Below are 57356 nucleotides of genomic sequence, written 5' to 3'. Positions count from 1 at the left end.
ACCCGACGGACCACCGTGTTCACCGCGACGTGCAGGTTGGGTCGGTGCCGGACCGGGTGCAGGAAGGCGTCGGCGGCACTGCTGCGGCGACCGTCACGGATGGTGGCCATCAGGTAGCCGATCCGCTCGTCGTCACCGGCGTTCAGGTCGTCCGTCCGGCGCCAGCCGAGTTCCTCCCCGGCCGCGATGGTCTCCTCGCAGACCTCGTCGGTGCCGGTGGCGGTGGACAGTCGCAACGGCCCGCCGACACCACGGACGTCCGAGGCGCCCAGCGGGTTGTCCTCCAGCCGCTTGAAGATCGGCAGCATGGTATCCCAGCCCCAGCCGGGGTTGCCGAGGCGCTCCAACTCGTCGTAGTCGAGCCGGTCGCCACGGGCGTACACCATGCCGTTGATCGAGCTGGAGCCACCGACGAGGCGTCCGCGCTGCCAGACCTCGCGCCCGCCGGAGGGCACCTCGGCGGGGTAGTGCCACGCGGTGCGTCGGTCGTCCATCAGCTTGCTGAAGCCCTTGGGGATGCGGACCCACGGGCTGCCGTCCCAGCCGCCGGCCTCGATCACCAGCACCCGGACGCCGGGGTCCTCGGTCAGGCGGTTGGCCAGCACGCAGCCGGCCGAACCCGCGCCGACCACCACGTAGTCGTACTCCGTCATGGGGAATCCTCCGGTTCGGCGGCCCGGCAGCGGACTTACCGTATTGCCTCGGTCACGCAAAGGGAAGAAGTCGCCGATACGTACGCGATTTCCGTACGCAGAGTGATCATGTGTCGTGGTGAAACCACCGTCGTGGGCCAGGCGTCATGAGGCTGTACGGACCGACACCCGGACCGGTCGGACGGGCTCGGGGCGGTAGCCGGAAGGTGGGAGGCCATGATGGTGACGGTGACGGGTAGGTGGCTCGCCGGTACGGGCCTGGTGGCGCTGGTCGCCGCAGCGGTGGGGGTGTACGGGGTGGCGTCGGCGTCCGAGAGTGCGCCACCGGCGGTCGCGCCGCTGTCGATGGCCGCGCCGGTCGTCGCGGCGACGCCCCAGCCGACGCCGAAGCCGACGGTGGAGCCGGTACTCTCCGGCACGCGCCGGGTCACGATCGTCCGGGTCGGCGCGTTCGAGTCCGGGCTGTCGTTGCTCGACGGCGGGCGGCTGGCCGAGGTGGACGACGACCAGGGGCGGCAGGTGTTCGTGCCGACCCCGCTGGGTGGGCAGGAGTTCCTGATCAAGTCGTACTACGGCGGCGGCACCGGGCGGTCGGTCTGCTGGCAGGCGCACAACCCGGGCAACTCCCGACCGCTGGTGGTACGGGGTGCCACCTGCCGGGCCGGTGATCCGCTCCAGCGGTTCGTCGTCACCAGGGCGCAGGGCGGCGGCGCCCGTGAGTTCGTCATCAGCAACAGTTGGGCCTACCTGCGGACCACCGCGCGCAACGGGCTGATCCTGGAGGAGTTGGGCGACGCGTCGCCGTTCGACAGCTTCCGGTTCAACGACACCGGGCCCGCCCCTCGGCAGGGCTGACGTTCGGCGGGGATGCGGCATGACCAGGAGCGACCGGAACGGCTGGAGACCGTGATCGATGCGCGACGCTGACGAGTTCGACGCCTTCTACGCCGCGTCGGCCCAGCGGGTGCTGGGCCACCTCTACGCCATGATCGGCCGTCGGGCCGAGGCGGAGGACGCGGTGGCGGAGGCGTACGCCCGGGCCTGGGACCGGTGGGCGACCGTCCGCGAGTGCGACAGTCCGGAGGCGTGGGTGCGCAGCGTCGCGTACCGGGTGGCGGTGAGCGCCTGGCGCAAGGCGGTCAACCGGCTCACCGCCCACCGGCGGCAGGCCGCCGAGGAACACGTCGAGGCCAGCTCGGTCGACCACGTCGCGATCGTGGCCGCGCTGCGCCGCATCCCCGCAGACCAGCGCCGGGTGGTGGTCCTGCACCATCTGGTGGGCCTCAGCGTGGCGGAGATCGCCACCGAGGCAGGCACCAACGTGAACACCGTCAAGACGCGGCTCGCCCGGGGGCGACGCGCCCTCGCCGCCCACCTGGGCGACGACGAGCACCAGGTCACCAGCGGGGGGAGGGGACATGAGCGCTGACCGCGAACTGGACGACGCCCTGCGCGGGTTGGCCCGGCACGGCGGGCAGGGCCGGGTCCACGCCGCCGCCGAGATCCGGCGACGGGGGGACACCCGCCGTCGCCGTCGACACGTCGCGACCGTCACGGTCGGAGTCCTCCTGGTCGCCGCGCTCGGTGCCGGCACCGCCGCCATCCGCCTCGCCGGGCCGCAGCACACCATCCCGGTCGGACCGGCCGGACCGACCCCGGTCCCGGCCACCGACCCGCCCGAGGTCACGCCGGGTCCCCACAGCGTCGTTCCCCCCACCGGCTCGTCGAGTCCGTCCACCGCGTCGTCCCGCCCCGGCCCGGACGGCACCCGACCGTCCGTCACGGACCCCTCCAGCCCCGCCTCGGGCACCTCCGGTTCCCCCTCGGCGGGCGCCGGCGGGGTGCTGTCCGGGCAGCGCCAGGCCACCGTTGTCCGGGTCGACGGGATCGGCGGGGTGTCGCTGCGCGACGAGGGTGGTCTCGGCGAGGTCGACGGGGACGAGGGCGACCAACTGTTCGTCTTCGTGCCGCAGGGCGGCGACACCTATCTGGTCCGGGTCGCCGGTGCGGGCGACACCTGCTGGGAGTCGCGCTCCTCGGGCAGTGCCGCGCTGCGGGTGGTGGGCGCCGCCTGTGACCCGGACGCGCCGAGGCAGCGGTTCTCGATCGTGCGGGACGGCGAGCGGGGCGGCGCGCCCGCGTACGCGATCAGCAACCTGTCCGCGTTCCTCCAGCACTCGCCGACCCGGGGGCTGATCCTCGAGGAGCTCGGCGACGCGACGCTGACCACCTATTTCCGGTTGGTCGACAACGGGGCCGCGCCGAGCTGACGAGACGACGCCCGAGCGGGCGCACCGGGTGCTGATCGGGCAAGGCGGGGCGTCAAACGGGCAGTCGTTCTGCGCGGTAAAGGGGTTATGCCCTTTATGCGCTGCCCGTTCGGGCTGGCTTACGGGCAACAAACCCACCAGAATCACCCGCATGTGACCGGAGTCACCTGACCGTCCACGGTGGTACAAAAAGACACACACCGACGGGAGGTGCACAGTGGACGCGAATCAGCGCCGCCACCACATCCTCGCCGTCGCGCGCCGGCAGGGCGACGTGGACGTCCGCCACCTCGCCGCCGAGCTGAGCGTCGCGCCGGAGACCATCCGTCGCGACCTGAGCCTGCTGGCGCAGCAGGGTCTGGTCCGCCGGACACACGGCGGCGCCTACCCGATGGAGACCGCCCGCTTCGAGACGACCCTGGAGACCCGGGCCACCCGGATGGTCGTGGAGAAGCGGCGGATCGCCACCGCAGCTGTGGAACATCTCGGCGACGCCGAGTCGATCTTCATCGACGAGGGCTACACCCCGCAGCTCATCGCCGAGGCGCTGCCCACCCACCGGCAACTGACCGTGGTGACCGCCTCGCTGCACACCGCGGCGACGCTGGCCGCGTACCCGTCGGTCACGGTGTTGTTGCTCGGCGGCCGGGTGCGCGGACGCACGCTGGCCACCGTCGACCACTGGGCCACCCGGATGCTCGCCGGCTTCGTCATCGACCTGGCCTACGTCGGAGCCAACGGCATCTCCCGCAAGCACGGGCTGACGACACCGGACCCGGCCGTGGCCGCCGTGAAGGCCCAGGTCATGTCGGTGGCCCGGCGGGTGGTGTTCGCCGGGGTGCACACCAAGTTCGGCGGGCACAGCTTCTGCCGGTTCGCCGACGTGGCGGACCTCGACACCGTCGTCACGGACACCGCGCTGCCGGCCTCCGAGGCGCACCGCTACTCGCTGCTCGGCCCGGTGGTGCTGCGCGTCTGAGCGCCCCGGCCGATCGTCCCCTCACCCTCACCTCACCACCACTTCCGGAGGTTCGCTGTGCCCAGAACACGAACTCCGCGCCGATGGCGCGGCACGCTCGCCGTCGGCCTCGCCGTCGCGCTGGTCTCGACCGCCTGCTCCGGAGCCGGCGGCGGATCGTCCGACGACGGCACGGCCATCACCGTGCTGATGGTCGGCAACCCGCAGATGGAGGACCTGGCCAAGGTCACCGCCGAGAACTTCACCAAGGACACCGGGATCACCGTCCGGTTCACCATCCTGCCCGAGAACGAGCTGCGCGACCGGGTCACCCAGGACGTCGCCACCCAGGGCGGCCAGTACGACGTGGCCACCATCGGCGCGTACGAGGCGCCCATCTGGGCGCAGAACGACTGGCTGCACGAACTCAGCTCGTACGCCGACGGGGACACCGGCTACGACAAGGGCGACCTGCTCGAACCGATGGTCGCCTCGCTCTCCGGCCAGGACGGCAAGCTCTACGCGGCGCCGTTCTACGGCGAGTCGTCCTTCCTGATGTACAACAAGGAACTCTTCGCGGCCAAGAACATCACCATGCCGGAGCGCCCGACCTGGCAGCAGGTCGCCGGGTTCGCCGCCCAGCTCGACGACTCCGACGCGGGGATCTCCGGCATCTGCCTGCGTGGGCTGCCCGGCTGGGGTGAGCTGTTCGCGCCGCTGACCACCGTGGTGAACACGTTCGGCGGCACCTGGTTCGAGAAGGACTGGACGCCGAAGGTCAACGCGCCGGAGTTCACCGAGGCGACCAAGTTCTACGTCGACCTGCTCCGCGCGCACGGCCAGCCGGGCGCACCGCAGTCCGGGTTCACCGAGTGCCTGAACACGTTCGGCCAGGGCAAGGCGGCCATGTGGTACGACGCCACCTCCGCCGCCGGCACCCTGGAGGACCCCAACTCCAGCACGGTCGCCGGCAAGGTCGGCTACGTGTACGCGCCGGTCGAGCGGACCGACTCGTCCGGCTGGCTGTGGGCGTGGGCGTTGGCCATGCCGAAGACCACCAAGAACGCCGACGCCGCCTGGAAGTTCATCTCCTGGGCCACCGGCAAGGAGTACGAGCGGCTGATCGGTGGCTCGCTCGGCTGGTCCCGGGTACCGGCCGGCAAGCGCCAGTCCACCTACGAGATCGCCGAGTACCGCGAGTCCGCGAGCGCCTTCGCCGACATCACGCTGAAGTCCATCCAGGAGGCCGACCCGGTCGACCCGGGCGTGCAGCCCCGGCCCGCGCTCGGGGTGCAGTTCGTCGGCATCCCGGAGTTCGCCGACCTCGGCACCAAGGTCTCCCAGGAGGTGTCGGCGGCGATCGCCGGCCAGAGCACCGTCGAACGGGCGCTCGCCGACGGCCAGCGGTTGGCCGAGGAAGCCGCCAGCAAACACCGGTAGCCGCGCGTCGGGGCCGGTCGACCGGCCGGCCCCGACCCTGCCCTGTGAGGCGGATCGATGACCACGACCACCATCGGCCCGGACGCGAGCGCGCGTCCCGCCGTACGTCCCACCCGGCCGGACCGCAAGCAGCGCTGGGCCCGCCGCGCCCCGCTGCTGCCCGCCCTGGTCTTCGCCATCGTGGTGACCCAGCTCCCGTTCCTGTTCACCCTCTACCTGTCCACCCAGAGCTGGAACGCGTTGCGTCCGGGCAGCCAGGAGTTCATCGGGCTGGCCAACTACGCGACCGTGCTCAGCGACGCGCGGCTGCGGGCCGCCCTGGTCAACACCGTGGTGCTCACCGCCTCGTCGGTGATCGTCTCGGTGCTGCTCGGCCTCGGCCTGGCCCTCCTGCTGGACCGGAAGTTCCCCGGCCGGGGCATCGTGCGGACCCTGCTCATCACCCCGTTCCTGGTGATGCCGATGGCGGCGGCGCTGCTCTGGAAGCACGCCATCTACAACCCGTCGTACGGCCTGATCAACGGCATCTTCGGCGGCAGCACCGACTGGGTGTCGCAGTATCCGATGGTGGCCGTGGTCGCCTCGCTGGTCTGGCAGTGGACCCCGTTCATGATGCTGATCATCTTGGCCGGGTTGCAGGGTCAGTCCCTGGAGACGCTGGAGGCCGCCCGGGTCGACGGCGCCGGACCGTGGCAGACCTTCACCCGGATCACGCTGCCCTACCTGCGGCCCTACCTGGAACTCGGCGCCCTGCTCGGCGCGATCTATCTGGTGCAGACGTTCGACGCGGTCTTCACCATCACCCAGGGCGGTCCCGGGCGGGCCACCACCAACCTGCCGTACGAGATCTACCTGACCACCTTCCGTAAGTTCGAGTACGGCGAGGCCGCCGCGGCCGGTGTGGTGGTGGTGATCGGCACGATCGTCGTCGCCACCTTCGCGCTGCGGCTGCTCTCCAGCCTGTTCCGGATGGAGGACGCGCGATGACGCGTACCGCTGCCCCGGTCCGGCGTGGCCCGGGCTTCACCGGCGCGGTCTGGACCGTGCTGGCCTGGCTCGCCGGACTGTTGTTCTTCCTGCCGGTGGCGTGGATGGTGCTGACCGGCTTCAAACGCGAGGTGGACGCCGCCAGCAACCCGCCGGCCTGGTTCTTCACCCCGGTGCTCGACGGCTACCGGCAGGTCTTCGACCGCGACCTGATGCCGTACCTGCTCAACTCGCTGATGGCCAGCGTGATGTCCACGCTGCTGGTGCTGCTGCTGGCCACCCCGGCCGCGTACGCGCTGTCCATCCGGCCGGTCGCCAAGTGGCGCGACGTGCTGTTCTTCTTCATCAGCACCAAGATGCTGCCGGTGGTCGCCGCGCTGCTGCCGATCTACCTGCTGGTGCAGAACCTCGGCATGCTGGACAACGTCTGGACCCTGGTCGTGCTCTACACGGCGATGAACCTGCCGCTGGCGGTCTGGATGATGCGCTCGTTCATGCTGGAGGTGCCGACCGCCCTGATCGAGGCGGCGGCGATGGACGGCGCGAGCCTGCCGGTCACCATCCGGCGGATCCTGTTGCCGATCGTCGCGCCCGGCCTGGCCGCCACCGCGCTGATCTGCTTCATCTTCAGCTGGAACGAGTTCTTCCTCGCGGTCAACCTCACCGCCACCAGGGCCGGCACCTCGCCGATCTTCCTGGTCGGCTTCGTCACCTCCGAAGGGCTGTTCCTGGCCCGGCTCTGCGCGGCAGCGACGATCGTGTCGTTGCCGGTCGTGCTGGCCGGCTGGATCGCCCAGAAACAACTCGTCCGAGGACTCTCCATGGGGGCGGTCAAGTGAAGGCAGCAGTCATCGTCACGCCGGGTCAGATCAGCGTCGAGTCCGTACCGGACCCCACGCCCGGCCCCCGGGACGTGGTCGTCGAGGTGGCCGGCAGCGGGATCTGCGGCACCGACCTGCACATCATGGACGGCGAGTTCGCGCCCGCGTACCCGATCGTGCCGGGTCACGAGTTCGCCGGCACGGTGGTCGCGGTCGGCGGCGACGTCACCGAGGTCCGGGTCGGCGACCCGGTCGCGGTGGACCCGTCGCTGCACTGCGGCGAGTGCTACCAGTGTCGGCGCGCCCGGGGCAACCTGTGCGAACGGTGGAACGCCATCGGGGTGACCGTCGCCGGGGGCGCGGCCGACTACGCCCTCGCCCCGGTCCGCAACTGCGTGGTGCTGCCCGAGGGCGTCGCACCGGCCGACGCGGCCCTGATCGAGCCGCTGTCCTGCGCGGTACGCGGCTTCGACGTGCTGCCCCGGCGGCTCGCCGACCACTACCTGATCTATGGCGCGGGCACGATGGGCCTGATGATGCTCGAACTCGCCAAACGCTGCGGCGCGTCCACGGTCAGCGTGGTCGACCCGAATCCCGACCGCCTCGCCACCGCCGTCGCGCTGGGCTGTTCGGCGAGCGCGGCGGGCGCGGACGAGTTGGACCGGGCGCGCGGCTGGGACGTGGTGATCGACTGCACCGGCGTGCAGGCGGCCATCGAAGACGGCCTCGGTAGGGTCGCCCCCGCCGGCACGTTCCTCCAGTTCGGCGTCTCCGAGTACGCCACCCGGGTGCCGGTCGAGCCCTACCGCATCTACAACAAGGAGATCACCGTCACCGGCTCGATGGCGGTGCTGCACAGCTTCGAACGCGCCGCTGAACTCTTCGCCGTCGGGGTCCTGGATCCGGCCGTCTTCATCAGCCACCGGTACCCGCTGGAGAAGTACGCCGACGCCATGGCGCAGTTCCGGGCCGGCGTCGGTCGCAAGATCCAGATCGCCGCCGCGTGAGGTGCGCGGCGGCGTCTCCGATCCGGGCGGGACCCGACGGCGTGGGTCACCGACCCAGCGCGAACGCCAGCACGATCGTGGCGACCAGCGTCAGCGCGGCCAGCACCGCGAGGGTGATCTTCACCGCGCTGTATGGGCGGTCGCCGATCACCTCGCCGGTGCGGGCGTTGACCAGGATCTGGTACGACCGCCCGGCGTGCAGGTAGGCGGCGACCCAGACCGGCAACAGCATCAGCTTGTACGTCACGTCCGAGTAGCTGGTGTCGACGGAGTCGACGCGCTGTTCGTCGCCACCGATGTCGCGGCGGCAGTCACCCTGGATGACCGGCGCCATCCGGGTCTTCGCCGTGGCCAGCCCCGCCTCGGGCTCGGTGTCGTAGCGCAGCGCGTGGTAACCGGCCAGGTAGTCCCCGTGGTACGCGACCGCCTCGGTCAGCGGCCACGGGGCCAACCGGTCCAGTTGCTGCTCCGGCAGATACCGGGTGGCCGGGACCAGCACGTCGTCGAAGTCCCGCCGGACCGTGCCGCCGGCCGGATGCCACTGGGTGCGGCGTACCTGCCGGGTCCGCGTCTCGGTCTTGCCGTCGACGATCACCGTGTAGGTCTCGGTGACCCAGTAGTGCTGGCCGCGCTGCCCCCGGTACTGCGACACGGTCCGCGCGTCGAAGGTCCAGTGCGGCAGGTAGGTGCCCTTGAGCGTCTCCGCCTCGCTGACCTTCTTGAGGCTGTTCGGGGCGAACCAGCGGCTGCGGCACCAGGTGCTCAGCGCCGTCCGCACGCCGGAGCGGTCCACCACGAACGGCAGCACCCCCTCGGGGGCGATCAGGCTGCCCGTCGCGTGGTCGGCCACCAGCGGCGCGGTGCAGAACTGGCAGCGCTTCGCCAGCGCGTTGCTCTCGGTCCGGGCACCGCAGCCCGGGCAGACGAAGGTGTACGCGCCGACCTGCGCCACCGGTTTGCGCGCCAACGTGGCCAACTGGGCGTACGCGTGCTCGCGTACCTCCCGGCCGGCCCCGGCGATCTCCTGCTGGCTGCCGCAGTACGGGCAGCGCAGCACCGCCGCGCCCGGCGCGTACTCCACCCGGGCGCCGCAGCCGCCGCATCCGAACGACGGCGGGACGGTCGCGCCGCTCATCGCGGCGGCAGCGGCGGCGGAACGCTGGCCAGCACCGAGGCGAGCTCGGGAAGCTGCCCGGCGGGCTGCCACTGTGCCATGCCGGACCGCCAGGCCAGGGTGTCCGGGCCCAGCGTGCCGGCGGCCACCTGGGCGGCCAGCCCACCGAGGTCGAACGGACCCTGTCGTTGCCCGTCGACGCCGATGAACCACTGGGTCTGGTTCGGCAGCGGCGGTGGCTCGGCGCTCGGCGGTGTCGTGGCGTGCGCCGCCGGGGCCTGCGGTGCGGGCGCGTGCTGCGTCTCGCCGGCCATCGTGCGGGCCATCTGTTGTCCCATCGCCATGCCCATGCCGAGCCCGACACCGGCGCCCGCCTCGCCGCCCGGGTTGCGTGCCGCCTCCTCCAGCGCGGTCGCGGCCTGGAACTGGGTGAAGCGGTCCAGATCGCCGACCGCGCCCATGCTGGTGCGCTTGTCCAGCGCCCGCTCCACCTCCGGCGGCACGGAGATGTTCTCGATGACGAAGGTGGGGATCGCGATGCCGACATCGGCCAGTTCCGCCGTCAGCACCCCGGCCAGCCGCCGGCCGATGGCGTCCTGGTGCGCGGCCAGGTCCAGCAGCGGTACGCCGGCCGTGGCCAGCGCCCCGCCGAGCCGTCCCACGATGAGCTGTCGCAGGTACTCCTGCACCTCCTCGGTGCGGAACTGCGGATCGGTGCCGACCAGCTCCCGCAGCAGACGCTGCGCGTCCACCACCCGGGCCGCGTACGCGCCGAACGCGCGCAGCCGGACCACGCCGAACTCGGCGTCCCGCAGGATCACCGGATTCTGGGTGCCCCACTTCATCTCGGTGAACTGCCGGGTGTTGACGAAGTACACCTCGGCCTTGAACGGCGAGTTGAAGCCGTACTTCCAGCCCTTGAGCGTGGAGAGGATGGGCAGGTTGCGGGTCTCCAGCGTGTAGGTGCCGGGTGGGAACGCGTCGGCGATCTGCCCCTCGTTGACGAACACCGCCGTCTGCGACTCGCGCACGATCAGCTTGGCGCCCATCTTGATCTCGTTCTGGTACCGGGGGAAGCGCCAGACGATCGTGTCGCGGCTGTCGTCCAGCCACTCCACGATGTCGACGAACTCGCCCCGGAGCCGGTCCATGAGTCCCATCGCGTCCCTCCCTGTCGACCAGGTGATCATCGGCGTCGCGGGCGACCGTATCAACCGGTGACCAGCAGCACCGCCCGGGTGCGGGCCTCGGCCGGATGCCGCGCCGGCCGCGCCCCGGGACGACGGTACCGATCGCCGGTCAGGCGCTCACCGCCGGTTGGCGCGGCGCGGCGACCAGGCGGCGGGGCTTGACCAGGTGGACGACGCCCTGTGCGGCGTCCACCTCGGTCACCGTGTAGCCGGCCCGTTCGTACACCCCGATGTTGCGGGTGCTGCGGTGGCCGGTGCACAACGCGTGGTGCGTGGTGGTCTCCGGGGCCTGCGACTCGGCGTGGGCGAGCAGCCAGGACCCGATCCCCCTGCCGGCCTCGTCGGGAGCGACCATCAGGCGGCCGACCAGCCAGGCGTCCCCGTCGGCGCGGGCCCGCACCGACCCGATCAGGCGACCGTCGCGGCGCAGGCACCAGATCCGCCAGGTCGACGTGGAGGCGCGCAGGTCCGCGAACGACTCCTGCAACGGCGGCAGGTCGAGGGTGTCGTTGACGATCGCCTCCTGCACCCAGCAGCAGCGCTGGAGCACGAACAGCTCGGCCAGGTCCTCGTCCCGGACCTCGGCCAGGGTCAGTCCCTCGACCGGCCCGACGGTGAGTTCCGGGGGCGCGGGCGCCCGCAACGGGCGCACGGCCCGGGCCACCCGGTCGAGTTCGCGCAGCACGGTGCGCGCGCCGTCGGACAGCGCGGGAGAGTCGACCACCTGCCCGTCGCGGGTGTGCTCGGCGAGGCGCAGCGCGACGGTGGCGCCGATCGGCACCATCCGCAGCGTGGTGACGACCTGCTTGGCCATCTGCACCGCCCGGGTGCCGGCCGAGGTGTTGCCGTAGCTGACGAACGCCACCGGCTTCCACGCCCACTCCTGATAGAGGAAGTCGAAGGCGTTCTTCAGCACCGCCGGCATGCCGAAGTTGTACTCCGGGGTGACCACCACGAACGCGTCGGCGGCGGCGACCCGGCGACTCCACTCGCGGGTGTGCTCGTGCGCGTACTCGCCGCGCGACGGGTGCTCGGGCTCGTCGAACATCGGCAGCCCGACGTCGGCCAGGTCCGCGACCTCGACGTGGGTCCGGTGCCGGGCGGCGTCCGGCGCGGTGGCCCGGACGAACCAGTCGGTGACGGCCGGGCCGAGTCGGCCGGGCCGGGTGCTCGCGACGATGACGAGGACGCGCAGGGGTGCGGACGGAACAGTCGATGACATGTCAACGAACGTACCCGGATTTTCGATGACATGTCAACGACAGGTACGGTGGTGACATGGCGACACCGTGGCTGAACGCCGACGAGGAGCAGACGTGGCGGGCGTTCCGGCGTCTGCTCGTCGCGCTGCCCGCCCGCCTGGACCGGGACCTGGTCCGCGACTCGGGGCTCTCTCCGGCGGACTACGAGGTGCTCAGCACGCTGTCGGAGAAGCCGAACCGCCGCTGGGCGCTCAAGGACCTCGCCGCCAAGATGGAGTGGTCCCGCAGTCGGCTCTCCCACCACGCCACCCGGATGCAGGCCCGTGGGCTCGTGGCCCGGGAACCCGACCCGCAGGACGCCCGGGGCTGCCTGCTGCGCCTGACCGACGACGGCTTCGGCGTGCTGGAACGCGCCGCGCCGCACCACGTCGTGTCGGTACGCGCCCGCTTCCTCGACCACCTCGACGCCGACGAACTGGCGTTGTTGCGTGCCCTCTCCACCCGCATCGCCGACCTGCCCGATTGAGCGGCGCGCGGCCGGACGTCGGTGGGCGTCGGACCGCTAACCTCGGCCCGTGCACACCACGTCCGGGCCCCGCGCCCTGACCACCGCCGAACGGGCCATCGACGGCCGGTTCCGTGCCGTGCTGGACCGGCTGCCCCGGCACGGCCCGGTCGGTGGGCTCGTCGAGTTCGTGGTGTTCGGGCTCAAGCAGGCGTGGGCGTGCGTCTTCGGCGCGGCCATGCTGGCGGTGATCCTCGCCGCGCACCTCTGGTATCCGGCGGACGCGCCGATCGCCCGCAACGACGCGCTGACCGTGGCCGCCGTCGTCATCCAGGTCGCCATGTTGGCCGGTCGCCTGGAGACGCTGCGCGAACTGCGGGTGATCCTGTTGTTCCACCTCGTCGGCACCGTGATGGAGCTGTTCAAGACGCACGTCGGATCGTGGACGTACGAGCCCGACGGGATCCTGCGGCTCGGCGGCGTACCCCTCTTCAGCGGCTTCATGTACGCCGCGGTCGGCTCCTACCTCGCCCGGGTGTACCGGTTGTTCGACCTGCGATTCACCCGCTACCCGAAGCGGTGGGTGACCGCCGTGCTGGCCGCCGCGATCTACCTCAACTTCTTCACGAACCATGTCGTCTGGGATGCCCGCTGGCCGCTCGTCGGCGCCGTGGTGCTGGTGTTCGGCCGCTGCGTCATGCACTTCCGAATCTTCCGGTTCCGGTGGCGGATGCCGCTGCTGGTGGCCTTCCTCCTGGTCGCCTTCTTCATCTGGCTCGCCGAGAACATCGCCACCTGGTCCAACGCCTGGCTCTATCCCAGCCAGCTCGACGGCTGGCATCCGGTGTCGCCGGCCAAGCTCGCCTCCTGGTATCTCCTGATGATCATCTCGGTGGTGCTGGTCACCTGGATCTCGCCGCCGCAGCCACCCGAGGATCCGCCGGAGCAGCCCGCCGACCCGGCGACGCCGCCCGAGGAATCGCCGGAGCCTCCCGACGACGACCCGGCCACGACGGCACGCAGCGGTTCCGCCGCCCCCTGAGGCCACGCGCCGGGTCGCCGCCGACTCGTACTTTCGGCCGCGTGGTCTCCTGCCGGGGACCGGTGCGGTCGCGGCCCGTATGCCGATGAGTCGCCCCCGCCGCGAACGCCACCATGGCGTCATGAAGGCGATCGTTGCGCACCGATACGGCTCACCCGACGTGTTGCGGCTCCAGGAGGTCGACCGGCCGGTCCCGGCCCCCGACGAACTGCTGGTGCGGGTGCACGCGGCCTCGCTCAACGCGCGGGACTGGCACGTCCTGCGCGGCGACCCCTACCTGGCCCGGCTGGCCGCGCCGCAGATGATGGGGCTGCGCGGGCCCCGGCGCGTGATCCGGGGCACCGACTTCGCGGGCACCGTCGAGGCGGTCGGCGCCGACGTCGACCGGTACCGCCCCGGTGACGAGGTGTACGGCGACACCGGCGACCTGCACGGGGCGTTCGCCGAGTACCTCTGCGTACCCGCCGCGCAGGTCGAGTCGAAACCGGCGAGTCTCAGCTTCGCGCAGGCCGCGGCGCTGCCGCTGGCCGGCAACACGGCCCTGCTCGGGGTACGCGACGTGGGGCGGCTGCGCGACGGGCAACACCTGCTGGTCAACGGTGCCTCCGGCGGTGTCGGGACGTTCGCGGTCCAGATCGGCAAGGCGCTCGGAGCCACCGTGACGGCGGTCTGCCGGACCCGCAACGTCGACCTGGTCCGGTCGCTCGGCGCGGACCACGTGGTCGACTACACCACCCACGACTTCGCCCGCCTGGGCCGCCGCCACGACGTCGTGCTCGACCTGGTCGGCAACCGGTCCCTGGCCGACCTGCGGCGCGCCCTGGTCCCCGGCGGCACCCTGGTGCTCTCCGGCGGCGGGACCTTCCGGGGCCGGCCCGCCCTGGTCGGGCCGATGGCACTGCTGCTCCGGGCCCGGTTGGCGACGCGCGCCGCCGGTGAGCGGAGGGAACTGCTCGCGACGCCGCAGAGCCGTGAGCTGCTGGCCGGGCTGCGCGACCTGGTTGAGGCCGGCCTGGTCGACCCGGTCGTCGACCGCACGTACCCGCTCGCCGAGGTGCCCGAGGCGATGCGCTACCTGGAGGGCGAGCACGCCCGCGCCAAGGTGGTCATCACCGTCTGAGCCGGGACCGGCGCGGTCTGCGGGGCTCAGTCGTGGTGGATCGGGCTGTCCAGCTCGGTCAACGGACGACCCGAGCCGCCCCAGGACTCGGCGACGATCTCGGCGGCGATGGCCACCGCCGTCTCCTCCGGCGTACGCGCACCGAGGTCCAGCCCGATCGGGGAGCGCAGGCGGGCCAGGGTCTGCTCGTCCACCCCCGCCTCGCGCAGCCGACGCATCCGGTCGTCGTGGGTGCGGCGACTGCCCATCGCGCCGATGTAGCGCGCGGGCGTCCGCAGGGCGACCTGGAGCAGCGGGACGTCGAACTTCGGGTCGTGGGTCAGCACGCAGAGCACGGTGCGTTCGTCGACGGCCGTCTCGGCGAGGTACTCGTGCGGCCAGCGCACCACGAGGTCGTCCACGTCGGGGAAGCGTTTGCGGGTGGCGAACACCGGACGGGCGTCGCAGAGCGTCACATGGTGGCCGAGGAACCGGCCGATCCGCGCGACGGCGGCGGCGTAGTCGATCGCGCCGAACACGATCATCCGGGGCGGCGGCACGTACGACTGGACGAAGACCGACACCTCGTCGCGGCGCTGCTCGCCGTGCGTACCGAGGTGGACGGTGCCGGTGCTGCCCTGGGCCAGCATCCCGGCGGCCTGCTGCGCCACCGCGCGGTCCAGATCGGGGTCGCCGAGGCTGCCGGCCACCCGGTCGGGCCAGACGACGAGCTGGGCGTCCCCGGTCGACGCGGTGGCCACCGGCCGGCCGGCGGTGATCGCCTCCAGGACCGCGTCGGTCTCGGTCAGCGCCGCCTGCGGCTGCACCAGGATCTCGATGGTGCCGCCGCAGGTCAGACCCACCCCGAACGCGTCGTCGTCACTGACGCCGTAGATCTCGGTCCGCGCTTTGCCGGTCTCGATGGCCTCCCGGCACAGCTCGAAGACCGCACCCTCGACGCAGCCACCGGAGACGCTGCCCAGCACCTCGCCGTCGGCGTTGACCGCCATGGTGGCCCCGGGTTGCCGGGGCGCCGAGCGCCAGGTGCGCACGACGGTGGCCACGGCGAACGCGACGCCGGCCGTGCGCCAGTGCGTCAGTCCGTCCGCGATGTCCCGCATGGCTGCACCATCCGTGGACACCGGTGTCATCGTCAACCCGACCTAAGCAATTGCTTAGGTCGACGTTGACTTTGTAAACGGCCCCGACCAGATTCTGGCGGGACCGTGGAGGAGCGACATCATGCAGGTTCCGGCACCGTTCGAGTACGAGCGCGCCACCAGTGTGGACCAGGCCATAGGTTTGTTGGAACGGCTGGGCGGAACAGCTCGGCTGATCGCCGGTGGGCACAGCCTGCTGCCGATGATGAAGCTGCGGCTGGCCAATTTCGACTATCTGATCGACATCAACGATCTGCACCCGGAACTCGGTTACATCCGGCCCGGCCGGCACGAGCTGCGCATCGGCGCGCTCACCCGGCACCGCGAGTTGTTGGAGTCCGCCGAACTGGCCGCCGCGTTCCCGATCTTCGCCGACGCGGAGCGGGTGATCGCCGACCCGATCGTGCGCAACCGGGGCACCCTGGGCGGCTCGCTCTGCCAGGCGGACCCGTCGGAGGACCTGTCTGCGGTCTGCACCACGCTGGACGCGAGCTGCGTGATCCGGGGCCCCGGCGGCGTCGAGCGGATCGTGTCGATGGAGGAGTTCCACGTCGGACCGTACGAGACGGCGGTCGGCGAGGCCGAGATGCTGATCGAGGTCCGGCTGCCGGTACGCCCCGGCGGCGGCAGCGCGTACGAGAAGGTCGAACGCCGGGCCGGCGACTGGGCCGTGGTGTCGGCCGGCGCGGCGATCTGGCTGGACGGCGGCGTGATCTCCGACGCCCGGGTGGGGCTGGCCGCGGTCGGCCCGAACACCACCGGCATCCCGGAGGTCTCGGCCGCGCTGCGCGGGCAGGAGCCGACCGAGAGCGTGTTCGCGCGGGCCGGCGAGATCGCGGCGAGCCAGTGCGAACCGGTCACCGACCAACGCGGCAGTGCCGACTACAAGCGGCATCTGGCCGCCGAGCTGACCAAGCGGGCCCTGCGCCGGGCCGCCGAGCGGGCGAGGAGCTGAGCATGCAGGTCACCATGACCGTCAACGACGTCGAGGTCACCCGGGAGATCGAGGGTCGGCTGCTGCTCGTGCACTTCCTGCGGGACGTGCTGGGCCTGACCGGCACGCACTGGGGCTGCGACACCAGCAACTGCGGCACCTGCGTGGTCTGGCTGGACGGCGAGCCGGTGAAGTCGTGCACGGTGCTCGCCGCGATGGCCGGCGGCCACGAGGTGCGTACCGTCGAGGGGCTGGCCAAGGGCGCCGAGCTGGACCCGGTGCAGCAGGGCTTCATGCAGTGCCACGGCCTCCAGTGCGGTTTCTGCACGCCGGGCATGATGATGACCGCGCGGGCGCTGCTGAACCGCAACCCCGACCCGAGCGAGCCGGAGATCCGCGAGGCGATCTCGGGCCAGATCTGCCGCTGCACCGGGTACGCCACCATCGTCCGGTCCGTGCGTTGGGCCGCCGTGCACGAGCAGGCCGCTGCGGCCAAGGTCGCCGAGTCCACCGAATCACCCGCCGCCGGCGAGATCTCCGACGCCGGCCAGCCTGCCGGGAGCCCCGCATGACGACCGTGCACGAGCCCGTGGACACGTTCCACGACAACGACCAGAAGCCGGTCGGGTACGGCCGGATGCTGCGCAAGGAGGACCCGCGCTTCGTACGCGGCCGGGGCCGCTACGTCGACGACGTGCAACTGCCCGGCATGCTGCACCTGGCCATCCTGCGGTCGCCGGTGGCGCACGCCCGGATCGTCTCCATCGACACCAGCGCCGCCGAGGCGTCGCCCGGGGTCAAGGCGGTGGTGACCGGGGCGATGCTGGCCGAGCAGAACCTGGCCTGGATGCCGACGCTCTCCAACGACGTGCAGGCGGTGCTCGCCACCGACAAGGTGCGCTTCCAGGGCCAGGAGGTGGCCTTCGTGGTCGCCGAGGACCGGTACGCCGCCCGCGACGCGCTGGAGCTGATCGACGTCGAGTACGACATCCTCGACCCGGTCGTCGACGTGCGCCGCGCGCTGCAGCCGGACGCCCCGGTGATCCGCGACGACCTCGAAGGCAAGGCGAACAACCACTGCTTCGACTGGGAGACCGGCGACGAGGCGGCCACCGAGGCCGCGTTCGCCCGCGCCGACGTGGTGGTCAGCGAGGACATCGTCTATCCCCGGGTGCACCCGGCGCCGATGGAGACCTGCGGCGCGCTCGCCGACTTCGACCCGATCGAGGGCAAGCTGCGGCTCTGGTCCACCACCCAGGCGCCGCACGCGCACCGCACCCTGTACGCCATTGTCGCCGGCATCCCCGAGCACAAGATCCAGGTGATCGCGCCGGACATCGGCGGCGGGTTCGGCAACAAGGTGCCGATCTACCCCGGGTACGTCTGCGCCATCGTCGCCTCGATCGTCACCGGCAAGCCGGTGAAGTGGATGGAGGACCGCTCGGAGAACTTGATCAGCACCGGTTTCGCCCGCGACTACATCATGCGCGGCGAGATCGCGGCGACCCGGGACGGCAAGATCCTGGCCATCCGCACCAACGTGCTCGCCGACCACGGCGCCTTCAACGGCACCGCCGCGCCGGTGAAGTACCCGGCCGGGTTCTTCGGCGTCTTCACCGGCAGCTACGACATCGAGGCCGCCTACTGCAAGATGACCGCGGTCTTCACCAACAAGGCCCCCGGCGGGGTCGCGTACGCCTGCTCGTTCCGGATCACCGAGGCCGTGTACCTGGTGGAGCGGATCGTCGACTGTCTCGCCGACGAGCTGGGCATGGACCCGGCGGAGCTGCGGCTGAAGAACTTCATCCAGCCCGAGCAGTTCCCGTACACGACGAAGACCGGCTGGGTCTACGACTCGGGCGACTACGAGCCGACCATGCGGCTGGCCATGGAGATGGCCGGCTACTCCGAGCTGCGCCGCGAGCAGGAGGAGAAGCGTGCCCGGGGCGAGCTGATGGGCATCGGCATCGCGTTCTTCACCGAGGCCGTCGGCGCCGGTCCCCGCAAGAACATGGACATCCTCGGGCTGGGCATGGCCGACGGCTGCGAGCTGCGCGTACACCCGACCGGCAAGGCCGTGGTCCGGCTCAGCGTGCAGTCCCAGGGGCAGGGCCACGAGACCACGTTCGCGCAGATCATCGCCGAGGAGATCGGCATCCCGCCGGACGACATCGACGTGGTGCACGGCGACACCGACAACACCCCGTTCGGTCTCGGCACGTACGGCAGCCGGTCCACCCCGGTCTCCGGGGCCGCCGCCGCGCTGGTCGCCCGCAAGGTCCGGGACAAGGCCAAGATCATCGCCTCGGCCATGCTGGAGGTGTCCGTCGCCGACCTGGACTGGGAGAAGGGCGCCTTCCACGTCAAGGGCGACCCGGGCAAGTCCGTCACGATCCAGGACATCGCCATGCGCGCGCACGGCGCCGGTGACCTGCCCGACGGGATCGAGGGCGGACTGGAGGCGCAGATCTGCTACAACCCGTCGAACCTGACCTACCCGCACGGGGCGTACATCTGCGTGGTGGACATCGACCCGGGCACGGCCCAGGTGACGGTGCGCCGGTTCATCGCGGTCGACGACTGCGGCACCCGGATCAACCCGATGATCATCGAGGGGCAGGTGCACGGCGGCCTGACCGACGGCGTCGGCATGGCGCTGATGGAGATGATCGCCTTCGACGAGGACGGCAACTGCCTCGGCGCGTCCATGATGGACTACCTCATCCCGACCGCGCTGGAGGTGCCTGACTGGGAGACCGGCTACACGGTCACCCCGTCGCCGCACCACCCGATCGGCGCCAAGGGCGTGGGGGAGTCGGCCACCGTCGGCTCGCCACCGGCGATCGTCAACGCGGTCGTGGACGCCCTCAAGCCGTTCGGCGTCCGGCACGCCGACATGCCGCTGACGCCGTCGCGGGTCTGGGACGCCATGCGCGGCCAGGCCCGACCGCCGATCTGAGGAGGCGACATGTCGACGACGATCACCGAACGCGCCCGTGCGCTGAGCGCCGCCCGGGAACCCTTCGTGCACGCCACCGTGGTCCGCGCGCAGGAACCCACGTCGGCGCGGCCGGGTGACGACGCGGTGATCCTGCCGGACGGGTCGATCGAGGGCTTCGTCGGTGGGGCGTGTGCCGAGAGCTCGGTCCGCGCCGCCGCGCTGGACACCCTGCGCGACGGCAACACCCTGCTGCTGCGCGTGCTGCCGGACGGCACGGACACCTTCCCCGACACCCCGGGTGCGCGGGTGGTGGTGAACCCGTGCCACTCCGGCGGCGCGGTCGAGATCTTCCTCCGGCCGATGCTGCCCGCGGCGGTGCTGGGGGTGGCCGGCACTAGCCCGATCAGCGCCGCCGTGGCGACGCTGGCACGCTTCCTCGACTTCGAGGTCGTCGAGGGCGGTGACTACTCCGGTGCCACCGCCGTCGTGGTGGCCGGTCTCGGCAAGGGCGAACCGGAGGCGATCCGGGCCGCGCTGGACGCGGGCGTGGGCCACGTCGCGCTGGTCGCCAGCCGTACCCGGGCCGCCGCGCTGCTGGACGAGTTGACCCTGACCGACGACGAACGGGCCCGCGTCCACGCGCCGGCCGGGCTGGACATCGGTGCGCGTACCCCGCCGGAGATCGCCCTGGCGATCATGGCCGACGTGGTACGCGCGGTCCGGCGCGACGACCTGCGGCCCCCGGCCGGGGCGCCCGTGGTCCGTCCGCAGCAGGCGGTGGACCCGGTGTGCGGGATGGCGGTGACCGTCGGACCGGACACCCCGCACGCCCGGGTGGACGGTGCGGACCACTGGTTCTGCTGCCCCGGATGCCTCGCCCGCTTCACGGGCGGGTAGCCGTGAACGTGACCGGTCTGGTGCTCGCCGCAGGCGCGTCGGTGCGCCTCGGCGAGGCCAAGCAACTGCTGCCGTACCAGGGGCGAACCCTGCTCGACGCGACCCTGGACCTGGCCCGTTCGTGCGGCTTCGGTCAGCTCCTGGTGACCCTCGGCGGCGCGGCGGACCAGGTCCGGGACCGGGTGGACCTGACCGGGTGCGAGGTGGTGGAGAACACGGCCTTCAGCACCGGGTGCGGCTCGTCGATCAGCACCGCCGTGCAGGCGGTCGACCCGCGCGCCGACGCGCTCGTGCTGCTCCTCGGCGACCAGCCCGGCGTACGCGCCGACGACGTGCGACGGCTCGCCGCCACGGACGCGCCGCTCGGCGTGTGCCGGTACGCCGACGGGCTGGGGCATCCGTTCCGGTTCGGTCGTGCGGTCTTCCCCGACCTCACCGACCTGCACGGCGACAAGGCCGTCTGGAAGCTGCTGCACTCCGGCCGCCATCCGGTGACCGAGCTGCCGGTGGACGGTCCGGTGCCGATCGACGTGGACACCCGCGCCGACTACGAGCGACTGCTGACGGAGCAGGCCCGGTGAAGGACGCGCCCGACGTCGCGCGTCGCCTCGACGCCGTCGACTACCTGACCGACGACGGCCTGGCGATGGCGCTGTTCCTGGCCGTACGCCTCGGCAAGCCGCTGTTGCTCGAAGGGGAGCCCGGCGTCGGCAAGACCGCCGCCGCCAAGGCGCTGGCCCGGGCACTGGACACCACGTTCATCCGGTTGCAGTGCTACGAGGGCCTGACCGCCGGTGAGGCGCTCTACGAGTGGAACTACCAGCGGCAACTGCTCGCCATCCGGCTCGCCGAGGCACAGGGGTCCCGGCTGACCGACGGCGACCTGTTCAGCGCCGAGTTCCTCCAGGAGCGACCGATCCTGCGGGCGGTACGCCACCCGGGGCCGGTGCCGCCGGTGCTGCTGATCGACGAGATCGACCGCGCCGACGACGAGTTCGAGGCGCTGCTGTTCGAGTTCCTCGGCGAGGCCGGCATCACCATCCCGGAACTCGGCACGTTCACCGCGCACACCCCGCCGATCGTGGTGCTCACCTCCAACCGCAGCCGGGAACTGCACGACGCGCTGCGCCGTCGCTGCCTGTACCACTGGATCGAGTTCCCGGCGCCGCAGCGGGCCGCCGAGATCGTCCGCCGGGCGGTACCGACCGCCGGTGAGCCGCTGATCCGCACCGCGACCGAGTTCGTCGGCGCCGTACGCGGCCGGGAACTGGACAAGGCACCCGGGATGGCCGAGGCCATCGACTGGGTGGCCGCGCTGTCCGTGCTCGGTGCCACCGACCTCGCCGGTGACGACGTCCTACAGACCATCGGCACCATCGCCAAGACCCCCGACGACCGAGTCACCGTGGCCGCCGCACTCGGCACACACCAGGGGTCGGCGCTCGGCACACACCAGGAGAGTCAGTCGTGAAGCTCAACAACGAGTTCGTGGTCAACATCCCGATCGATCGGGCCTGGGCGGTCCTCACCGACCTGGAGGGGATCGCCCCCTGCATGCCGGGCGCCCGTCTCACCGGCGTCGAGGGTGACGTCCACAAGGGCAAGGTGAAGGTCAAGGTGGGCCCGGTCGTCTCCGAGTTCGCCGGCACCGCGCAGTTCGTCGAGAAGGACGACGCCGCGTACCGCGCGGTCATCGACGCCAAGGGCCGCGACGCCCGCTCGGCGGCGAACGCCGCCGCCGTGGTCACCGCCGCCCTGCGTCCCGACGGCGACCGGACCCTGGTGAGCGTCGACACCGACCTGCGGATCTCCGGCAAGCTGGCGCAGTTCGGCAGCGGCATGATCAAGGAGGTGTCGGGCAAGCTGCTCGCCCAGTTCGTCACGAACCTGGAGGCCAAGCTGGCGGCCGAGGAGGCCGACGCCGCACCCGCCGCCGCACCGGCCACGGTGGACGCCGCGCCCGCCTCGGCCACGTCGCGCCCCGCGCCCGCCCCGACCGGCGCCGCAGCGGCGACCGACGCACAGGCCGCGCCGGCAGCGGGGGAGGCCGGCACCGCCGGGGGGCACCCGACTCCGGTGGACCTCGCCCCCGCCGTGGAGAGCGTCTCCACCGAGGCGACCGCCGGTGGCGGGGATAGCCTGCGGGCCGCGACCGCTGCCCCCGCCGCCGCGATGACGACCACCGGCGACGCCACGACCACGCGGCAGACCGTGATCGCCGAACCGGCATCGGCACCCACCGCACCGGTGACCCGGGGCGCCGCACCGCCGGCCCGTGCGGACGACGACGACGAGGCGCTGGACTTGCTCAGCATCGCCGGTGGGTCGATCACCAAGCGCGTGGTGCCGCTGGTCGTCGGTCTCGTCGTGGTCGGCGCGGTGATCGCCTGGTTGATCGCCCGCAGGTGACCTCCGGGGTGCTGCGCGGCGTCGACCGGGCCGCGTTCGCCGTGGCGCTGGCCGACCGGTTGCGTCGTGCCGGCGTCCCGGCCGGGCTCACCCAGGTCGACGACTTCGTCCGGGCGTTGGTCGCCGCGCCCCCGGCGGACCGGTCGACGCTGTACTGGAGTGCCCGGGTCAGCCTGGTGCGGCGGCACGCCGACCTGGCCACCTTCGACGCCGTCTTCGAGGCGGTCTTCGCCGACGCGCCGCCGTTGCCGTTGACCCGCGCGGCGACCGGTCCGGGCCGTCGCGACGAGGTGCACGTGCCGCTGCCCGCCGACACCGACAGCGCGGGGTCGGGCGGTGGGCTGCCCTGGGCGACGTTGCCTCCGGCGGTGGCCGAGGCGGAGGAGTCCGACCCGGCGCTGCGCCTGCCCGAGCGGCGTCCGGCCGCCCTCGCCGGGCTCGCCGACCGGCCCTTCGAGGACCTCGACGACGAGCAGGTGGCGCTGCTCGGCGAGGTGCTGCGGGCCGCCGTGCGTCGCTGGCCCACCCGGCGTACCCGGCGGCACCGGGTCAGCCCGACCGGTCGGCGGATCGCGCTGCGGCCGACCGTGGCCCGGGCCCGCCGCACCGGCTGGGAGCCGGTGGAGGTGGTACGCGAGCGACAGGTCCGCCGGCCGCGCCGGGTGGTGCTGCTCTGCGACGTCAGCGAGTCGATGCGGGCCCAGGCGACCGCCTACCTGCACCTGATGCGGGCGTTCGCCACGGTCGCCGACGCCGAGGTGTTCGCGTTCGCGACGAGGCTGACCCGGCTCACCACCGTGCTGCGGCACTCCTCGCCGGTGGAGGCGGTGGACCGGGCCGGTGCGGCGGTGACCGACCGCTTCGGCGGCACCCGGATCGCCACCAACGTGCGTACGCTGCTCGCCTCCCATCACGGCGATGTCGTCCGAGGCGCGGTGGTGGTGATCGGGTCGGACGGCTGGGACAGCGACCCGCCCGACGACCTCGCCGCCGCCATGGCCCGGCTGCACCGCCGGGCGCACCGGGTCGTCTGGCTCAATCCGCGCGCCGGGGTGCCCGGCTTCGCCCCCCGGGTGGCCGGCATGGCCGCCGCGCTGCCCTACTGCGACCGGCTGCTGCCGGCCGGCACGTTCCAGGACCTGCTGGACGCCGCCGGTCAGCTCCAGAGCGTGACGTGGACCGCCGGTTTGAAATGACCCATGCTGACGCCCGCGCCCCGCATCATCGCCTGGATGGCGCGCGAGGTGGAGGCGAACCGGGACAGCTCCGCCGCGGCCGAGGGCGTGCCCGGGCTGGACAGCAGCAGCGAGTGCCAGCCGTCCTCGACGGGGGTGTGCGGCCCGGCCAGCAGCAGCAGGTCACCGCTGCGGACCTCCGGTGCGACGGTGAACGCCAGCGCGGGCGCGACGCCCTTGCCCCGTTTCGCCTCGCCGAGCGCGGCGGCGTGGCTCTGGAAGATCTGCTGCCGGTCCTCCGGGACGGCGAGCCGGCGCAGCATCGCGGGTACCGCGCCCAACTGGGTGGTGGCCGAGGGGCCGAGCAGCCAGGTCTGCTCGCGCAGTTGGGCCGCTGACGCCCGTACGCCGGCCAGCGGATGGTCCGGTCCGACGACGGTCACGAGCCGGTAGTTCATCACCGGACGGCAGGTGATCGCCGGATCGACCACCGGCGGCTGCGGCCCGATGGCGATGTCCACCGCGCGGGTCAGCAGTAGCGTCTCGAAGGAACCCGCGTCGCGCACGCTCAGTTCGACGTCGAGGTCGGCGGCGCGCCTGGTGAACAGCTTGATCAGGCCGGGCGCGGCGAGTTCGGCGAAGAGGCTGCACGCGGCGACGCGCAGCATCCGGCGTCCCCGCGCCGCAGCGGTCACCTCGACCACCGTGCGGTCCTGCAGGCCGAGCAGTTCCGAGGCGCGACTGGCCAGCCGCAGCCCGCCGGGCGTGAAGGCGAGCCCGACGGCGGTGCGGGAGAACAACTTGTCGCCGAACTCCTTGCGCAGTTGCGCGATGTGCAGCGAGACGGCCGATTCGGAGACGTCGAGTTGGGCGGCGGCCTGCTTGACCGAGCCCATCCGCACCACCGCGACGTACGCGCGTAGCTGTGCCGGCGTCATCGACGGCGTCCCTCCTCCCACCCCGATCTCACGATCCGGACGGTCTCTCGCAGCGAAACACGATCATGCCCGTTACGCCGCGTCGTCGCCAACCCTCCTGTCGGCCACCATGGTGCCCTGCCGCCGGGGCGGACGGAGGACCCGACCGCCCCGGCCGCCCACGTCAGAGCCGGTAGCCTCCGGAGACCTCGATGTCCTGGGCGGTGATCCAGCGACCGGCGTCGTCCAGCAGCGCGGCGATGGCCAGCCCGATGTCGTCCGGTTCGCCGACCCGGCCGAGAGCGGTCTGGGCCGCCAGGTGCGGGATCACCTCCGGGTGTCGGGCGAAGGCGTCGTCGGCGATGCGGGTGCGGGTGGAGCCGGGGGAGACCGAGTTGACCCGCACGCCCCGTCCGCTCAACTCCTTGGCCAGGTAGCGCGTCAGCACCACCAGGCCGCCCTTCATGGTGCCGTACGCGGAGTAGCCGGGCTCCAGACCGGAGCCGACGGCGTTGCTGGCCACGTTGACGATCGCGCCGCCGTCGGCCAGTCGGGGCAGCAGCGTCCGGGTGAGGAAGTACGGCCCGCGCAGCAGCACCCGCATGAGGTCGTCGAACAACTCCTCGGTGGTGTCCTCGAACGTCGCCGTCCGGCTCGCCCCCGCGTTGTTGACCAGGTAGTCGAAGGTGTCCCGCTGCCAGGTGTCGCGCAGCGCGGTGACCACCGCGTCGTGGAAGGCCGGGAACCGTGTGGAGTCGCCGAGGTCGAGCGGCAACGCGACGGCGCGGCCACCGTCGCTCTCGATGCGCGCCACCGTGTCATGCGCCCCGGACGGGTGGTGCTGGTACGTCAGGATCACCCCGGTGCCGCGTCGGGCGATCTGGAGTGCGGCGCTGCGTCCGATGCCGGAACTGCCGCCGGTGACGATGGCGATGGGCATGGTCAGTCGGTCCCTTCGTGGGTGGTGCGGTCGGTGGTCAGCACCCGGGCGAGCCAGTCGGTGCGGGTCCGGCGGGCCGTGGTGGAGATGGCGGCCTGCGGCAGGATCGCGTCGAAACCGTGGCAGCCGCCCGCCCAGACGTGCAGTTCGGCCTGCCCACCGGCGGCCCAGATCCGGCTTGCGTAGTCGACGCTCTCGTCCCGGAAGACCTCGGCCGAGCCGGCGTCGACATAGGTGGTGGGCAGACCGGCCAGGTCGTCGGCGAGCGCCGGTGACACGTACGCGGGCACCGGCCGATCGGTCTCCTCGCCCAGGACGCAGCGCCAGCAGAACTCGTTCGACTCGCCGGTCCAGACATCGGGGCCGCCGGAGTACTGCCGGCTGGAGGTGGTGTCGTTGCGGTGGTCCAGCATCGGGCCGATCAGCACCTGGGCGGCGATCGGCGGGGTGCCGAGGTCACGGGCCATCAGGGTCACCCCGGCGGCCAGGCCACCGCCGGCGCTGGCACCGGCGACGACCAGACGGGCCGGATCGATGCGCAGGTCGGCGGCGTGCGTGGCGGTCCAGAGCAGGCCCTGGTAGCAGTCCTCGACCAGCGTCGTGCCGGTCACCTCGGGCGCCAGCCGGTAGTCCACCGAGACGACCACGGCACCGAAGCGGTCCAGCCATTCGAGGGGGATGTCGAGTTGGGCGTAGCGGTCGCCCAGGACCATCCCGCCGCCGTGGATCCAGTAGACGCACGGTGCCGGTGTGTCGCCGGTGCTCCCGGCGGGACGCAGCACGGATAGCGGGATCGGGGTGCCGTCGGCGGCCGGGACGGTGATCTCCTGTCGGTCCACGGACGCGCCGTCGAGCAGGGTTTCCACGGGCGTGGTGGCGTAGGGCCGGATCTGCGCGAGCACGTCGTGGTCGAGCCGGGCCACCAGCGGCAGGTCGGCGAGCAGTGCCCGCAGGTCGGGGTCGAGGTCGGGGCGGGGCAACGTCATGTCGGGTCCTCGGGTCGGCGGGGTGGGTGTCGGCTCAGAGGACGGCTCTGCCGCCGACCGGCACCTCGTCGGTGTAGGTCGCCTCGGCGGCGAGCAGCGGTGCGAGTCGCGTGACGAGGTCACGCGCCGGGGCGGTGGCGAAGAACGCGGCGTGTGCCGCCCGGTTGGTCCAGCCCTCGGTGAGGTGGACGACGTCGGGGTCGCCGGCCGAGCGCCCGACCAGGAAGACGACGCAGTCCGGGTGCGTCAGCGCGGGGGCGTCGAGCAGGAGCGCCACCACCTCGTCGCCCTTGCCGGGGTGCGCGGTCATGGTGGCGTGGAAGCCGTGGTCGACGGTCATGTCGGTGATTCCTCCAGGTTGGCCGTTGTCGTTGGGATATCGACAAACCCATATAAGCATCGTGGGCAGCGAGGACGGTAGGCAGTTTCTCCCGGCCTCTTGCATGATCCTCTCGTTGTGGCGAGGATCGGTTTCCTGCTTCAATGGCCCCGTGAGCCTCGACGAGTTGCGTGACCTGCTCGACCGCCACGCTCGCCCGGACCTGTGCACCGCCGTCGACGACCTGCTGATCTCGCGGGTCGACCGGTCGGCGCCGCCGTCGCCGTCGATGTCGGGCATGGTGCTGGCCCTCATCGCCCAGGGCGCGAAACGACTCGCGACCGGCGACCGGGTGTACGAGTACCGCGCCGGGCAGTACCTCGTCGCCTCGGTGGACCTGCCGGTCACCGGCGAGTTCCTCGGGATCGAGCCGGGCCGCCCGGCGCTCGGCGTCGGCCTGGTCCTGCGTCCGGCAGCGGTCGCCGAGGTGCTGCTGCGGGCGGCGCCCGGAGACCTGCCGCCGGTCGGCGGCGGCGCGCCGTCCGGCCTGGCCGTCAGCGACGCGCCCCCGGAGCTGCTCGACGCGACGGTCCGACTGGTCCGTCTGCTCGACCGGCCACGCGACGCGGCGGTGCTGGCGCCACTGGTCAAACAGGAGATCCTCTGGCGACTGGTGACCGGCGAGCACGGGGCCACCGTGCGGCAGCTCGGTCTCGCCGACAGCAGCCTCAGCCACGTCGCCCGCGCGGTCCGGTGGATCCGGGAGCACTACGCCCGAGCGTTCCGGGTGGAGGATCTCGCCCGGCTCTCCGGCATGAGCGTCTCCGCCTTCTATCGCAACTTCCAGGCGGTCACCGCGATGAGCCCGATCCAGTTCCAGAAGCAGATCCGGTTGCAGGAGGCCCGACTGCTGCTCGCCACCCGCCCCGACGACGTCACCGGCGTCGGCCGTCAGGTCGGCTACGACAGCCCGTCGCAGTTCAGCCGCGAGTACCGCCGCCAGTTCGGCCTACCGCCTCGCCTGGACGCCGCCCGCCTGCACGGCGAGCTGGGCCGACCCGCCCCGACGCCCCGTCCGGTCCCCACGCCGGCCGGTCTTCTTCCATAGGGTGACGGCATGGCGGTGCCACGGGAGCAGCGGAACGTGTTCGGCGAGGTCGCCGAGGCGTACGAGCGGAGTCGGGCGGACTATCCGGCCGCCCTGCTGGACCTGATCACCGGGTACGCCACCGGCACACCGGCCGAGGTGGTCGAGGTGGGCGCGGGCACCGGCAAGGGCAGCGCGTTGCTGCGTCGTCTCGGCGTACCCCTGACCTGTGTCGAGCCGGACCCGGCGATGGCCGCGCTGTTGGCACGACGCTTCACCGACGACGACCTGGTGTCGGTGGTGGTCGACCGGTTCGAGGACTGGCGTCCGCCGCCCGGCGGGGTCGACCTGCTGGCCAGCGCGCAGGCGTGGCACTGGGTCGACCACACCCGACGGACCGGCCTGGCCGCCGAGGCACTGACGCCCGGCGGGGTGCTCGCGATCTTCGGGCACGAGTACGGCTTCGCCGACGCGGAACTGCGCGCCGCCATGGACACGGTCTACCAGCGCCACGCCCCGGAGATCGCCGACCTGCCCGGACGGCCGGTGCACAGCCGGCACCCAGGCGCCTTCGACCCGCAGGAGCTGCGCACGGCACCCGGGTTCACCGACGTCACGCACGAGCGGGTGGTGACCGTCGTGCCGTACGACACCGGGCGCTACCTCACCCTGCTGTCCACCTTCTCGCCGCACCGGATGCTGCCCGAGCCGCAGCGGGTCCGCCTGCACGACGCCCTCGCCGACCTCGTCGACAGCCACGGTGGCGTCGTCGAGCAGAAGCTGACCACCGGGCTGTGGCTGGCCCGGCGACGCGGCCCGACGGCACCCGGCCGTTCTTGACCCTCGAGAAGGTCGAGGGCGCAACCTGGTGCGGAGCGGGACACCGACCCGCCCGGTGCGCCACCCGCCGCTGCGGCCCGCCACCGGTCCCCGACACACCAGGAGGAACAGCCGTGCCGGAGTCCACGACGGACGCGACGGACGACGTGATGGCCGCCATCGGCGTCGCCGTCGAGACGGGCCGCGCCGGGGATCGCGCGGGCGCGCGGGACGCGCTGGAACGGCTCTGGGAGACGATCGGGGTTGACGGTGACGCGCTGCACCGGTGCACCGTCGCGCACTTCCTCGCCGACCTGCAGGACTCGGTCACCGACGAGCTGGCCTGGGACCAGCGGGCCCTGGCCGCGATCACCGACCTCAGCGACGAACGGGCCCGCCGGTACCACGACTCGCTGCGGGTGCGGGCCTTCCTGCCGTCGCTGCGGCTCAACCTGGCCGACGCCCACCGGAGGACCGGCGACGCCGTCGAGGCGCGTCGCCACCTGGCGGCGGCGGTGGCGGACCTCGACGCGCTGCCCGACGACGGGTACGGCGCGATGATCCGCTCCGGTGTCGCGCGGGCCCGGCAGGCGCTCGACGCCGGGTCGACCGCACCGCTGACGCCGTGACCCGCGCTGGGCGGGCCGGCGCAGCGGCCCGCGACACCGTGCGGGCCCGGGGAATCGTGCGGGCTAGGGCAGCAGGTGCCAGCAGAGGCCGGCCAGCCACAGCCAGCCGACGAGGATGTTCGCCCGTTGGATCAGGCCGGTCCGGGGCGAGTCCCGTTCCCAGGCCGCGCCGAACCAGAGCGTGAGCACGACGAGTACGCCCGCCGTGGCCCCGGAGAACAGCGCCCCACCGACGGAGTCCAGCGTGAACGCGGCGGCGAGCGCGGCGACCGGCAGCGACCCGAAGACCACGGCACCGGCGTAGTCGTGCAGGTGGTGGCTGCGGCTGAGGGTCTCGGGCGTGTCCTCCGGAGTGCCCGGCGGGTACCCGCGCATCGGGTCCATCGGGAACACGCCCGAGGCCACCAGGGCCAGCCCGAAGACCGCGACGACCAGGGACGGCCAGCCACCGGCACTCGCCCAGAGACCAGGCGCCGCGGCGGTGACGAGCAGGCCGCAGACCACGAAGTTGGTCGTCTGCAACCACCCGCGACGGCCGAGCGCCAGGGCGCTGACCGCGTGCCGCACCGGGCGGTAGCCGGGCCGGGTCAGGCCGTCGAGGACGAAGGTGACCACGAACAGCGTGGTGCCGACCATCCCGGCCGCCAGTGACGCCCGGATCGTGCCGTCGGCCAGCTCCATCCGGGTCACCGACCCGTTCCGGCGCGGAGCGCCGTCGCGCCGTACGGGGCGTTCGGCGTCCGGCGCGTCATGTCGCGATCGTACCGATCATGGTCCATCCGTGCCGGGTGACGACGGGTACGGCAACCTGGAGGCGTAACCGTAGCGTCGAGTCGCGGGGTGGCGAAGTCACGTGAGACGAGTCCTGGTCTTCTCCCGGACCACCGGGTACCGGCACGATTCGATCCCGGCCGGCGTCCGGGCCCTGCGCGAGCTGTGGCCCGACGTGACGGCGACCGAGGACCCGGACGTCTTCACCGCCGCCGAGTTGGCCGACGTCGGGGCGGTCGTATTCCTCAACACCAACGGCACGGTGCTCACCGACGCCGGTCGGGCGGCGCTGGAGGCGTACGTGCGTGGGGGAGGAGGATTCCTCGGCGTGCACTCCGCCGCCGCCACCGAGTACGACTGGCCGTTCTGCGGCGAGCTGGTGGGCGCCGCGTTCGACAGGCATCCCCCGGTGCAGCCCGCCACGGTCACGGTGACCGATCCTGATCATCGCGCCACCGCGCATCTGCCGGCCCGCTGGGAGTGGGTCGACGAGTGGTACGACTTCCGGTCGTACCCGCGTGCCCGGATCCTGCTGCGGGTCGACGAGTCCACGTACGACGGTGGCCGCACCGGGGTCGACCATCCGCTGGCCTGGTGCCACGACCGGCTGGGCGGACGGGCGTTCTACACCGCCCTCGGGCACACCGTCGAGGCGTACGCCGACCGGTCGTTCCGTGACCACTTGGCCGGGGCGCTGCGGTGGGTGACCGCGGCACCCCACCCCGACGACCCCTTGCCGACATCCTCGTGACTCCTCTATAACGATGCAGCAAGGTCGATCTCTGTCCGAAGGGTGCGGCGTGAGGCTACTACGGGTGGGCGCGGTCGGTCAGGAACGTCCCGCCGTCCGCGACCGGGACGGTCGGCTGCGGGACCTCTCGGGCCTGGTGACCGAGATCGACGGGAGCTTCCTCGCCGGTGACGGCCCGGCCCGGGTCCGCGCCGCGCTCGCCGACGGGCGGCTGCCCGTGCTCGCGGACCCTGCGCCACGGATCGGGGCGCCGATCGCCCGTCCCGGCAAGATCGTGTGTGTCGGGCTCAACTACTCCGACCACGCGGCGGAGACCGGCGCGCGACTGCCGACCGAACCGATCCTGTTCATGAAGGCGCCCAACACCGTGATCGGCCCGGACGACGAGGTGCTGATCCCGCGCGGCAGCGTCAAGACCGACTGGGAGGTCGAACTCGCCGTCGTCATCGGTCGCACCGCGCGGTATCTGGACAGCGACGAGGAGGCGATGGCCTGCGTCGCCGGCTACACCGTCTCCAACGACGTCTCCGAGCGCGAGTTCCAGCTCGAACGCGGCGGCCAGTGGGACAAGGGCAAGTCCTGCGAGACCTTCAACCCGCTCGGTCCGTGGCTGGTCACCGCCGACGAGGTGCCCGACCCGCAGCAGCTCGGTCTGCGGCTGAGCGTCAACGGCACGCGCCGACAGGACGGCAGCACCAAGAACATGATCTTCGGGGTCGCCGAGGTGGTCCGGTACGTCAGCCAGTTCATGGTGCTGGAACCGGGCGACGTGCTCAACACCGGCACCCCGGCCGGCGTGGCGCTGGGGATGCCCGAGCCGAAGCCTTACCTGCGTCCCGGCGACGTGATCGAGGTCGAGGTGGACGGTCTCGGCACCCAGCGCCAGACGGTCGGGCAGGCGTCGTGACCGGCGAGTTCACCGGGATGGCCGTGGTGGTTACCGGCGGCGGCTCGGGCATCGGCCTCGTCACGGCCCGGCTGCTCGCCGAGCGGGGAGCGGCGGTGGCCTGCCTCGACCTGGACCCCTCCGGCGTGGCGGCGCCGTTGCTCGGGGTGCGGTGCGACGTCACCGACGCGGCCTCGGTGACCGAGGCGGTGACCGACGCCGCGAGTCGGCTCGGCGGGCTCGACGTGCTGGTCAACAACGCCGGGATCGGCGCACGGGGCACCGTCGAGGCCAACCCGGACGACCAGTGGCACCGGGTGTTCGACGTCAACGTGGTCGGGATCGTCCGGGTCACCCGGGCGGCCCTGCCCCACCTGCGGCGCTCCGCCCACGCCGCGATCGTCAACATCGGCTCGATCGCGGCGAGCACCGGACTGCCCGACCGGGCCCTGTACGGCGCGACGAAGGGTGCCGTGCAGGCGCTGACCCTCGCCATGGCGGCCGACCACGTCGGCGAGGGCATCCGGGTCAACTGTGTGAACCCCGGCACCGTCGACACGCCGTGGGTACGCCGGCTGATCGACGCCGCCGCCGACCCGGCCGCCGAACTGGCCGCCCTGCGCGCCCGACAACCCACCGGGCGGCTGGTCGCCGCCGACGAGGTGGCCGCCGCCGTCGCGTACCTGGCCGGTCCCTCGGCCGGTGCGACCACCGGGACCGTGCTCGCCGTGGACGGCGGGATGCACTCCCTGCGGCTGCGCGCTGCCGCCGCGACCTGACCACCTGTCGCCGACGGCGACGTCCTCGTGAGGAGGCGGCGATGCGACACACCCGACTGGGTCGCACGGCGGTGCCGGTGAGCGCGCTCGGCTTCGGCGCGGCCGGGATCGGCAACCTGTACCGCGCGGTGGACGACGAGACGGCACGACGCGCGGTGGACACCGCGTGGCAGCTGGGGGTCCGCTACTACGACACCGCGCCGCACTACGGCCTCGGACTGTCCGAGCGTCGACTGGGCGCCGCGCTGGCCGGGCGTCCCCGCGACGAGTTCACCGTGTCCACGAAGGTCGGCCGGCTGCTGATGCCCTCGCCCACCACCGCGCACCTGCGCGACGACGCCGGCTTCGACGTGCCCGCCGACCAGGCCCGCCGCTGGGACTTCAGCGCCGACGGGGTGCTCCGGTCGCTGGCGGCCAGTCTGGACCGGCTCGGACTGGACCGGGTCGACGTGGTGCTGCTGCACGATCCGGACGCGCACTGGCGGCAGGCCGTCGCAGAGGCGTACCCGGCGCTGCACGAGCTGCGCGACCAGGGGGTGGTGGGCGCGATCGGGGTCGGCATGAACCAGACGCGGATGCTGGAACGGTTCGTCGCCGAGACCGACGTGGACACGGTCATGCTCGCCGGCCGCTACACGCTGCTGGACCAGACGGCGGCCGAGCGGCTGCTGCCCCGGTGCCGGGAACGCGGCGTGTCCGTGCTGGCCGCCGCCGTCTTCAACAGCGGCGTGCTGGCCACCGCCGAGCCGGGCGACACCTACGACTACGGCCCGGTGCCGCCGCCGCTGCGCGACCGGGCGGTCCGCATCGCGCAGGTGTGCCGCCGGCACGGCACGACCCTGCCGCAGGTGGCGATGGCCTTCGTGGCCCGCCACCCGACCGTCGCATCGGTGGTCGTCGGGATGCACACCGCCACGCAGGTCGCCGACAACGCGGCCCGCTTCGCCGCACCGGTGCCCGACGCGCTCTGGACCGAGCTGGTCAGCGAGGGGATGATCCCGGAGGAGGAGCGGCCCCGGGAGCCGTCGGCGTGACCCACACGTCCTCGCCGTCGACCCGGACCCGGACCGGATCGCGGTGCGGTGCCCGGTCGGCCACGATCGTGAAGTCGACGACCCGGCCGTCCCGCCAGGTGCAGTCGACGCGGTAGCCGCCCCGGGCGCGGAGGCCCCGGAACGCCCCGTCGGCCCACTCCCGGGGCAGCGCCGGCAGCAGGTGGACGACGCCCTGGTGGCTCTGCAGGAGCATCTCGACGACGGCGGCGGTGACGCCGAAGTTGCCGTCGAGCTGCATCGGTGGATGGTCGCAGAGCAGGTTGTCCAGCGTGTTGTAGCGCAGCAGGCCACGGATCATGTGACGGGCCCGCTGCGCCTCGCCGAGGCGGGCGAAGACCGCGGCCCGCCACGGCCACGTCCAGGAACGACGGCTGTCGCCTCGGACGGTGGACTCGTCGAACGGTACGCCGTCGCGCTCGCCGCAGCGGGCGGCGAGCGAGACCAGGGCCGCCGCCGCGAGGTCCGGTGTCGCCGTCGGGGTGATTCGGCGGCCGGGGAAGACCGCGAACAGGTGCGAGGTGTGCCGGTGCACGTCGTCCGGGTCGTCCCGGTCGGTCAGCCACTCCTGGAGTTGGCCCCACCGCCCGATCCGGTGCGGCGCGAGCCGGGCCCGCAGGTCGGCGACGACGGCCCGGTGCGCGGCGTCGACGTCGAGCGCCTCGGCGCAGTCCCGGTAGTTGTCGAAGAGGTCGGCGACGATCTGCTGGTCGTACGTCACGCCGTGCTCGCGCGGGCCGTGCTCCGGCGACCAGCCGTCCGGCGCGACGAGCCGGCCGTCCCGCTCGATCAGCCGGTCCTGCCAGAACTCGCAGATCTCCCTGATCATCGGGTACGCGGTGTCCCGCAGGTAGGCGTGATCTGGGGTGAAGGCCCAGTGCTCGTAGAGGTGCTGCGCGTACCAGGCGCTGGCGACGGTGTTCCACTCCCAGGCGTTGCCGCCGAAGATGCTCTGGCTGGTCCGGGCCGTCCAGCCCCGGGTGTCGACGCCGAAGGCGTGCCGGGTCGCGACGCGGCTCGGCACCGCCACCTGGCGGACGAACTCGACCAGCGCGCGGTGGCTGTCGCCGAGGTCGGTGGTCTCCGCCGCCCAGTAGGCCATCTGCACGTTGATGTTCGTGTGGTAGTCGCAGGCCCACGGCGGTCGGTCGCTGTCGTTCCAGAGTCCCTGGAGGTTGGCGGGGAGCCCGCCCGGCCGGGAGGAGCTGTGCAGCAGGTAGCGGCCGAGGACGAACATGGTCTGTTCGAGTGCGGCGTCCTCGCCGCCCGCCCGGTAACGGGCCAGCCGGGCGTCCGTCGGCAGTGCGAGGAGATCCTCGTCGTGATGTCCCCAGCTCACCGACACACGTCGTGCCACCGCCAAGCTGTCGGCGAGGTGCGTCTCGCGCAGCGTCGGGTAGGACCGGGCCGCCGCCGCGTCGAGAGTGGCCTCGACGGCCGGCTCCGGCGCGGTGCCGCGCCATCCGGCGCAGGCGTCCATCCGGTAGTCGGTGCGGGCGTCCAGCAGCAGCGTCATCCAGGTCGCCGCGCGTACCCGCAACCGCCCACCCACGGCGGTGACCACGCCGTCCGTGTCGGTCAGCCGTAGCCCGGCCGCGTACCGCAGGCCGTTGCCCAGCCGACCCCGGAAGGCCGCGGTGCGCGTGGCGGCGTCCACGGTCGTCGGCGCGCCCTGCGCGCTGGTCAGGTCGATGTCGCAGTCCAGCGGGCCGGTGTGCGCGGCCTGGTAGCGCAGCACCAGGACGTCGTCGGCGCGGCTGGCGAACGCCTCTCGCCGGACCCGCTGCCCGGCGACGGCGAAGCCGGTGGTGTGGATCCCGGACTCCAGGTCGAGCGCCCGGTGGTAGTCGGTGACCCGGTCACCGTCGCGACCCGGGACGTCGGCGGCGACCGGGCCGCTCGGGAGGGCGAAGGTGAGCAGCAGGTCGCCGAAGGGGCGGTAACACCCGAATCCGGTGTCGCTCAGGTCGAAGACGTCGTCGGGTCGACCGGCGCGGGCGTTGTCGTAGTCGTTCGCCCCGCCCCACAGGCTCTGCTCGTTGAACTGGATCCGATCCCGCTGCGGCCCACCGAACAGCATGGCGCCGAGCCGACCGTTGCCGATCGGCAACGCCTGGGACTGCCAGTCGGTGGCGGGACGCGCATACCAGAGGCGGTGGCGGCCCGGCGGACCGTCGGGTTCACGCGGCATGCCGCGGGTCATCCGGTCGCCGCGAGCACGTCCCGGATCATCCGGTGCCCCTGCTCCTCGAAACGTTCGTCGCCCACCCGGTACGCCCACCCCGCCGTGCCGATCGCGTCGCGGACCCGGGTCCGGTGCCAGCTTCCCGGCTCGCGCGGATCGGTGCCGTACCCGTTCAGGAACGCCCGCTCCAGCGCCGGGTCGCGGCGGAAGTCCTGCACGGCCAGCCGCCCGAGGTCGGTGTACGCCGGTCGCAGCGCGGCCCGACCGAAGTCGATGATGCTGACCCGGCCCTGGTGGACCAGCCAGTTGCGGGGCTGCCAGTCCCCGTGCGTGGGGACCAGCGTGGCCGGCGGCGTCGGCCAGGCGGCGATCTCGGCGCGCAGCCGCTCCACCGTGGCCGGTGCGATCCGGTGCGGACCGGCGAGCCAGGCCAGCGCCCGGGCGTTCTCGCGAGCCTCGTAGTCGTCGTCGGTGGCCGTGGTCTGTGCGTGCAGCAGGGCCAGCAACTCGCCCGCCTGCCGGTAGGCGGCCGGATCGTCGACGTGTGCGGTGTCGAGCACCAGCTCGCCGGGGAGATACCGGGTGACGAGCAGCTTGGCCGACTCGTCGCCGTGCACCAGCAGCGGCGCGCGGTCCCGGCTGGTCCACGGCGTCAGCCAGTGGTGGTGGGCGCGCAGCTCCCGGGCGATGTGCCGGTCCTCGGGGCCACCGGCCTTGACGACGTACCGTGCCCCGTCGTGGGCGACCTCCAGCACGGTGGTCAGCAGCAGGTCCCACCCCAGGTCCCGGAGCACCGTCGCGCCGGGGAGCCACCGGTCCAGCAGGTCCCGCTGCGCTCCGGAGAGTCGGTCGCGTACGGAGGTCACCGCCGGATCCTACGTGCGGGCGGCGCGAACGCGCAGACGCCGGCAGCCGAACCCGGCCACCGGCGTCCGCGCCACGATCCGTCCTACTCGGTCGCCGCCGTCCCGATCGCCGCGATGACGCGGGGGCGGAGTTCGGCGGCGCGGATCACCGCGTCCACCGAGCCCACCTCGACCGCTCGTGCGATGTTGTGCACCCGGTCGAACTCCGTGGCCACCTCACCGAGCTTCTCCGCGCGCACCGACGAGCGGAGTTCGTCGAGTTCGGCGGTGAGCGTGGCCCGGTCGGCACCGGACGCGGACGCCACCCGGGCCTCCAGGTCCCGTACCCGGGGGTCGGCCGCGGTTCGGGCGTCGACGTCGCGGGAGAACACCACGGCGGCGGCCGGAGCCCCACCGAGCACCGAGGCGTACGAGCCCTCCAGCGCCAGCACCGTCATGCGAGGGTTCAACGCCTTGGAGAAGACCACGAACGCCCCGCCGTGGTACCGCGAGATGACGCAGAACACGATCGGGCCGCGGAAGTTCACGATGGCCCGGCCGATCTCGGCGCCGTACTCCAGTTGCAGCTTGCGCATCGACTCCGGCGACCCGTCGAAGCCCGACAGGTTGGCCAGCACCACCAGCGGCCGGTTGCCGCTGGCCGCGTTGATCGCCCGCGCGGCCTTCTTGGAGGAGCGGGGGAACAGCGTGCCCGCCGTGTAGGTGTCCGGGCCGTCGGTGGGCGGGAAGCCCCGGCGCGGCACCGCACGCGACTCGATGCCGAGCAGGCAGACCGGTACGCCGCCGAGGTGGACGTCCTGCACTACCGCGGTCTCCGCGTCGGCCATGCCGGCCCAGCGCTCCAGCACCGGGTGGTCCTGGTCGGACAGCGCCCGCATCACCGTACGGATGTCGAAGGGCTTCTTGCGGTCCGGGTTCGCCACCGAGGAGAAGATCTCGCCGACGGTCGTGAAGTCGCTGCCGGCCACCACGTGCGGGAAGTCGGAGACGTCCCGGTCGACCGGGTCGGTGGTGGTGCCCGGTCGCGGCCCCTGCTCACCCGGCGCGACGTACGTGTGCTCGTAGTGCGACATCAGCACGTCCCGCGCGGCGGGCAGGTCCGGCGCCCAGTACTGCGCCTGCCCGTTCGGGCCCATCACCCGGTCGTAGCCGCCGATGCCGAAGTTGTCCTCGGCGGACACCCCGCCGGAGAAGTCCAGCGACTGCTTGCCGGTCAGCACCATCGCCGAGTCCGGCGTCATCACCAGCACACCCTTGGTGTGCATGAGCATCGTCGCCTCGGCGTTCCAGTACGGCTGCGCGCCCACGTTGATGCCCGCGACCACGATGTTGATCTCGCCGCCGTCCTGGGTGAACTCCACGATCCGCTTGAGCGCGGCGGCGACCCAGTCCATGTTCTCGGTGCCCGAGGTCATCGAGATCCGGGCACCGGCGGAGAGCGCGTACCACTCCAGCGGGACCTGCATCCGCTCGGCCAGGTCCAGGGCGGCGATCACCCGGCGGCACTCCGGCTCGGAGAGCGCACCAAGCGACTTGGTCGGGTCGCCGAGCAGCACCACCCGGGTCACGCCCTGCGGGTGCCGGGCGGTCGGGGTGGTCACCACACCGGCCACGATCGCCGCGCGGTTGCGGCCCTTCGGCCGGTCCACCGGCACCAGCACGTGCGCGTCGTCCAGGTCGTACTCGACGAAGTCACCGAGCAGGCGGGTCAGCTCGTACGGGTAGACCGTGTTGCGGCTGCTCGCGCCCAGCACCTTGAGCCGGTAGTCGTCGAGCGGCTCGACCGGCTCCACCGGCGGCTCGCCCACGGACAGCTCGGCACCGCCGGTGGCGTCGAAGGAGATCCGTACCGCGATCTTGGTCAGCTCGCCGGTGCGCCGGTTGCGCTGCCGGCCGATGAACAGGATCTCCTCCAGCCCGGCGCCGGCCGTGGTCGGGCGGATCCGGGCGGCGAGGTTCTCCATCTCCTCCAGCGTCAGGCTGCTCGGCGGCCAGACGTAGATGACGATCCGGTTGGTGTGGAAGCGCTTCTTCGACGACCGGCGGGACTGCGCCCGGCGGATCGAGTCGAGGCAGGCGGCCACGGTGTCCTCGGTGGTGGGCAGCGCGACCAGCCGACCGTCGTGCTCCCGCAGCTCGGTCAGGTCGCGGATCTGTGCGAACGCCACCAGCCGCTCGTCGGAGGGGTTCTCCCGGGCCACGCACTGGAAGAGGTAGACCTCCTCGTCCGCCGACGGCAGCCGGGTCAGGTCGAACTTGTGCAGCCGCTCCAACTGCATCCGCTGCGCGATGTGCGGGTGCAGGCCACGGATCAGCCGCTCCTCGGCCATCCCGGCGCTCGACGGGCGGAACGTGAAGTGGTGGTGCATCACCGCCCCACCGCTGCCGGCGACCGTGGCGGTCAGCCGGCGGACCTGCGGCGGCAGCGGATGCGCGGTGACGACCGCCAGCAGCGCCGCCGCCATCTCGTCGAAACTCTCCGGCTGGTTCTCCCAGGCGAGGTAGATGTCGGCGTCGACGGCGGAGCCGTCGGCGGCCAGCTCGGCGAGCCCACGGAGCGCGTCACCCAGCGCGTCGAAGCCGACGGCGGCCGAGACCAGCTCGGAGTCCGCGCGTCCGGCGACCACGAAGCGGCAGCCGGCCGCCTCGCGGCTGGTGACCCCGGTCAGCCCCTTGTTGCCGTAGTACCGCCGGGTCAGCACCTCCAGCATCACGGTGTTGTCCAGGTGGCCGCGCTGCAACCGCTGACCGAGCAGCCGGACCAGCGGCTCGGTGCTGCGGACCATGGCCGCGACGCGCTCGGCGCGGTCCGCCGCGTCCGGCACCGTGTCCAGGTGCCGCAGGTGGCGGCGGACCTCGGCGTAGACCCGGGCCCGGTTACGACGCAGCAGCGGCTGGGCGAACCAGGCGAAGGCCACCCCGCGCGCGAGGTCGGCGATCACCGGGTAGCGGACCTGCGTCGCGGCCAGCAGCCGCTCCAGCGCGAGGCCGGTCGGTTCGCGCAGCGCCTCGTCCGGCGGCGGCTCCCGCAGCCAGGTACGCAGCAGCGTCGCGATGACGGTGGCGTCGGCTGCCGCCCGCTGCTGGGCCAGGAAGATGCGGAAGACGGCGCCCTCCAACGCGGGGGCGCGGTCCAGCTCGGCGACACCGTAGTGCCCGAGCGCCCGGGCCAGCTTGGCCTGGAAGGCGTCCGGCACACCGGCCCGCTCGACGTCGAGGCTCTGCAGATAGGTGTGGAAGTACTCCCGGGCGCTGTGCACGTGGGCGGCCTCGCCGTCCTCGCCGGTGGGCCGGTTGCGGCTCAGCTCGGCCAGGTCGGCGAAGACGTCGACGAGGTCGAGTTCCTCGGCCAGCGGCCGGTACCCCTCCTCGACGGTGGTCTGCCGCGCGGCCAGGTACTCGTCGAGCACCCGCCCGCCGTCGTGTGGGTCGACGTCGAAGCCGAGCAGCAGGCCGCGCAGGTCCTCGTGACCGCGCCGGACGCGCTGACGGGCCGGGAGCTGGGCGGGCCGGGCGGGCAGGTCCAACTCGACGGCGGCCACCGGGGCCTGCGCCGTCTCGGCCTCCCCGTCGGTCAGTGGCTCCAGCCGCAGCAGGGCCGCACCGGCCTCCACCTGGCTGCCGACCGAGACGGCGCACTCCTTCAGCCGGGCCCGGAACGGCGCCCGCAGCACCGTCTCCATCTTCATCGCTTCCAGCACCAGCACCGGCGCGCCCGCCTCGACCTCGGCGCCGACCGTCAGCGGCGTGGCGACGACGAGCGCCGGCATCGGCGAGCGGAGCACGCCGCCCTCGTCCCGGCTGACCCGGTGCGCCACCCCGTCGACCTCGACCAGGTGCACCGGACCGTGGGTGCCGGTGAGCAGGCGGTGCCGGGCGCCGTTGACGACGATCTGCCCGGTGTGCCGGTCGAAGCGGTCCAGCTCGACGTCGGCGGTGTGCACCGTGTCGCCCGCCTCGATGCCGACCCGGAACCGGTGCGCGCCGGTGCGGGCCACCCGCATCCGGTATGCGACGCCCCGCAGCTTGAGGTCCAACGGCCGGCCACTGGCGTGCTGCACCTGGGGACGCCCGCCGGAGGCGGTGGCCAGCAGCCGCTGCTGCTCGACGCGCTCCTCCTCCTCGTACGCCTCGATGGCGGCGGCGGCCAGCGCGATGCCGGAGTGCCGGTGCGCCACCAGTCGGCCGGCGCCCCGGACCCGGTCGATCCAGCCGGTGTCCGCGCTGGCGTCGATCACCTCGGGCTGGTCGAGCAGGTCGAGCACGAAGCTCTTGTTCGTCGCGCCGCCCTCGATGATCACCGTGGTGTCCGCCATCGCGCGGCGCAGCCGGCCCAGGGCCTCGTCCCGGTCCCGGCCGTAAGCGATGATCTTCGCGATCATCGAGTCGAAGTCGGCGGGGATGGTGTCACCCTCGCTGACGCCGGTGTCCACCCGGATGCCCGGGCCGGCCGGCAGGTCCAGCCGCGCGATCCGGCCGGGGGAGGGCGCGAAGTCCCGGTCCGGGTCCTCGGCGTTGAGTCGGGCCTCGATCGCGTGCCCGCGCTCGACCGGCGGCCGGCCGGTGAGCCGCCCGCCCGAGGCCACCTGCAACTGGGCCTTGACCAGGTCGAACCCGGTGGTGGCCTCGGTGATCGGGTGCTCCACCTGGAGTCGGGTGTTGACCTCCAGGAAGGCGAACAGCCGGTCGCCGGGGTGATAGAGGAACTCGACGGTCGCCGCGCCCCGGTAGCCGACGGCCACGGCCAACCGCTCGGCCGATGTCTTCAACTCGGCCGTCTGCTCGGGGCCGAGCACCGGCGACGCCGACTCCTCGATCACCTTCTGGTTGCGGCGCTGCACCGAGCAGTCCCGGACGCCGAGTGCCCAGGCGGTGCCCTGACCGTCGGCGATCACCTGGACCTCGACGTGTCGGGCGCCGGTGACCAGGCGCTCCAGGAACACCACACCGCTACCGAAGGCCCGTGCGGCCTCCTGGCTGGTGCGCTCGTACGCGTCGGCCAGCTCGGCCTCGTCGCTGATCACCCGGATGCCGCGTCCGCCGCCGCCCGCGGTCGCCTTGAGCATCAGCGGGTAGCCGATCTCGGTGGCCGCCGCGCGGGCGGCGTCCAGCGTCTCGACCGCGCCCCGGCTCCACGGCGCGACCGGCACACCGACCTGCTCGGCGAGCAGCTTCGCGCCGATCTTGTCGCCGAGCTGGCGCATCGCGTCCGGGCTGGGCCCGACGAAGGTGACGCCGATCTTCTCGCACAGCTCCGCGAAGGCCGGGTCCTCGGCGACGAAGCCCCAGCCGACCCAGGCGGCGTCCGCGCCGGTCTCCACCAGCGCCCGCTCCAGCGTGGCCAGGTTCAGGTACGGCCGCGCGGCGGCGGGCCCGAGGTCGTAGGCGACGTCCGCCTCGCGGACGAACGTGGCGGTGCGGTCGACGTCGGTGAACAGGGCCACGGTCTCGATGCGGGCGCCGGTCTCCGCTGCCAGCTCCCGGACCGCGTGGATGAGCCGCATGGCGGCCTCACCACGGTTGACGATGGCGATACGGCTGAACACCCGACGGACCCCTCCGGTAGACCTACTGCGACACGCGTCAGGGCACGGTGGCCCCCGCACAGATCACTGTTCTGCCTACGGGCAACCAGCGCCATGTCGTAACCGCCGAACCCTGGCCAGCCCGAGTTGTGGGAACCCCACAAAACCTTTTGGCGGTCGCCTACGTGGGCAGCGGGTACGGCGCGACCACGGCCGATCGGGTGGTCATCCCGACGGTGGCCCTTTTCAGCATGCTCTCAGCGCGACCGACTACTCTCTGCTGCTCATGGATGATCTTCCGCATCATAGTCCGAGGCCCCTCGTCGTCCCGGTCGCCCGTACGGCCGTCGACCCGCGACAGGGGCTGACTCGTGTCTGAATGGATCCTGCTCGGAATAGGCCTGTTGCTCACCGTGGGCACCGGCATGTTCGTGGCGTCCGAATTCGCCCTGGTCAATCTGGACCGGGGGGAGCTCGAGGCGCGTCAGTCCCGGGGTGAGAAGCGGCTCGGTCCGACGATCGCCGCGCTCAAGATCACGTCGACGCACCTGTCCAGCGCACAGCTCGGCATCTCGTTGACCACCCTGCTCACCGGTTACACCTTCGAGCCCGCGGTCAGCTCGCTGTTGGCCGAACCGCTGGGTGCGATCGGCGTACCGGACGGGGCGGTGACCGCCGTCGGCGCGCTCGTCGGCATCCTGCTGGCGACGCTCTTCTCGATGGTGATCGGTGAGCTGGTGCCGAAGAACTTCGCGCTCGCCGTGCCGTTGCAGACGGCGAAGTTCGTGGTGCCGTTCCAGGCGCTGTTCACCACCGTGCTCAAGCCGGTGATCCTGTTCTTCAACAACACCGCCAACGCGGTGATCCGGGCCTTCGGCATCGAGCCGAAGGAGGAGCTGTCCGGAGCCCGCAGCGCCGAGGAGCTCAGCTCGCTGCTGCGCCACTCGGCCCGGGCCGGTGTGCTCGACCCGGACCACGCCACGCTGCTGGACCGGACGCTGCGCTTCTCCGCGCACGACGCGTCCGACGTGATGACGCCGCGGGTCCGGATGACGGCGGTCGACGCCGCCGCCACCGCCGACGAGATCATCGAGCGGGCCACCGCCACCGGCCTGTCCCGGTTCCCGGTGATCGGCCGGGACGTCGACGACATCGTCGGGGTGCTGCACGTCAAGCGCGCCTTCGCGATCCCGCCGGCCGAGCGCGCCGGGGTACGGGCGCAGGACCTTGTCGTCGAGCCGGCGCGGATTCCCGAGACCATGCACCTCGACGTGCTGCTGCCGACGCTGCGCGGCGGCGGCCTGCAGTTCGCGGTCGTCTACGACGAGCACGGCGGCACCGCCGGGATCGTCACCCTGGAGGACCTGGTCGAGGAGATCATCGGCGATCTGGAGGACGAGCACGACCGGGCCCGCACCGTCATGCGGCGCCGGGGCCGCGCGGTCTACTTCGACGCCTCGCTCCGGCCGGACGAGATCTTTGAACGGGCCCGCATCGTGGTCCCCGAGGACGAGGAGTACGACACCGTCGCCGGCTTCGTCACCGCCCACCTGGGCCGGTTCCCCACGGTCGGCGACGAGGTGGCCATCGAGGGCGGTGTGCTCCGGGTGGAACACCTCAACGGCGTGCAGGCCGACCGGCTGCGCTTCGTGCCCACCGAGACCACCGGCGGCTCCGGCGCGGACCGCCGGGTCGACGACCGCCAGGAAGGGGCGATCCGATGAGCGCCTATCTGCCCGGCATCATCTGGCTGTTCATCCTGCTGGTGGTCAACGCGTTCTTCGTCGGGGCCGAGTTCGCGGTGATCTCCGCCCGGCGGTCCCAGATCGAACCCAAGGCGCAGGCCGGCAGCCGCGCGGCGCAGACCACGCTCTGGGCCATGGAGCACGCCACCCTGATGCTGGCCACCAGCCAGCTCGGTATCACGGTGTGCTCGCTGCTCATCCTGAACGTCTCCGAGCCGGCGATCCACCACCTGCTGGAGATCCCGCTGGCGAACACCCCGCTGTCGCCGGGCATGGTCTCGGTGCTCGCGTTCGTCGTGGCGCTGGTGCTGGTCACCTTCCTGCACGTGGTGTTCGGTGAGATGGTGCCGAAGAACATCTCGTTCTCGGTGCCGACCCGGGCGGCGCTGATCCTCGCCCCGCCGCTGGTGCTGGTCGCCCGGATCTTCAACCCGATCATCTGGACCCTGAACGGGATCGCCAACGGTGTCCTGCGACTGTTCCGGGTGACCCCGAAGGACGAGGCCACCAGCACGTACACGCTCGACGAGGTGGCCACCATCGTGGCGCAGTCGACTCGCGAGGGAGTGCTCGTCGACGGCAACGGCGCCCTCACCGCGGCCGTCGAGTTCACCGGCAAGACCGTCGGTGACGTGGAGGTGCCGTTGGTGGACCTGGTGATGCTGCCGGCGACGGTGACGCCCGCCGAGATCCAGCAGGCGGTGGCCGCGCACGGCTACTCCCGCTACCTGCTCACCACCGACGCCGAGCCCAGCGGGTACCTGCACATCAAGGACGTCATGGACCTGACCGGCGACGCCTGGACCAGCCCGGTCCCGGCCAAGCGGGTCCGCCGGCTCGCGTCGGTGCGGCGCGACAGCGAGTTGGAGGACGCCCTGGCCGCGCTCCGCCGCAGCGGTGCCCACGTGGCCCGGGTCCTCGACTCCGACGGCGGCTCGACCGGTGTCATATTCCTGGAGGACATCGTCGAGGAGCTCATCGGCGAGGTCCAGGACGTGACCTCCCGCTGACCTGACCGGTCTCCCCGGCGCGGAGTGACCGACTCCGCGCCGGGGGAGGACCGGCCGTCACCGCGGTCTCACCACCGGCGACCCCGGGAAAACTCAGGGTCGCCGGTGGTCGCAGATGCGTGGTGGCTGCTCACGACCGCCGGGTAGCGTCATCGGGGTGCTCGCCACGAGCACGTCCACGCGCGTCATCCGGGGGGAGCAACCACGTGGAATCCGTCGGTGCCGCCGGTCGAGGGCAGGCCACGGACGAGATGGACCCGGTCGTCACGCAGGGTCCCGACCCGGTCACCGCAGAGCGGATCCGGGCCGGGCTGTCGGTCGCCGAGGTGGCCGAGCGGGTCGCCGCCGGAGAAGTCAACGACCTGCCGCCCAGCACCAGCCGCAGTCTCTGGCAGATCGTCCGGGCCAACCTGTTCACCAGGATCAACGCCATCATCGGCGTGCTGTTCGCCATCATCGTGGTGGTCGGCCCGCTCCAGGACGCCCTCTTCGGCGGTGTGATCATCGCGAACACCCTGATCGGCATCGTCCAGGAGCTCCGCGCCAAGCGCACGCTGGACCGGCTGGCGATCGTCGGCGAGGCCCGCCCCCGGGTCCGCCGTGGCGGCCGGACCGTCGACCTGACCTCGTCCGAACTTGTCCTCGACGACGTGATCGAGCTGGGCGCCGGCGACAAGATCGTGGTGGACGGGCGGCTGGCCGCCGTGGACGGCCTGGAGGTCGACGAGTCGCTGCTCACCGGCGAGGCGGACCCGGTGGTCAAGGCACCCGGCGACAACGTGCTCTCCGGCAGCTTCGTGGTGGCCGGCAGCGGCGTCTTCACCGCCACCCGGGTCGGCCGGGACGCGTACGCGGCGCAGATCGCCGAGGAGGCCAAGCGCTTCACGCTCGTCGACTCCGAGCTGCGCAGCGGCATCGACCGGATCCTGCGTTTCGTCACCTGGGCGATCGTCCCCGCCGGCATCGCGCTGATCATCAGCCAGTTGCTGGTCAACCGGGACGACCTGCCCGAGGCGGTCCGCCGGATGGTGGCCGGGCTGGTGCCGATGGTCCCCGAGGGCCTGGTGCTGCTCACCTCGGTCGCCTTCGCGGTCGGCGTGATCCGGCTCGGCAAACGGCAGTGCCTGGTGCAGGAGCTGCCGGCCATCGAGGGCCTGGCCCGGGTCGACGTGGTGTGCCTGGACAAGACCGGCACGCTCACCGAGGCGACGATGGACGTGGCGGAGATCCGGCCGCTGACGCCCGACGTACCGGTGGAGACGGTGCTCGGCGCGCTCGGCCTCGGCGACGAGCGGCCCAACGCCAGCATGCGGGCGATCGTCGAGCGGTGTCCCGCCCCGGCCGGCTGGAGCGTACGCGAGACGGCGCCGTTCTCCTCGGCGCGCAAGTGGAGCGGTGCGACGCTCGTCGAGCCGTCCGGCCGCACCGGCACCTGGCTGGTCGGCGCGCCGGAGATGCTGCTCACCGAGCACCCGGCGTTGACCGAGGCGGACACCTACGGCCGGCAGGGGCTGCGGGTGCTGCTGCTCGCCCGATACTCGCGCCCGCTCACCGAGGCGCTGGCGGACCCGACGGCGGTGCCGCAGGCCACCGTGCCGGTCGCGCTCGTCGTGCTCCGGCAGCGGGTCCGCCCGGAGGCGTCGGAGACCCTGCGTTTCTTCGCCGACCAGGGGGTCGCCGCGAAGGTCATCTCGGGGGACAACGCGGTCTCGGTCGGCGCGGTGGCCCGCAGCGTGGACGTGCCGGGCGCCGCCGAGCCGGTGGACGCGCGGACCCTCTCCACCGACCCGCAGGTGCTGGCCAGCACGGTGGAGACCCACTCCGTGTTCGGTCGGGTCGGCCCGCAGCAGAAGCGCGCCATGGTGGGCGCCCTCCAGTCCCGGGGGCACACCGTGGCGATGACCGGCGACGGCGTCAACGACGTGCTCGCGCTCAAGGACGCCGACATCGGCATCTCGATGGGCTCCGGCAGCGCGGCGGCCCGGGGCGTCTCCCAGATCGTGCTGCTCGACAACAACTTCTCCGCGCTGCCGTCGGTGGTGGCCGAGGGCCGCCGGGTGATCGGCAACATCGAGCGGGTCGCCAACCTCTTCCTGACCAAGACGGTCTACTCGGTGCTGCTCGCGATCATCGTGGTGCTCGCGTCCGTGCCGTACCCGTTCCTGCCCCGACACCTGACCCTGATCGGGTCGCTCACCATCGGCATCCCGGCGTTCGTGCTGGCGCTGGCGCCGAACGTGGAACGCGCCCGGCCCGACTTCGTCAGCCGGGTGCTGCGGTTCGCGGTCCCGGGCGGCGTCCTCGCCGCCGCCGCCACCATCGGCGCGTACGCGTACGCCCGCGCGCACTACGGCGGTGACCTCGCCGCGGAGACGTCGGTCGCCACGCTGACGCTGTTCGTCGTGGCGCTCTGGGCGTTGTCCATCATTGCCCGGCCGTACACCTGGTGGCGGATCCTGCTGGTGCTGTGCATGGGTCTGGCCTTCGCCACGGTGCTGGTGGTGCCCGCCCTCCAGGAGTTCTTCCAGCTCCGGCTGGTCGGCGTCCAGGCCCCGTTGACCGGGGCCGCCGTTGCCGTCGGCGCGGGCCTGCTGATGGAGGCGGTCTGGGCGGTCACCCGCCGCCGGGCGGCGACACGACCGCTCGCCCCGACCGACTGACCACCCGACCGGGCCGGTCGGAGAGTCCCGACGACGCGGAGCCCGGCACCCTCACGGGGTGCCGGGCTCCGGTGTGGGTGGGCGCTACTTGAGGGTGAAGGTCTGCTTCGGGTTGAACACGCAGATCCAGCTCATCATCGGGGCACCCGCCGAGTGGCCCTCGACGTCAAGGCAGCGGTCGGTGTCCCGGTTGAACAGGGAACGGCGGCCGTTGGACTCGATCCACTCCCACTTCTGCGCGGGGTTGCCGCTGCAGAGGGCGACCTGCACCGGGGTGCCGTCCTTCCGCTCACCCCAGGCGACGTCGAGGCAGAGGCCGTTGGCCCGGACGCTGCCGTCGGACCGGAAGGTCCACCACTGCGACTGCGTCTCCCGGCACCGTTCCAGCTTGGCGCGTACGCCGTCGCTGGTGCCGGCGGTGACGCAGAGCCCGGTCTCCATGCCGACGAGCTGTTTCGCCCCGGACGGGCGGGTCGGCGGCGTCGCCACCGGCGTCTCGTCCCGGGTCCGCGATGGCGAGGCGGAGGGGCGCGGCGACGGGCTGTCCGGGTCGGCGTCCGGCGACGACGGGTCGGAGGGCTCCGGGGACGGGCTGCCGCTCGCCGACGGGCTGCCGGTCGGGGAGGGGGAGAGCGACGGTGCCGGGCTCGTGGTGCGTACCTTCACCGCGAGCCGGCTGTCCAACTCGTAGTACTCGGTGTGCTCGCGGACCGTACGCAGGAACGCCTGGGTCGTGCGGTCCAGCTCGCCACCGGTCTGCCGCACCGACGCGGGCCCGCCGCGGTACGCGGCCAACGCCAGCAGGTACGGGTCGCCCTCGATGCCGGCGAGTTCGGTCCGCATCGCGCACATCGTGGCGCCCAGCGCCGGGATGGCCACCCTCGGTTCCCAGACCGAGGCGGCGGTCGGGCCGTACTCCTGCCACACCTCCGGCAGGAACTGGGCGATGCCGCGCCGGCCGTCCGCGCCGAGCAGGTTCGGGTCGAACCCGGACAGCGCCATCACCTGGGCGGCGACCGCCGCGGGCGGCACCTGCGGGCAGATCGTGCCGGCGCGGACGACGAGCCGGACGAGGTCGGCCGGGACCGCCTTCGGTGGCTGCCGGTCGGGGCTCGGCCCGGACTCGTCCGACCGGCCGAACGCGGGCAGCCTGTCGTAGTACGCCGAGTAGCCGCTGACCAGGTCGACGTACTCGACCGCCGACGGCGGGATGCCGCCGCTGTCCCGGACGTCGTCGAGCCCGGTGTGGTACGCGGCCAGCGACAGCCGCCACGCGTCCCCGTCGACCCGGGACACCCTGATGTGTCCACTCAGGTCGCACATGTGGTGGGCGAGTGCCATCACGTTCGCCGTGGTGTCCGATCGCCGCGCGTTCGGCCACGGCGCCCAGGACCGCCACGCCTCGGAGTCGAGCCCCGCGATGCCCTCGCCGCCGGAGGCGGTACCGGTGGCGGTAGAGCGCATCCCCGACTCGGCCATGAGCTGGCCGGCGATCCGGGACGGGGTCAGGACGGGACAGGACCGGGCGGCGGCCTGGATCGCGGTCAGGTGCTCGTCGGAGACGGGACGGCCGGTCGGTTCGTCCCTGTCCGACGCCACACCCCAACCGACGGCGGCGGCCACCGCGCACAACGCGGCCAGGCCGGCGATGCCACCGGCGACCGCGCGACGCGAGAACGTGCCCAGCCGGGGCCGGGCGGAGGGGCGTACGGGCTCCACGGGTCTTCCCTTCCGGTGCTGACGTCACCGCCCTCGACGCGTGCGCAGCGCGCTCCGTTCAGCGTGGGCGGCACGATCCCGGTCGGTTTCTCGCCACCCGTCGGGCCCGGTACGCCCACCGCCACAGCAGGGGCGGCGGGAACGTCCCCCGACGGGGACTCCGGGACGCCCCTGTCCGGAGGGCGGGCCGCGACCCGGCCGGGTCGGTGACCCCGAGGTGATCGGGGACTACCGATGTCCCGTACGGGCTGGCAGGCTCTGGGCACCGTGCGGCGGGGCGGGTCGGGGTCCCCGTCCCCGCGCCACGGCCGACCGGCAACCGCTGCCGGCCGGGACGGCTCGGCCGGAGGGGAACCAGGGGTGCGACGACTGCGGCGGGTCGCCGTCTCGGGTCTCGGCACGTTCGTGCTGACCGTGCTCCTGCCGGCCGGTCCGGCCCAGGCCGCCGCCCCGACGCCGTTCCAGCCGGGGGCGCCGCTGACGCAGGCCGCCGGTGTGTTCGGCGCGGTCATCCTGTTCGCCCTCGCGGTGGCGGTGCTGCGCGGTCGCTCCCGCCCGACCCCGACCCCGACCCCCGCACCCGGCCCTGACCCGGCACCCGACCCGTCGATGTCGGCCGAGTCGCCACCGACGATCACCCTGCTGACCCCGTCCGTGTCGGCTGCGGTGCCGACGCTCGCCGACCGCTTCTCGCCGCTGCGCACCGGGACGCTGCCGGCCCGCACCGCCGTCCTGTCCCGCCCGAGTGGATCCGCCGCCGCGCCGAGGCCGGGCGCACGTTCCGGGCGGCCGGTCGAGCGGACCGCGCCGGGTCGGTCGACCCTGGTCGACCCGTACGCGCTGACCGCCGAGGTCCGGCTCGACGGCCGGACGGTCACGGTGTCCCTCGACGGTGCCCGCACCGATCGACCCGGCCCGCCGCACACCTGGTACGCCGGGTCCGGGACGTTCTCCTCGGCGACCCTTCCGCTCCTGCTCGGCGAGGCGTCCGGTCGCTGGCTTGAGGTCGACCTGACCCGCTGTCCGGACGCGCTGGCCATCGGTGGTCCGCCGCCGCAGCAGCGGTGGTACGCGCTGCGTCTGGTCCGGCAGGTCATCGACGCCGGAGGCCAGGTCACCGTGGTGGGCGACCTGACCGACGACCGTCTGCCGGCCCAGTGCCACCGGGTCGCGGACGTCTTCGACCCACGGCTGCCGTACGCCTCCGGCATCGTGCTCGCCGCCGGGCTGGACCGACGTGCCGTCCAGGTGGCCCGGCAGGTGAGCGTTAGCGGCGGACCGGTGCCGGTCCTGCTCGGTGACGCCGTGTCGACGCGCTGGTCGATCCGGATCGGCCAGCCCGGATAGGAGCGACCGGCGACAGCGGGGGAGACCGGCGACAGCCTGGGGAGACCGGCCCGGGCAGGCGTGGAATGCCGGTCCGGGGCGGGTGCCGCGCTACGCCTGCGGTCGGGCGGACTCGCGCAGCGCCCAGGCGACCGCCGCCACCGCCACCGGTGACAGCCAGCCCAGCCCGGCGGCCACGGCCCGTACGGCACCGAGCAGGTCGGCCGGCTCGTGGTGCCCGTACACCAGGCAGCCCTTGAACGGCGCCCGGAGCATGGTGCTGATCGTGCGGTGCTCGGTGGCGGCGGTCAACGCGATCACCGGCGACCGCCGGGCCAACGCCCGCACCAGGTCGGTGCCCTCGGGGGCGGTTATCCGATCGTCGAGCAGCGTCACGGTGGGCCGCATCCGGTCGGCGAGTGCCACCGCCTCACCGGCGTCGCCGGTGAGGGCGACCACCCGGATCCGTTCCCCGGTGTCGAGCACGGTCCGGATCACCGACCGCTCGCCCGGGTGCGGATGCGCGACCAACACCCTGATCGTCGGCGCGGTCCGACCGACCGCGCTTACCTGCGGACTAGCCATCACGCCGAAGCCGCGCCTGGGCTGATACGGCTGCCATCCGGTCCCCGCTCCCGTCGGTGTCGGGCGGTGCGACGTCACCACCGCCCACACAACGGAGCCGGAGCGCGCCGCGTTCAGCCCGTCACCGATTCGGCGTACCGTCCGGGCCCGACCAGCGCACCACCGCCTCGGTCCGGTTGGTCACGCGCAGCTTGGCGAAGATGTGGTTGAGGTGGTTCTTCACGGTCTTCTCGGTGAGCAGCAGGCGTCGGGCGATCGCCGCGTTCGAGTGTCCGGCGCAGAGCAGTTCGACCACCTCCTGTTCCCGACGGGTGAGGCCGAACTCCTGCCGCATCCGGCGGATCTGCTCGACCCGGCCCACCGTGTCGCGCTCCCGGTTGGCCTGTTCGCGCAGCACCGCGATGGTCACCGAGGCTCCCCGGGGAGAGAGCCAGCCCTGGCCGGCGGCCACCGCGTGGACGGCGCGCAGCAGCTCCGCCGGGTCGAACTCGCCGTGCACGAGGTAACCGCTGGCGCCACCGCGCAGCATGCCGGCGATCAGCTCGTCGTCGGAGTCGCTCGTCAACACCAGCACCGACGTCTGCTGGGAGAGCTGGTGCACGACGCTGAGCCCGTCGGCGATCGGCATGCGGTGGTCGAGCAGGGTCACGGTCGGCCGTAGCCGGGTCGCCACGGTCACCGCGGTACGCCCGTCCGGGGCCTCACCGACCACTCGGACGTCCTCCGAGCTGGAGAGGTAGCCACGGATGGCGGTCCGGACGATCGGGTTGTCGTCGACGATCAGCACGTCGATCATCGGGAGGCCACCTGACGGGCGCGGCCGGACTCCGGCACCGGGCCGGACAGTGGCACCCGTGCGACCACCCGGGTGCCCAGCCCGACGCGGGACTCGACGCGCAGGGTGCCACCGACGGCGTGGGCCCGCTCCGCCATGCCGACGATGCCGAAGCTGCCCGCGCCGGAGAGGTCGGTCAGATCCCCGGGCATCGGGAAACCCCTGCCGTCGTCGGTGATGGTGAGTTCCACATGTGCCTCCGAGCGGTGGAGTACTACCTGGACCAGCGTCGCCTCTGCGTGCCGGGTCACGTTCTGCAACGCCTCGCTGAGGATCTGGGCGAGTTCGTAGCGGGCTGCCACGGGAGGCTCGACCGCGTGCGCGATCACCTGGACCGGGACGTCACTGCGCGTCGACCAATCCGCGCAGATGCTCCTCACGTTATCCGGGAAAGGCCGGTCCGGCAGGTCGCGGCGCAGGCCGGCGAGCAGGTCACGGGCCTCTCGCACGGCTGCGTCGGCACCCTCGGAGACGGTGCCGGCGAGTTGCTCGGCCAGGTCCGGTTGCCGACGGAGCAGACCGGGCAGCGCCACCGCGGCGAAGGAGACACCGCGCAGCGTCTTGGCCACCGAGTCGTGCAGTTCCCGGGCGAGCCGGGCCCGTTCCGAGGCGGCGGCGGACCGCTGGGCGGCGGTCACCGTCGTCACCGTCGCCTCGATGTAGCGGGCGAGCGCGGCGGTGGCCACCGCCGCCCCGAAGCCGCAGACGATGTTGATCATCGGGAAGGCGAGCATGAACGGCGCGGCGACCGAGGTGCCGGCCACGCCGCCGTCGGCTCGGAGCAGTTGTGTCGCGACGGCGAAGCCGAGGACCGCGTTGACGGTCCAGAGCGGCAGTCCGTGCGCACCCAGCAGCGCGCCGGTGAGGGCGGCGTGGCCGGCCGCGTAGCAGAAGAAGCCGATCCCACCACCGCTGACCACCAGCACGCTGATCATCAGGGCGGCGTCCAGCGCGAGGAAGCTCATCCGCCACCGGATCGCGGTCGGCCACTTGCTCAGCACGGTGACCTGCACCGCGGTGGTGGCGGCGATCAATCCGAGTGTGTGCACCGCCGCCCAGGCGTCGTCCACCAACCGCAGTCCCACTCCGACGGCGGCGATGGTCACGACGAGCCGGCCGAGCAGGACTGCCCGACAGAGAGCGGCGTATGCGACGAACCGGCTCATCCGTTGCCGTCAGCTGATGGTGACTTTGTCGATGTCGGGCGCCGACTTGTCACTCCAGAGGCGCACCGCGACCCGTCCGGCGGGGACCGAGGCGTCGAACTCGACGCTGCGCGGCGAGTCCCAGGCCGTGCCGGTGACGGCGAAGGTGTGCTGGCTGGCGTCGTTGATGGAGACTCGCAGTTCCCGTGGCCCATCCACTGTGTAGTGCACGGTGACGGTCCGGCGTCCGGCCGCCGGGACGTCGAAGTAGACGGTGAGGTTGCCCAGGTAACGCACCCGGGCGCCGCCGTCGCAGGACGAACAGGTGGCGACCTGGGCGCCACCGCCGAGCGTGTTGCCCGGGGCCTCGGCCTGCACGGTGAGCGGCCGGAACCGCTCGGTCTCGATGGTCGTGCTGGGGCTCGCGGTCGGGCCGGGGTCCCGGCTCGTCGCGCCGGTCGCGGGTGTTCGCAACGGTTCGGCCTCCGGTGGCGGTGCGGCCGTGCCGCCACCGCCCGGGCGCGGTGTCCCGCTCGGGCCCGGGTCCGGCGTCCGCTCCGACTCGGACGGGACGGCGGGTCCTTCGGGCTGCTGACCGACCACGCTGGGCGGGGCGCTCGGCGGAGCGGTCTGGCTCTGTGTCGAATCCGACCGGCTGTCGTCGTTGGCGAGGATCAGCGGCGGGATCAGCACCGCGGCCAGCACCATGGCGCCGGCGAGGCTGCCGATCCCCGCCCAGAGGGGTACCCGCAGTGATGTCGAGTCTGTCGAGGTGCCGAGGAACCGCTGGTCAGGACCGCTACTGTCCGGGGGCGGGTCAGACGGCACCGTGGAACCCCCTGAGTCGGGAGTCAGAAATCGGACGAGGGGCCCGCTTCTCCGTACACACGGCAGCGAATGTACACAACACCTATGTGTACTTGCCTCGGCAAGGGTCGCTGTTAGCTGACCGTGACTTTGTCAATATCGGGGGGTGGCGCGCTGTCGTGGTAGAAAGTTACGGCGGTGCGTCCGGCAGGTATCGACGCGGTGAACCGGAGGCTGCGCGGTGTCACCCAGCTACTGCCGGTGACGGTGAAGGTCTGTGGTGCACCGCCGTTGACGACCACCTTCAGGTCACGAGTGCCGTCGGCCGTGTAACCCACCGTCACGGTGCGCGACCCGGCGGCCGCCACGTCCAGATAGACGGTGAGCTGACCGAGGTAGCGGACCCGGGCACCACCGTCGCAGGAGTCGCAGTAGGCGACCTCCGCGCCGCCGCTGCGGAGGTTGCCGGGCGCCTCGGCCTGGACGGTGACCGGTCGGAACTGCGCGGCCGGGCTCCGGCTCGGCGTGCTGCTCGGCGGGGCCACGGCGGACGTCGGCAGGATCGACGTCCCCGGCGTCGTGGTCGACGGGACGGGCCCGGCGCTGGTGCGGCTGGGCGACGGCGCGGCCGGGCCGCTGACGGCGACCGACGGGGTGCTCTCCGGGGAGGGGCTCGGGGTCGGTTCGTCCTCCGTGCCCAGGGGGAACAGGGTCGGCGGGTCGGACGGCGGGTCCGCCGGTGCCAGCGACGGCGTCTGGTCCAGCGCGCGGGTGCTCCCCTCCGGCGGCTCCGGCTGCCGGAAGGTGGACCACAGCACGATCACACCGAGACAGGCCAGGGCGGCAGCGCCGATCAACCGCCAGAGTCCGGGACCGGTCGGACCGGGTTGATCATCGCTTGCCGCAGACATGGCCACGACGGTAGACGCCGGGGCGGTGCCCGTTCCTGAGCCGAAAGACCCAGTCGGGCCCAGAGAAGGACGGGGCCGGGTGCCGGCGTCGGTCTGCTGGGCCCTGGACGGCCCTCGACTGGGTCCTAAGCCTCATCTTCCGGGACGCCGGGCGTGGTTAGCGTACCGCGACATTCGTCGCCGACGAACGGATCGAGACCTCGGAGGTTCCATGCCAACCCGCGACCTGCCCGCGTCCGGGCCGCGCCGCCGGCCGCGCTGGCGGTACTGGATGGTGGCGGTGACCCTCGCCGTCACCGCCGCGCTCACCTCCTGGACCGCGATGGGGCCGCTGCGGCTGACCGCCGGTGAGGAGACCCCGCTGTCCCAGGGCAAGCCCGCCACTGCCTCGTCCAGTGAGGGCGACCGCTGGTCCGCCGAGCGCGCGGTCGACGGCGACACCAAGTCCCGCTGGTCCAGCACGTTCACCGACCCGCAGTGGCTGGGGGTGAACCTGGGGGCGCCGGCCCGGATCGACACCGTGGTCCTGAACTGGGAGTCCGCGTACGCCACCGAGTTCGAGATCCAGGTGTCGCCGGACGGGCTGGCCTGGACCTCGATCTACCGCACCAGCAGCGGCACCGGCGGCACCCAGCGCCTCGACGTGTCCGGCGAGGGCCAGTACGTGCGGATGTACGGCACGAAGCGGGCCACCGGGTACGGCTACTCGCTGTGGGAGTTCCAGGTGTTCGGGGCGTTGACCGGCGCGGGCGCGACCCCCGCCGCTCCGCAGACGTCGGGCGCCGCCTCCGGCACGCCCAGCGCGTCGGGCACCCCGGGATCGAGCAGCCCGAGCCAGTCCCACCCGGCCGGCCACGGCAACGGGGCGACCGGCGCGCCGACCCCCGGCGACTACGTGCTCGCCGAGCGGCCGGTCACCGGTGTGACGCCGTCGACGGCGAACCCGCCCCGCCGCGACCACCGCGAGTTCCAGGCCAACTGCGCGGTCAGCCACCGGCTGGAGGACGACCCGATCGTCTTCTTCAACCGGCCCGGGGCGTCGCACGACCACACCTTCATGGGCAACACCACGACCAACGCGGCGAGCACCATGCAGTCGCTGCCGAGGGGCGCGACCACCTGCCGGGTGCCGGGCGACAAGTCGGGCTACTGGATGCCGACGCTGCTCAACGGCAACACGCCGATCGTGCCGCAGGGCCCGCAGGTCATCTACTACAAGAGCGGTGTACGCGACTACACCAGCGTCCGTCCGTTCCCGCCCGGCCTGCGGTTCCTCGTCGGTAGCCCGATGACCACCGCCGCGCAGTTCGAGTCCTCGCCGGCCTATCAGAAGGGCTGGGAGTGCGGGAACAGCTACGACAACGTGGACTTCCCGGCGAACTGCCCCGCAGGAACCCAGCTCAACGTCCGGATGCAGGCGCCGAGCTGCTGGGACGGGCGGCACCTGGACACCCCCGACCACGTCAGCCACATCGTGTACCCGGTCAACGGTGTCTGCCCGACCAGCCACCCGGTCGCGGTGCCGATGATCGAGTTCAAGATGGCCTGGCCGGTCAGCGGTGACATGTCGCAGGTGCGACTCTCCAGCGGGCGGGGCTACTCGTTCCACTACGACTTCTACAACGTGTGGGACACGCCCACCCTGGCCGCGCTGGTGAAGCACTGCATCAACGCCGGTCGCCAGTGCGACAGCCGGGGCTTCGACCAGTTCGAGCCCGGTGCCGGCGCGGCTCTCGACGAGCAGTACCAGGTGCCCGGCAGCCGCACGGTCCTGAGCCGGTCCGGCTGGACCGCCACCGCCTCGGGCGGCGGCGCGGACACCCCGGGGCGGATGCTCGACGGTGACACCAACACCCGGTGGACCTCCGGTGCGCCGATGACCAACGGACAGTCGTTCACCGTCGACATGCGGTCGGTCCGTACGATCAGTGGGATCTCACTGCTCTCCACCGGTGCCGACCACGCGCGGGGCTACCGGGTGTTCCTCTCCACCGACGGGAGGAACTGGACGGGTCCGGTCGCCAGCGGCAAGGGCTTCACGAACCAGACCCTGGTCGACTTCGAGGCCCGGGACGCCCGCCATGTGCGGGTGGTGCAGACCGGTTCGGCCAGCAACTGGTGGTCGGTGGCGGAGTTCACCGTCTTCTCCGGCTGACCTCTCACCCCGCACGACGAGGCGGGGGGGGGGCGGCCCCGGCCCCCCCCCCCCCCGGGGGGGGCGCGCCCCCCCCCGGGGGGGGGGGGGGGGGGTTGGGGTCCAATTTTTAAAAACGCGGGGAATAGGGTGGGGGGGGTCC

General features: G+C 72.6%; 50 protein-coding genes (1 of these 50 running past the window's edge). 31 read left to right on the top strand and 19 right to left on the bottom strand.

The genetic code is table 11. The features are described 5' to 3' along the window. On the bottom strand, window positions 1–653 hold the beginning of the coding sequence (locus ACIBO1_RS28035; RefSeq protein WP_396751607.1) for a GMC family oxidoreductase. It extends 940 nt beyond the left edge of the window; 653 of the gene's 1593 nt are visible here — the first part of the coding sequence; the start codon lies at window positions 651–653; its stop codon lies off the left edge, out of view. 216 nt (window positions 654–869) lie between these two features. Between ACIBO1_RS28035 and ACIBO1_RS28030 the strand changes: the two genes are divergently transcribed. The 8 genes from ACIBO1_RS28030 (at window position 870) to ACIBO1_RS27995 (ending at window position 8136) form a co-directional block, all read left to right on the top strand. Continuing rightward, complete coding sequence (locus ACIBO1_RS28030) at window positions 870–1508, top strand: hypothetical protein (RefSeq protein ID WP_396751605.1); 639 nt, start codon at window positions 870–872, stop codon at window positions 1506–1508. Window positions 1509–1566: 58 nt separating this feature from the next. Continuing rightward, window positions 1567–2082, top strand: coding sequence for a sigma-70 family RNA polymerase sigma factor (locus tag ACIBO1_RS28025; protein ID WP_396751603.1), 516 nt, complete (start codon window positions 1567–1569; stop codon window positions 2080–2082). Then, window positions 2072–2923: a hypothetical protein gene (locus ACIBO1_RS28020; RefSeq protein ID WP_396751601.1), complete on the top strand. Its 852-nt coding sequence runs from the start codon at window positions 2072–2074 to the stop codon at window positions 2921–2923. Before ACIBO1_RS28025 ends, ACIBO1_RS28020 begins: the two co-directional genes overlap by 11 nt. Window positions 2924–3140: 217 nt before the next feature. After that, the gene (locus ACIBO1_RS28015) at window positions 3141–3902 is read left to right on the top strand and encodes a DeoR/GlpR family DNA-binding transcription regulator (RefSeq protein ID WP_350697838.1); all 762 of its coding nucleotides are present in this window, start codon (window positions 3141–3143) and stop codon (window positions 3900–3902) included. Between the two features lie 57 nt (window positions 3903–3959). Next, window positions 3960–5321, top strand: a complete 1362-nt coding sequence (locus ACIBO1_RS28010; protein ID WP_396751599.1) for an ABC transporter substrate-binding protein — start codon at window positions 3960–3962, stop codon at window positions 5319–5321. Window positions 5322–5378: 57 nt separating this feature from the next. After that, a complete protein-coding gene (locus ACIBO1_RS28005) occupies window positions 5379–6308 on the top strand; it encodes a carbohydrate ABC transporter permease (RefSeq protein WP_396751597.1) in 930 nt (309 codons plus the stop codon). Continuing rightward, window positions 6305–7147 carry a carbohydrate ABC transporter permease gene (locus ACIBO1_RS28000; RefSeq protein ID WP_396751595.1) on the top strand — a complete coding sequence of 281 codons (843 nt, stop codon included), beginning with the start codon at window positions 6305–6307 and terminating at the stop codon, window positions 7145–7147. The genes ACIBO1_RS28005 and ACIBO1_RS28000 overlap by 4 nt, the downstream gene beginning before the upstream one ends. Then, window positions 7144–8136: a zinc-dependent alcohol dehydrogenase family protein gene (locus tag ACIBO1_RS27995; protein WP_396751593.1), complete on the top strand. Its 993-nt coding sequence runs from the start codon at window positions 7144–7146 to the stop codon at window positions 8134–8136. The genes ACIBO1_RS28000 and ACIBO1_RS27995 overlap by 4 nt, the downstream gene beginning before the upstream one ends. A gap of 46 nt (window positions 8137–8182) precedes the next feature. On the opposite strand, the gene ACIBO1_RS27990 is transcribed toward ACIBO1_RS27995, so the two are convergent. The 3 genes from ACIBO1_RS27990 to ACIBO1_RS27980 form a co-directional block, all read right to left on the bottom strand. Beyond that, window positions 8183–9271: a hypothetical protein gene (locus ACIBO1_RS27990; protein ID WP_396751591.1), complete on the bottom strand. Its 1089-nt coding sequence runs from the start codon at window positions 9269–9271 to the stop codon at window positions 8183–8185. After that, a complete protein-coding gene (locus ACIBO1_RS27985) occupies window positions 9268–10410 on the bottom strand; it encodes an SPFH domain-containing protein (protein WP_396751589.1) in 1143 nt (380 codons plus the stop codon). The genes ACIBO1_RS27990 and ACIBO1_RS27985 overlap by 4 nt, the downstream gene beginning before the upstream one ends. Before the next feature lie 139 nt (window positions 10411–10549). After that, a complete protein-coding gene (locus tag ACIBO1_RS27980) occupies window positions 10550–11662 on the bottom strand; it encodes a GNAT family N-acetyltransferase (RefSeq protein WP_396751587.1) in 1113 nt (370 codons plus the stop codon). Between the two features lie 56 nt (window positions 11663–11718). Between ACIBO1_RS27980 and ACIBO1_RS27975 the strand changes: the two genes are divergently transcribed. The 3 genes from ACIBO1_RS27975 to ACIBO1_RS27965 all read left to right on the top strand — a co-directional run bounded on the left by ACIBO1_RS27975 (window position 11719) and on the right by ACIBO1_RS27965 (window position 14309). Then, window positions 11719–12168: a MarR family winged helix-turn-helix transcriptional regulator gene (locus ACIBO1_RS27975; protein WP_396751585.1), complete on the top strand. Its 450-nt coding sequence runs from the start codon at window positions 11719–11721 to the stop codon at window positions 12166–12168. A gap of 49 nt (window positions 12169–12217) precedes the next feature. Beyond that, window positions 12218–13189: a DUF817 domain-containing protein gene (locus tag ACIBO1_RS27970; RefSeq protein WP_396751583.1), complete on the top strand. Its 972-nt coding sequence runs from the start codon at window positions 12218–12220 to the stop codon at window positions 13187–13189. 121 nt (window positions 13190–13310) lie between these two features. Continuing rightward, window positions 13311–14309, top strand: a complete 999-nt coding sequence (locus tag ACIBO1_RS27965) for an NAD(P)-dependent alcohol dehydrogenase (RefSeq protein ID WP_396751581.1) — start codon at window positions 13311–13313, stop codon at window positions 14307–14309. Window positions 14310–14335: 26 nt separating this feature from the next. Here the strand turns inward: ACIBO1_RS27965 and ACIBO1_RS27960 are convergent, their stop codons facing one another. Continuing rightward, window positions 14336–15409, bottom strand: coding sequence for an XdhC family protein (locus ACIBO1_RS27960; RefSeq protein WP_396751579.1), 1074 nt, complete (start codon window positions 15407–15409; stop codon window positions 14336–14338). Between the two features lie 121 nt (window positions 15410–15530). On the opposite strand from ACIBO1_RS27960, the gene ACIBO1_RS27955 reads away from it, so the two are divergent. From ACIBO1_RS27955 to ACIBO1_RS27920, 8 genes are read left to right on the top strand one after another with little or no spacing between them, the layout of a single operon-like run. Continuing rightward, window positions 15531–16403, top strand: coding sequence for a xanthine dehydrogenase family protein subunit M (locus ACIBO1_RS27955; protein ID WP_131053981.1), 873 nt, complete (start codon window positions 15531–15533; stop codon window positions 16401–16403). Window positions 16404–16405: 2 nt separating this feature from the next. After that, window positions 16406–16954 (top strand): (2Fe-2S)-binding protein, encoded by a 549-nt coding sequence (locus ACIBO1_RS27950; protein ID WP_396751578.1) that lies wholly within the window; start codon window positions 16406–16408, stop codon window positions 16952–16954. Next, window positions 16951–19341, top strand: a complete 2391-nt coding sequence (locus ACIBO1_RS27945) for an aerobic carbon-monoxide dehydrogenase large subunit (protein WP_396751576.1) — start codon at window positions 16951–16953, stop codon at window positions 19339–19341. Before ACIBO1_RS27950 ends, ACIBO1_RS27945 begins: the two co-directional genes overlap by 4 nt. Window positions 19342–19350: 9 nt before the next feature. Further along, window positions 19351–20220: an XdhC family protein gene (locus ACIBO1_RS27940; protein ID WP_396751574.1), complete on the top strand. Its 870-nt coding sequence runs from the start codon at window positions 19351–19353 to the stop codon at window positions 20218–20220. A 2-nt stretch (window positions 20221–20222) separates the two neighbouring features. Beyond that, window positions 20223–20801, top strand: a complete 579-nt coding sequence (locus ACIBO1_RS27935) for an NTP transferase domain-containing protein (RefSeq protein WP_396751572.1) — start codon at window positions 20223–20225, stop codon at window positions 20799–20801. Further along, the gene (locus ACIBO1_RS27930) at window positions 20798–21691 is read left to right on the top strand and encodes an AAA family ATPase (protein ID WP_396751570.1); all 894 of its coding nucleotides are present in this window, start codon (window positions 20798–20800) and stop codon (window positions 21689–21691) included. The genes ACIBO1_RS27935 and ACIBO1_RS27930 overlap by 4 nt, the downstream gene beginning before the upstream one ends. Next, on the top strand, window positions 21688–22629 hold the full coding sequence (locus ACIBO1_RS27925; RefSeq protein ID WP_396751568.1) for an SRPBCC family protein: 942 nt from the start codon (window positions 21688–21690) through the stop codon (window positions 22627–22629). The genes ACIBO1_RS27930 and ACIBO1_RS27925 overlap by 4 nt, the downstream gene beginning before the upstream one ends. After that, window positions 22626–23825: a VWA domain-containing protein gene (locus ACIBO1_RS27920; protein WP_396751566.1), complete on the top strand. Its 1200-nt coding sequence runs from the start codon at window positions 22626–22628 to the stop codon at window positions 23823–23825. The genes ACIBO1_RS27925 and ACIBO1_RS27920 overlap by 4 nt, the downstream gene beginning before the upstream one ends. Here ACIBO1_RS27920 and ACIBO1_RS27915 read toward each other — a convergent pair. From ACIBO1_RS27915 to ACIBO1_RS27900, 4 genes are all read right to left on the bottom strand, one after another. Continuing rightward, on the bottom strand, window positions 23786–24742 hold the full coding sequence (locus ACIBO1_RS27915) for a LysR family transcriptional regulator (RefSeq protein ID WP_396751564.1): 957 nt from the start codon (window positions 24740–24742) through the stop codon (window positions 23786–23788). The two genes, ACIBO1_RS27920 and ACIBO1_RS27915, sit on opposite strands and share 40 nt — an antisense overlap. Before the next feature lie 163 nt (window positions 24743–24905). Continuing rightward, on the bottom strand, window positions 24906–25661 hold the full coding sequence (locus ACIBO1_RS27910) for an SDR family NAD(P)-dependent oxidoreductase (protein ID WP_396751562.1): 756 nt from the start codon (window positions 25659–25661) through the stop codon (window positions 24906–24908). Window positions 25662–25663: 2 nt separating this feature from the next. Continuing rightward, window positions 25664–26647, bottom strand: coding sequence for an alpha/beta hydrolase (locus ACIBO1_RS27905; protein ID WP_396751560.1), 984 nt, complete (start codon window positions 26645–26647; stop codon window positions 25664–25666). A gap of 34 nt (window positions 26648–26681) precedes the next feature. Continuing rightward, complete coding sequence (locus ACIBO1_RS27900; RefSeq protein WP_396751558.1) at window positions 26682–26987, bottom strand: putative quinol monooxygenase; 306 nt, start codon at window positions 26985–26987, stop codon at window positions 26682–26684. Between the two features lie 151 nt (window positions 26988–27138). Here ACIBO1_RS27900 and ACIBO1_RS27895 point away from each other — a divergent pair, with 151 nt between their 5' ends. From ACIBO1_RS27895 to ACIBO1_RS27885, 3 genes are all read left to right on the top strand, one after another. Beyond that, window positions 27139–28074, top strand: coding sequence for an AraC family transcriptional regulator N-terminal domain-containing protein (locus ACIBO1_RS27895; protein WP_396751556.1), 936 nt, complete (start codon window positions 27139–27141; stop codon window positions 28072–28074). 9 nt (window positions 28075–28083) lie between these two features. Next, window positions 28084–28893 carry a class I SAM-dependent methyltransferase gene (locus ACIBO1_RS27890; protein WP_396751554.1) on the top strand — a complete coding sequence of 270 codons (810 nt, stop codon included), beginning with the start codon at window positions 28084–28086 and terminating at the stop codon, window positions 28891–28893. A gap of 113 nt (window positions 28894–29006) precedes the next feature. Continuing rightward, complete coding sequence (locus ACIBO1_RS27885) at window positions 29007–29501, top strand: hypothetical protein (protein ID WP_396751552.1); 495 nt, start codon at window positions 29007–29009, stop codon at window positions 29499–29501. Between the two features lie 63 nt (window positions 29502–29564). On the opposite strand, the gene ACIBO1_RS27880 is transcribed toward ACIBO1_RS27885, so the two are convergent. Next, the gene (locus ACIBO1_RS27880) at window positions 29565–30182 is read right to left on the bottom strand and encodes a DUF998 domain-containing protein (protein ID WP_396751627.1); all 618 of its coding nucleotides are present in this window, start codon (window positions 30180–30182) and stop codon (window positions 29565–29567) included. A 172-nt stretch (window positions 30183–30354) separates the two neighbouring features. Between ACIBO1_RS27880 and ACIBO1_RS27875 the strand changes: the two genes are divergently transcribed. From ACIBO1_RS27875 to ACIBO1_RS27860, 4 genes are read left to right on the top strand one after another with little or no spacing between them, the layout of a single operon-like run. Further along, complete coding sequence (locus ACIBO1_RS27875) at window positions 30355–31023, top strand: ThuA domain-containing protein (RefSeq protein WP_396751550.1); 669 nt, start codon at window positions 30355–30357, stop codon at window positions 31021–31023. 49 nt (window positions 31024–31072) lie between these two features. Beyond that, entirely contained in the window at window positions 31073–31930 is an 858-nt protein-coding gene (locus tag ACIBO1_RS27870; protein ID WP_396751548.1) for a fumarylacetoacetate hydrolase family protein, read from the top strand. Further along, window positions 31927–32688, top strand: a complete 762-nt coding sequence (locus tag ACIBO1_RS27865; RefSeq protein WP_396751546.1) for an SDR family NAD(P)-dependent oxidoreductase — start codon at window positions 31927–31929, stop codon at window positions 32686–32688. The genes ACIBO1_RS27870 and ACIBO1_RS27865 overlap by 4 nt, the downstream gene beginning before the upstream one ends. Window positions 32689–32729: 41 nt before the next feature. Continuing rightward, the gene (locus tag ACIBO1_RS27860) at window positions 32730–33722 is read left to right on the top strand and encodes an aldo/keto reductase (RefSeq protein WP_396751544.1); all 993 of its coding nucleotides are present in this window, start codon (window positions 32730–32732) and stop codon (window positions 33720–33722) included. Here the strand turns inward: ACIBO1_RS27860 and ACIBO1_RS27855 are convergent. From ACIBO1_RS27855 to ACIBO1_RS27845, 3 genes are all read right to left on the bottom strand, one after another. Further along, window positions 33670–35931 carry a glycosyl hydrolase family 95 catalytic domain-containing protein gene (locus ACIBO1_RS27855; RefSeq protein WP_396751542.1) on the bottom strand — a complete coding sequence of 754 codons (2262 nt, stop codon included), beginning with the start codon at window positions 35929–35931 and terminating at the stop codon, window positions 33670–33672. The genes ACIBO1_RS27860 and ACIBO1_RS27855 overlap by 53 nt on opposite strands. Before the next feature lie 8 nt (window positions 35932–35939). Continuing rightward, complete coding sequence (locus ACIBO1_RS27850; RefSeq protein WP_396751540.1) at window positions 35940–36791, bottom strand: phosphotransferase; 852 nt, start codon at window positions 36789–36791, stop codon at window positions 35940–35942. 83 nt (window positions 36792–36874) lie between these two features. Then, window positions 36875–42337 carry a carboxyl transferase domain-containing protein gene (locus ACIBO1_RS27845; RefSeq protein WP_396751538.1) on the bottom strand — a complete coding sequence of 1821 codons (5463 nt, stop codon included), beginning with the start codon at window positions 42335–42337 and terminating at the stop codon, window positions 36875–36877. Between the two features lie 350 nt (window positions 42338–42687). Here ACIBO1_RS27845 and ACIBO1_RS27840 point away from each other — a divergent pair, with 350 nt between their 5' ends. From ACIBO1_RS27840 to ACIBO1_RS27830, 3 genes are all read left to right on the top strand, one after another. Then, on the top strand, window positions 42688–44040 hold the full coding sequence (locus ACIBO1_RS27840; protein ID WP_396751536.1) for a hemolysin family protein: 1353 nt from the start codon (window positions 42688–42690) through the stop codon (window positions 44038–44040). Beyond that, window positions 44037–45071 carry a hemolysin family protein gene (locus ACIBO1_RS27835; protein ID WP_396751534.1) on the top strand — a complete coding sequence of 345 codons (1035 nt, stop codon included), beginning with the start codon at window positions 44037–44039 and terminating at the stop codon, window positions 45069–45071. The genes ACIBO1_RS27840 and ACIBO1_RS27835 overlap by 4 nt, the downstream gene beginning before the upstream one ends. 206 nt (window positions 45072–45277) lie before the next feature. Continuing rightward, window positions 45278–47731: an HAD-IC family P-type ATPase gene (locus tag ACIBO1_RS27830; RefSeq protein ID WP_396751532.1), complete on the top strand. Its 2454-nt coding sequence runs from the start codon at window positions 45278–45280 to the stop codon at window positions 47729–47731. Between the two features lie 84 nt (window positions 47732–47815). Here ACIBO1_RS27830 and ACIBO1_RS27825 read toward each other — a convergent pair whose 3' ends face one another. After that, window positions 47816–49450, bottom strand: coding sequence for a ricin-type beta-trefoil lectin domain protein (locus ACIBO1_RS27825; protein WP_396751530.1), 1635 nt, complete (start codon window positions 49448–49450; stop codon window positions 47816–47818). A 360-nt stretch (window positions 49451–49810) separates the two neighbouring features. Between ACIBO1_RS27825 and ACIBO1_RS27820 the strand changes: the two genes are divergently transcribed. Then, entirely contained in the window at window positions 49811–50797 is a 987-nt protein-coding gene (locus ACIBO1_RS27820) for a hypothetical protein (protein ID WP_396751528.1), read from the top strand. 90 nt (window positions 50798–50887) lie between these two features. On the opposite strand, the gene ACIBO1_RS27815 is transcribed toward ACIBO1_RS27820, so the two are convergent. From ACIBO1_RS27815 to ACIBO1_RS27795, 5 genes are all read right to left on the bottom strand, one after another. Next, window positions 50888–51307, bottom strand: a complete 420-nt coding sequence (locus ACIBO1_RS27815; protein ID WP_396751526.1) for a response regulator — start codon at window positions 51305–51307, stop codon at window positions 50888–50890. Window positions 51308–51482: 175 nt separating this feature from the next. Further along, the gene (locus ACIBO1_RS27810; RefSeq protein ID WP_396751524.1) at window positions 51483–52157 is read right to left on the bottom strand and encodes a response regulator; all 675 of its coding nucleotides are present in this window, start codon (window positions 52155–52157) and stop codon (window positions 51483–51485) included. Beyond that, entirely contained in the window at window positions 52154–53362 is a 1209-nt protein-coding gene (locus tag ACIBO1_RS27805) for a sensor histidine kinase (protein ID WP_396751522.1), read from the bottom strand. The genes ACIBO1_RS27810 and ACIBO1_RS27805 overlap by 4 nt, the downstream gene beginning before the upstream one ends. A 9-nt stretch (window positions 53363–53371) precedes the next feature. Next, window positions 53372–54049 (bottom strand): hypothetical protein, encoded by a 678-nt coding sequence (locus ACIBO1_RS27800; RefSeq protein WP_396751520.1) that lies wholly within the window; start codon window positions 54047–54049, stop codon window positions 53372–53374. A 233-nt stretch (window positions 54050–54282) separates the two neighbouring features. After that, entirely contained in the window at window positions 54283–55059 is a 777-nt protein-coding gene (locus ACIBO1_RS27795; RefSeq protein WP_396751518.1) for a hypothetical protein, read from the bottom strand. Between the two features lie 211 nt (window positions 55060–55270). Between ACIBO1_RS27795 and ACIBO1_RS27790 the strand changes: the two genes are divergently transcribed. Beyond that, complete coding sequence (locus tag ACIBO1_RS27790) at window positions 55271–57214, top strand: DUF1996 domain-containing protein (RefSeq protein ID WP_396751516.1); 1944 nt, start codon at window positions 55271–55273, stop codon at window positions 57212–57214. Window positions 57215–57356 lie beyond the last annotated feature (142 nt).

Origin of the sequence: Micromonospora sp. NPDC049903 (assembly GCF_044460945.1) — a bacterium.
Classification (GTDB): Bacteria; Actinomycetota; Actinomycetes; order Mycobacteriales; family Micromonosporaceae; genus Micromonospora.
Note: the sequence above shows the minus strand (reverse complement) of the source record. Positions and strands in the feature narration are given on the sequence as shown.

What these genes read in the sequence shown, in the direction of transcription:
- ACIBO1_RS28005 (WP_396751597.1), top strand. Translation starts at nt 5,379, where the DNA reads ATGACCACGACCACCATCGGCCCGGACGCGAGCGCGCGTCCCGCCGTA.
- ACIBO1_RS27985 (WP_396751589.1), bottom strand. Translation starts at nt 10,410, where the DNA reads ATGGGACTCATGGACCGGCTCCGGGGCGAGTTCGTCGACATCGTGGAG.
- ACIBO1_RS27965 (WP_396751581.1), top strand. Translation starts at nt 13,311, where the DNA reads ATGAAGGCGATCGTTGCGCACCGATACGGCTCACCCGACGTGTTGCGG.
- ACIBO1_RS27860 (WP_396751544.1), top strand. Translation starts at nt 32,730, where the DNA reads ATGCGACACACCCGACTGGGTCGCACGGCGGTGCCGGTGAGCGCGCTC.
- ACIBO1_RS27940 (WP_396751574.1), top strand. Translation starts at nt 19,351, where the DNA reads ATGTCGACGACGATCACCGAACGCGCCCGTGCGCTGAGCGCCGCCCGG.
- ACIBO1_RS27835 (WP_396751534.1), top strand. Translation starts at nt 44,037, where the DNA reads ATGAGCGCCTATCTGCCCGGCATCATCTGGCTGTTCATCCTGCTGGTG.
- ACIBO1_RS28020 (WP_396751601.1), top strand. Translation starts at nt 2,072, where the DNA reads ATGAGCGCTGACCGCGAACTGGACGACGCCCTGCGCGGGTTGGCCCGG.
- ACIBO1_RS28025 (WP_396751603.1), top strand. Translation starts at nt 1,567, where the DNA reads ATGCGCGACGCTGACGAGTTCGACGCCTTCTACGCCGCGTCGGCCCAG.
- ACIBO1_RS27855 (WP_396751542.1), bottom strand. Translation starts at nt 35,931, where the DNA reads ATGCCGCGTGAACCCGACGGTCCGCCGGGCCGCCACCGCCTCTGGTAT.
- ACIBO1_RS27890 (WP_396751554.1), top strand. Translation starts at nt 28,084, where the DNA reads ATGGCGGTGCCACGGGAGCAGCGGAACGTGTTCGGCGAGGTCGCCGAG.
- ACIBO1_RS27810 (WP_396751524.1), bottom strand. Translation starts at nt 52,157, where the DNA reads ATGATCGACGTGCTGATCGTCGACGACAACCCGATCGTCCGGACCGCC.
- ACIBO1_RS27905 (WP_396751560.1), bottom strand. Translation starts at nt 26,647, where the DNA reads ATGACGTTGCCCCGCCCCGACCTCGACCCCGACCTGCGGGCACTGCTC.
- ACIBO1_RS27945 (WP_396751576.1), top strand. Translation starts at nt 16,951, where the DNA reads ATGACGACCGTGCACGAGCCCGTGGACACGTTCCACGACAACGACCAG.
- ACIBO1_RS27880 (WP_396751627.1), bottom strand. Translation starts at nt 30,182, where the DNA reads ATGGAGCTGGCCGACGGCACGATCCGGGCGTCACTGGCGGCCGGGATG.
- ACIBO1_RS27795 (WP_396751518.1), bottom strand. Translation starts at nt 55,059, where the DNA reads ATGTCTGCGGCAAGCGATGATCAACCCGGTCCGACCGGTCCCGGACTC.
- ACIBO1_RS27915 (WP_396751564.1), bottom strand. Translation starts at nt 24,742, where the DNA reads ATGACGCCGGCACAGCTACGCGCGTACGTCGCGGTGGTGCGGATGGGC.
- ACIBO1_RS27990 (WP_396751591.1), bottom strand. Translation starts at nt 9,271, where the DNA reads ATGAGCGGCGCGACCGTCCCGCCGTCGTTCGGATGCGGCGGCTGCGGC.
- ACIBO1_RS27790 (WP_396751516.1), top strand. Translation starts at nt 55,271, where the DNA reads ATGCCAACCCGCGACCTGCCCGCGTCCGGGCCGCGCCGCCGGCCGCGC.
- ACIBO1_RS27960 (WP_396751579.1), bottom strand. Translation starts at nt 15,409, where the DNA reads ATGCGGGACATCGCGGACGGACTGACGCACTGGCGCACGGCCGGCGTC.
- ACIBO1_RS27955 (WP_131053981.1), top strand. Translation starts at nt 15,531, where the DNA reads ATGCAGGTTCCGGCACCGTTCGAGTACGAGCGCGCCACCAGTGTGGAC.
- ACIBO1_RS27980 (WP_396751587.1), bottom strand. Translation starts at nt 11,662, where the DNA reads ATGTCATCGACTGTTCCGTCCGCACCCCTGCGCGTCCTCGTCATCGTC.
- ACIBO1_RS27805 (WP_396751522.1), bottom strand. Translation starts at nt 53,362, where the DNA reads ATGAGCCGGTTCGTCGCATACGCCGCTCTCTGTCGGGCAGTCCTGCTC.
- ACIBO1_RS28030 (WP_396751605.1), top strand. Translation starts at nt 870, where the DNA reads ATGATGGTGACGGTGACGGGTAGGTGGCTCGCCGGTACGGGCCTGGTG.
- ACIBO1_RS27950 (WP_396751578.1), top strand. Translation starts at nt 16,406, where the DNA reads ATGCAGGTCACCATGACCGTCAACGACGTCGAGGTCACCCGGGAGATC.
- ACIBO1_RS27975 (WP_396751585.1), top strand. Translation starts at nt 11,719, where the DNA reads ATGGCGACACCGTGGCTGAACGCCGACGAGGAGCAGACGTGGCGGGCG.
- ACIBO1_RS27800 (WP_396751520.1), bottom strand. Translation starts at nt 54,049, where the DNA reads ATGGTGCTGGCCGCGGTGCTGATCCCGCCGCTGATCCTCGCCAACGAC.
- ACIBO1_RS28000 (WP_396751595.1), top strand. Translation starts at nt 6,305, where the DNA reads ATGACGCGTACCGCTGCCCCGGTCCGGCGTGGCCCGGGCTTCACCGGC.
- ACIBO1_RS27900 (WP_396751558.1), bottom strand. Translation starts at nt 26,987, where the DNA reads ATGACCGTCGACCACGGCTTCCACGCCACCATGACCGCGCACCCCGGC.
- ACIBO1_RS27910 (WP_396751562.1), bottom strand. Translation starts at nt 25,661, where the DNA reads ATGCCCATCGCCATCGTCACCGGCGGCAGTTCCGGCATCGGACGCAGC.